This is a genomic window from Synechococcus sp. A15-62, from assembly GCF_014280075.1.
GTDB lineage: Bacteria > Cyanobacteriota > Cyanobacteriia > PCC-6307 > Cyanobiaceae > Parasynechococcus.
Window position 1 is genome coordinate 657596 of sequence record NZ_CP047950.1, and the last position, 54084, is coordinate 711679.

Below are 54084 nucleotides of genomic sequence, written 5' to 3' on the forward strand. Positions count from 1 at the left end.
CGTCAGTTCGGTATCGATGGGCTGTGGAGCCATGAGGAAACCGGCAATGGCTGGACGTACCAGCGCGACAAACGCGTTGGCGCCTGGGCCCGTCGGCATGGCATCGCCTGGATGGAACTCCCGCAGTTCGGGGTGACGCGCCGGATGCGCAGCCGCAATGGCTGGGCCAAACGCTGGGAGGTTCAGATGACGGAGCCCATCACACCCGTGCCGGCCGCATTGCAAGCGCTGGATGGCATTGATCATGGAGTGATCCCGGAGCGCCCCTGTTCAGAGCTGCTTTCGGATGCGTGTCCGCAGCGTCAGATCGGCGGGCGTTCTTCCGGCCTGGAGGAGTTGAACGACTTTCTGCAGCACCGTGCCCAGCGGTATCAACGGTCGATGTCGAGCCCCAACTCGGCATTCACAGGTTGTTCGCGCCTGTCGACCTATCTCACGTGGGGTTGTCTCTCAATGCGGGAAGTGCTGCAGACCAGCCGCACCCACAGCGGCCGCGGCGTCAGCAGCTTTGAATCACGGCTGCACTGGCACTGCCATTTCATTCAGAAGCTGGAGGATCAGCCGGCGATTGAATTCAGCGATTTCCATCCGTTCATGCGGGGCATTCGCGCAGCGGACGCCGAGCGTTTGACGGCCTGGAGCGAAGGTCGTACGGGTGTGCCCTTTGTGGACGCCTGCATGCGCGCCTTGCGGGCCCATGGCTGGATCAACTTCCGCATGCGGGCGTTGTTGATGTCTTTTGCCAGCTACAACCTCTGGCTTCCCTGGAGGGATAGTGGCCTGCACTTAGCGCGCCAGTTCGTCGACTACGAGCCCGGCATTCACTGGAGCCAGTGCCAGATGCAGTCGGGCAGCACCTCGATCAACACGATTCGGATCTACAACCCGATCAAGCAGGGCATGGACCACGACCCCCAGGGGCTGTTCATCCGTCAGTGGTGCCCTGAACTCAAGGATGTGCCCACGATTCACATTCATGAGCCCTGGATGCTGGGGGGTGGCATGCCTGTACCGATTGTTGATGTCACCGCATCGATGCAGGACGCCAAAGATCGCATCTGGGACATTCGCCGATCGGCCGGTTTTGATCGTCATGCCGATGCGATTCAGCGCAAGCATGGCTCCCGCAAGGCGGGATTGAAGCCAACAACGGCTCGCCGCCGCCGGCGCCAACCTCAGCCACCCGACAACGGCAGCCAGCAGCTCAGCCTCGGTCTTTAGTTGCGCTGCAGCAGAAGCCGTTTGATCACCCGTTGGGCGATGTCGCCATAGCCCATCTCCCCGGAGAGAATCTGAGCAATCCGCCGTGGTGCGGTGGCCCGCTTGATCCCCAGCTGATATCCCACACCGGGAAAGCGATAGAACACCTGGGCAATGCGCCGACCCCAGGCCATCGACTCACCCCAGCGCTCTCGCATGCTGCTGCTGTAGCCCCGCAGATCCCGGCTCTCGCCCTTGAGCCATCGGTTCAGATGTCGAGCCGCCTCGCAGCCACTCATCAGGGCAGGGCGTAGCCCTTCCGCGAGAAAGGGGTCGCACAGCGATGCTGCATCGCCCACCACCACAATGCCGTTGCCATCAAGACGGTGATGGCCGTTCCACACCCGCAGTTGCCCCCGTTGCCGGATCCCGGCATCGGCGGCGAAGCCCAGATCCGGCAACAGCTGAGCCAGCACCTGCTCCGGGTCGGCGTCCTGTTTGCCGATGAAGCTGCCCACACCGATGTTCACACCACCTGCGAGAGGAAAGGCCCAGGCGAAGCCCTGTTTCACCAGGCCGAATTCAAAGCGAGTGCTGCCGTCGTTGAGTTTGCCTTGCCCCTCCAGCCGCACCGACATGGTGGTGGCCATCTGGGGTTGTTTGGCTCCTAGGCCGAGCCGTTGGGGCCAAGGGGACCCCGAACCATCGGCGATCACCACGGCCTTCCCCTGCCAATGGCGTCCATTGGTTGCCGTGACGTGCCAGACGTCGCCATGACGACGGATGTCATTGACCTCAACGCCTGAAAGGCGTTCAGCTCCCGCCTGAATGGCCTGGTCTGAAAGCAGTTGATCGAGCCTTTCGCGGCGCACGATCCAGAACGGTGCATCGCCGGGCAGCTCGGCGACCACCGGATCCTCCAGGCACCAACTGAAGTCCACCTTCCGGATCACCTGCTCCACTGCTGGCTCCAGGGAAAAGGGGAACCACTGCTGCACTGAGGCCGCCATTCCGCCGCCGCAGGGTTTGATCCGCGGCTCCGAATCGCGCTCAAGCATTAGGGCGTCATGGCCCGCTAACGCGAGATGCACGGCCGCCGCACCACCAGCGGCCCCGGACCCGACGATCAGAACATCGCGGGTCCGATCCACTCCGTTGCTCACACCTTGAGGATGTCGGCTTCCTTGTTGGCCAGATGCTTCTCGAGTTCAGCAATGAACTTGTCGAGCGTTTTCTGCACGTCGTCTTGCTCATCGCGGCTCTGGTCTTCTGAGAACTCGCCCTCCTTTTCCTGCTTCTTGATCTTGTCGATCGCGTCGCGGCGCAGGTTGCGCAGAGCCACCTTGCCTTCCTCGGCGTACTTGGAGGCCAGCTTGCAGAACTCCTTGCGGCGTTCCTCGGTGAGGGGCGGCACGTTGATGCGGATGATCTTGCCGTCGTTGTTGGGGGTGAAGCCCAGCTCGCTCATGGCGATCGCTTTTTCGATCGAAGCCAGGGCGCTGATGTCGAACGGTTGGATCTGGATCGTCTGGGAATCAGGAGTCGACAGCGTGGCCAGCGACTTCAGCGGGGTTTCGGCGCCGTAGTACTCCACGCTGATGCGATCCAGCAGTGAGGAATTGGCCCGGCCGGTGCGGATGGTGTTGAAGTTGCGCTGGGTGGCCTCCACCGACTTGCGCATGCTGGCTTCGAGGTCCTGGGTCGACATGGTTGCTGAGGGAGGAGGCGTGCGTACTGGGAGGCTTTGTTAGGCGGGGTCGCCGATGCGGGACCCGATCGGTTCCCCGGCTACGGCTCTGCCGATGTTGCCAGGTTCAAACAGGTTGAAAACAACAATCGGGATGTTGTTGTCTTTGCAGAGAGCGATGGCGGTGCTGTCCATCACTCCCAACTCGCCGCTCAGCACATCCTGATAGCTGAGCTGAGAGTGCTTCACCGCATCGGCGTGCTTGGCCGGGTCCTTGTCGTAGACCCCATCCACCTTGGTGGCTTTGAACACCACATCGGCATTGATTTCAGCGGCCCGCAGGGCCGCTGTGGTGTCGGTGGTGAAGAAGGGGTTGCCGCAACCGGCGCCGAACACGACCACCCGGTTTTTTTCCAGGTGCCGAATGGCCTTACGGCGGATGTAGGGCTCCGCCACTTCCTGCATGGCGATGGCGGTCTGCACCCTGGTGGGAACGCCGGCCCTCTCGAGACCATCCTGAAGGGTGATGGCGTTCATCACCGTGGCCAACATGCCGACGTAGTCAGCTGTGGCCCGTTCCATTCCCGCTGCAGAACCCTTGAGGCCGCGGAAGATGTTGCCTCCGCCAACAACGATCGCCAGTTGGGTGCCATTGGCCACCACCTTGGCCACGTCGGAAGCAATCGACTGAACAATGGCGGGGTCGATGCCATAGCCCTGAGATCCCATCAGAGCTTCGCCGCTGAGTTTCAGCAGGACGCGTGTGTAGGTCATCTACGGTCCAGATCCTTTTGACAGTAGCAAGCACTGGCATAAGCCCCTGATCGCCGCTTGGATGGGGAAATTGCGGCTGTTAGATGCCAGAGACCGATGCCACCCAAAGCGGTGTGATGGCCCGTCTCACACTCTCAGCCCTGGAACGCGCCAGCCAGGATCCGGACTGTTGGCGTGAGCCTGTTGTTCACCGCGCTCTACTGGTGAGTGGGCTGTCGGTGCTCACCGCGGCCACCCGTCATCTGCAAGACGAACTCGACGCGGCTGAAGCGGCCTAAGGCTGGGTTGTTCAACCCTTAAAACTCAATCCCCGCTTGGGCCTTCACCCCCTGTTCGCGGAAGGGGTGGTGCACCAGGGTCATCTCAGTCACGAGATCGGCCCGCTCCACCAGCTCAGCTGGTGCGCCCCGGCCGGTTACCGCAACGTGGGTGAGCTCCGGTCGCTCGTTTAATCCGGCGATCACCGTACCGGCCTCGATGTAGCCCAGTTTCAAGGCCACATTCAGCTCGTCGAGCAGCACCAATTTCACGCTGGCATCGCTCAGGTAGCCCAGGGCTGTCTGCCAGGCCTCCTCCACCAGTTGTTGATCCCGCTCTCGGTTCTGGGTCTCCCAGGTGAAGCCTTCCCCCAGGGCATGCCAGCTCACCTGCTCACCGAAGGCCTGCAGTGCCCGTGCTTCGCCGGGTTCCCAGCCTCCCTTGATGAATTGAACAATGGCCACCCGCTCGCCATGGCCAAGGGTGCGCAGCACCAGCCCAAGCCCGGCGGTGGTTTTGCCTTTGCCCTGGCCGGTGAACACCAGCACCAGTCCCTTCTCTTTGCTGCGTTCCTCCACCCGCTGCTTCTGCACCTGCTGGCGCCGCTCCATCCGTTTGCGGTAACCGGCGTCGTCGGTTTCGGGGGCGAGCTTGCCCCCCATGCCCAGCTCTGCGGCGGATTGATCGAGGTCGTTCGTGCTCATGGAGGAAGAGGCGTTGTTGGTTTTATCGAGGCCGCGTTGCGGTGATGCGTTGCAGGGCCCGGCCCGCCAGCAGCTCCTGGCTCACGCTGCTGAACCCGAGTTGCTCCAGCTCGGTGGGCAGGTCGTCCTCCAGCATGGCGGTGGCGGTGTCGGTTTCAAACAGGGCGCAAAACAGTTGTTGGGGAAGCTTCAGCCAAGCTCCGGCTGGATGCAGATCCACAAGCACCAACCAGCCGCCCGGTTCCAGCAGCCGCAGGGCACTACGGAGCACCCGTTTCCGATCGCTGCGGGGGAATTCGTGCAGGGCCACGCTCAGCTGGATGGCACTGAAGCTGGCATCGGCCAGAGGCGGATCTTCGGCCAGTCCCTCCACCCGCTCCAGGCTGGGGTGGCGTTGAGCGGCCAAATCCAGGGCGCGGGGGGAGACATCGATCCCCGTCACGGCAAAGCCCGCCGCCAGCCAAGGGGCTGCTGCTTCGCCACTGCCGCAGCAGAGATCCAGCACCGCCGCGCCGGGCTTGAGATGGGGCTGCACCGCTTCGAGCCCCAGGCCCCGCAGGCGCTCCACCCCACCCACACTCAGCGATGACACCGCCGTGACCGTGTCGTAAATCCAGCGGTAGCGGTAGGCCAGCGGCCTCAGAAATGAGGTCATCGTTGATGTGCAAAGAAGGGCAGACAGGGTGACGTCAGGCCGGTTGCCGGGCCAGGGCTGCATCCACCGCCTGCTGCTGGTCACGCCGGGTGATCCAGTGGTGATAGGTGCGGGTGTGGATCGTCACCGAGTGGCCCATCATCCTGGCGGCGACGGTGTCCGGTAGGCCGACGTGGATGGTCCGCACCGCCCAAGCGTGGCGCAGGTCGTAGGGGGTGATCGGCAGGTCGTAGCGGCGGAACTGTTCACTCACCCGCCGTCCCACCTGCTGCAGGGTGGTGCGACGCAGATCGGTCTGGATCGCCGGCAGAGCGGCTGGGTTCTCCGCCAGCTCTCGCAACTCGAAGTGCTCGACCCAGTCGGGATGGAAGGGCCAGCTCTGGTGCTCACCGGTTTTGGTGGTGGGCAGCACCCGCAACACCCGATCTCCTCCGGGCGCTAGCGAGGAGCAATCGCAGAAGAACACCTCATGGTTGCGCAGGCCGTAGGTGGCCATCAGGGCAAAGGCCAGGCGCCACTGTGGATTGGGGATGCGGCCTGCGGCCTCCAGAATCTGTGGATCAGTGGGCAGCTGGCGGAACCGGGCACGGTGCAGGCCGTAGCCGCTGGCTTCCTGGCGCCAGTCTTCCGGTAAGGGCAGCTCCAGGTGACGGGCCAGGGCGGCCAGGGCCGTGGCGCACTGCTGCCGGCTGCGGCTGCCGTCGTCGTAACTGGTCAGCGTCTGCATCAGCAGCGCTGGCTCCAGCGGCTGATCACCGCACTGACGTGCCAGTCGCCTGAGGTAGGGCAAGTAGGCACTGGTCCAGGTGGTGCGACTGCTCGCCGGGGAACGGCGTCGACGCGGGTCGGCAAAAAAGGCTGCTTCGAAGCCCTCGATGGCGGCCTGGATCCCGATCGAACGTCCTCTGGCCGTGGCTGCAGACGTGGAGGCCGACCAGAGCGCCCAATCAAAACTGCGCTGCTCCAGTTGCAGCTGCACAAGGGCAGCGGTGCTGAGGGCCTGATTCAGTCCGGCTGCATCGGCCATCAGCCCCAGGCTGATCCGTTGCAAGCCGTTCCGGCTCGGATCCCCACGCAAAGGCAGAGACCCGCGCAGGTTCAGGCGCCGACCCCGCTGTTCGATGCGCAGGCGTGACCCCTGTGCCGCCAGCTGCGCATTGGCGGTCTCCAGCGCACTTTTGAGCTCCATAAATGTGTCGTTGGAACCAAGGATCGCGTCCGTGGCGGCTACGCTCAACCCCCGAAAACCGTTCTGATCGGTATGTCTCGCGTCGGTGTCGTCCTGCTGAACCTGGGTGGCCCGGAGCGTATCCAGGACGTTGGCCCGTTTCTCTATAACCTGTTCGCCGATCCCGAGATCATTCGGCTTCCCAGTCCTGCGCTGCAGAAACCGCTGGCTTGGTTGATCAGCACCCTGCGCAGTGGCAAGTCGCAGGAGGCCTATCGCTCCATCGGTGGCGGATCGCCGCTACGGCGCATCACTGAGCAGCAGGCCCGTGAACTCCAGAGCTTGCTGCGTCAGCGCGGCATTGATGCCACCAGCTACGTGGCCATGCGCTACTGGCATCCGTTCACGGAATCCGCCGTGGCGGACATCAAGGCTGATGGCATGGATGAGGTGGTGGTGCTCCCCCTCTACCCCCATTTTTCGATCAGCACCAGTGGATCCAGTTTCCGCGAGCTGCAGCGCCTTCGTCAGGCGGATCCCGCATTTGAGAAGCTGCCGATTCGCTGCATCCGCAGCTGGTTTGACCATCCGGGCTATGTGAAGGCCATGGCCGAGCTGATCGCGACAGAGGTGCGCAACAGCGACGATCCCACCAAGGCCCATGTCTTCTTCAGTGCCCACGGTGTGCCGAAGAGCTACGTCGAAGAGGCTGGCGACCCCTATCAGAAGGAGATCGAAACCTGCACGGGCTTGATCATGAAGGAGCTGGCCGTTCAGGTGGGTCACGACAATCCCTTCACCCTGGCGTACCAAAGCCGTGTGGGCCCCGTGGAGTGGCTCAAGCCCTACACCGAGGAGGCCCTTGAGGAATTGGGTCAAGCCAAGACCAACGATCTGGTGGTGGTGCCGATCAGCTTCGTCAGCGAACACATTGAGACGCTCGAGGAGATCGACATCGAATACCGGGAGTTGGCCACCGAAGCCGGTGTGGTCAATTTCCGCCGCGTGCGCGCTCTCGACACCTACGCCCCCTTCATCGAAGGCTTGGCGGATCTCGTGGCCACAAGCCTGCAGGGCCCTGAGGTGAGTCTCGATGCGGCGGCAGAGCTGCCCAACAAAGTGAAGCTCTATCCCCAGGAAAAATGGGAATGGGGTTGGAACAACAGCTCTGAGGTCTGGAACGGCCGTCTGGCCATGGTTGGTTTTTCAGCCTTTTTGCTCGAGCTGATCAGTGGTCAAGGGCCGCTGCATGCACTCGGTCTGCTCTGACCCAGCCAGGTGAGCTACGGGCCCTTAACCTTGAGGGTCATTGACCCGTCGCCTCTGTGACTCTCACCTCAGCGTCTTCGGCCGTCACTGGGCAGCAGGCCGGTCACGGTGGTCAGAAAATGTCTGGGGCGACTGCCCTGATGGATGCGTTGCGGCGCCATGACGTCGACACAATTTTCGGCTACCCCGGCGGCGCGATTCTCCCGATTTACGACGCACTCCACATCGCCGAGAGCGAGGGCTGGGTGAAGCACATCCTGGTGCGGCATGAGCAGGCCGGCACCCACGCGGCCGATGCCTATGCGCGCGCCACCGGCAAGGTGGGCGTTTGCTTCGGCACGTCGGGGCCTGGTGCCACCAACTTGGTGACCGGTATCGCCACAGCCCAGATGGACTCGGTGCCCATGGTGGTGATCACCGGTCAGGTGCCGCGTCCGGCGATTGGCACTGATGCTTTCCAGGAGACCGACATCTTCGGCATCACCCTGCCGATCGTGAAACATTCCTGGGTGGTGCGTGATCCGGCCGATCTCGCCTCCATCGTTGCCCAGGCCTTTCTGATTGCAGCCAGTGGTCGTCCGGGCCCCGTGTTGATTGATATCCCGAAGGATGTTGGCCAGGAGATGTTCGATTATGTGCCTGTTGAGCCCGGATCGATTGTTCCCAAAGGCTTCCGCAAGCCTCAGCCCCCCCGGGATGAACCGATCCTTTCGGCGCTTGAGCTCATCGCCGAAGCAGAGCGTCCCCTGCTCTATCTGGGCGGTGGTGCGATCTCAGCTGGTGCTCACGACAGCCTGCGGGTGATTGCGGAGCGGTATCAGATCCCCGTCACCACCACCTTGATGGGGAAGGGTGCCTTCGATGAAAACGATCCCCTTTCGGTGGGCATGCTCGGCATGCATGGCACGGCCTATGCCAACTTCGCTGTCACCGAATGCGATCTGTTGATTGCTGTTGGCGCCCGTTTTGACGATCGGGTGACCGGAAAGCTCGACACCTTTGCTCCTCGGGCGCAGGTGATCCACTTTGAGATTGACCCGGCCGAAATCGGCAAGACCCGGCGCCCCGATGTGGCGGTGCTCGGTGATCTGGGCCTGAGCGTGGCGCGGTTGGTGGAGCTGAGCATGCAGCAGCAGGTGCAACCCCGCACGTCCGCTTGGTTGGCACGCATCGCTGAGTGGAAACAGACCTATCCCCTCACGGTGCCTCCCACCGAAGGCCCCCTCTTCCCCCAGGAGGTGCTACTTGCCGTGCGCGAGTTGGCCCCCAATGCCATCGTCACCACGGACGTGGGCCAGCACCAGATGTGGGCGGCCCAGTACCTGCGCAATGGGCCCCGGGGCTGGATCAGCAGTGCCGGTCTCGGCACCATGGGCTTCGGCATGCCGGCCGCAATGGGCGCCCAGGTGGCTTGCCCCGATCGTCAGGTGGTGTGCATCGCAGGTGACGCCAGCATCCTGATGAACATTCAGGAGCTGGGAACCCTGGCGGCCTATGGCCTCCCAGTGAAGGTGGTGATCGTGAACAACCACTGGCAAGGCATGGTGCGCCAGTGGCAGGAGAGCTTCTACGAGGAGCGCTATTCCGCTTCCGACATGCTCAATGGCATGCCGGACTTCGTGGCTCTCGCCCGCTCCTTCGGAGTCGACGGCGTGCACATCCGCGAGCGGGAGTCGTTGAAGCGTGATCTCGAGGCGGCGCTCAAGGCCCCCGGTCCGATGTTGATCGACATCCACGTGCGTCGTGGTGAGAACTGCTATCCGATGGTTCCCCCGGGCAAAAGCAATGCTGAAATGGTGGGCCTACCGGCTCCCATGCCGGTTCTCAACGCTCCGACCTCTTGATTCGTCTCGTCTTAATCGGCCTTCTGCTGCTGCTTTGGGCCGTGCCGGTACAGGCCGCTGAGGTGCTTCAGGTGCGCAGCAGCTCACTGTTGCAAGTTGGAGATCGCAACCGCACCTACACCGTTGCCCTGGCCTGTGCTTCCGTTGATCCGAGCCAGGAAGCCGAGGCCACCGCATGGCTGCGTCAGGAGCTGCCGCGTCGTCGCAAGGTCAATCTGCGGCCGGTCGGCTCCAGCGAGGGCCAGCTGATGGCTCGGGTGACCCCGATTGGTGCTGAGGGTGACCTCAGCACTGGCTTGATTGCCGCTGGTCTGGCCAGCAACAGCTGTGGGGTCGATGGCTGATAACCGCATTGCCCGGGGCATTGTGTTGGTGCCCTGCTTGCTTCTGGGGGGTGCCTTTCTTGCCACAGCGGCCTGGGGCCAGGGCGCTGCAGCTGAAAACCGGACCCTCGCGATCGGCATCGGTGTTGGCTTGCTGTTGGCGGGTTGGTTGTCCCAGTTGGGTGGCGGCTCAGAGGGTGGGACTGAGACCTCTGTGACAAAACCAGACGAGTCCGACCCCTCTCCCTAATTTGCGGGGATCGGGTTGCTTCCCTCCGATCCCATGTCGAAGCCTGAGTGGCGACGTTGGCCTTGGCTGTCGTGGAGTGTTGTTGCAGCCACGCTGATCGGCTGCCAGTCGATCGTCGCCAGTGGCGTCAGTCGCCCGAGGCTGGCGGTGCTGCTGCCAATGGGGCACCGCGATGCTGAATTGCGACACAACTTCCTCCAGGGCTTTCGTCTGGGCCAGGCATCAGTGGAGGCTTGTGGTGAGCCCTTCCCGCAGGTTGCCTGGTATGGGAGCAACTCCGGCGACGCTCCCGCTCCTCAGTTGATGCCCTCGATGGAGCTCAAGTTGCTGGTGGCTCCCCCGTCTGCGGATCTCCGGGCTTACGCCGCCGTGGCAGATGAGCGGGATCTCACCGTGCTTCTCCCCTATCAGCGGGGGCAGTCGCTGGACACCCTGCGCGGGCTGGAAGGCCGTGAACGGCTCTGGCCGCTTGTCCCCTCCCGTCAGGAGGATCTGAAGGCGATGGTGGCGGCGGCCATGGAGGCCGGCTGGGGACGGGCGATGGTGGTTGAGGACCCTTCTGCCCTTGAGTCCACCAGCTCCAATGCCTTTGTGGAGCTGTTCAATGCCGCTGGCGGCATTGTTGAGAGCTACGAAGCGCAGTCGGTTCAGCGGGTGGATCCCAGCAACGACGCGCGTCTGCAACGGTTCAAGGACGACATGGCCTGGTCTTGGGTGCCCACCGTTGTGGTGGCTGATGCTCCAAACGGCCCTCTCTCGCAAGAGCTGCGGGCTGAGCAGCAGCAGGGGCGTTTCGGTGGTGGTGCACCGCAGGCGCCGAACTGGATTTGGCTCAGCGAGGCGGAGGATCTGCAGGATGCGCCCGCGGTGCCCTGGCAACAGCTTGGGCTGCAGCACCCAGCCCGTGGTGCGGGCTGGGCTGAGTTTCAACAGGATTTCAAGCAGTTCACCGGCAAGGCTCCATCGTTGCTCGCGGGTGCGGGTTTTGATACGGCGCGGCTGTTGGCCCTGGCCGATGCAGCCCCTTGGCCAAGGTCCGCTGACGGGGGCATCGATGCGATGGGGTGGGTGGACCCCGATCAGAAGGAAGCCGTTCCGATTTGCCAGGCCTTTGATCAGCGTCGCCGCGGCGAGCGTCTGCGTCTCAAGGCCGTGGCCAGCGATTCCCGCTTTCGCGCCGGCCAGGCACCATCGGGCCAGGCCCTGGCCGGTCTGATCGAATGAGGTCTGGGGAGATGACCTAGAGATGCTGCGCCTGAGTGAACTGAAGCTGCCCCTCGACCATGGGGAGGAAGCGCTGCAGGAAGCGGTGCTCCAGCGTTTGCGGATCCCTGCGGATCGTCTTCTGGGTCAGACCCTGGTGAAGCGCAGTGTTGATGCCCGGCGCCGCGACCGGATTCAGCTGATCTACAGCGTGGACGTTCAGGTGAAGGGGGAAGCCGCCCTGTTGCGGCGGATCGGTAACAAAGGCCGGGTGCGTCTCGCCCCAGACACCCGCTACCGGTCTGTGGGTCATGCCCCGGATGGCTTCCCCTTGGATGCGGGCGATCGGCCGGTGGTGGTGGGGGCGGGCCCCTGCGGTTATTTCGCTGCTCTGCTGTTGGCGCAGATGGGCTTTCGCCCGCTGTTGCTGGAGCGGGGTCAGGCTGTGAAGCAACGCACCGCAGACACCTTCGGCTTCTGGCGGGGCACCAGCCCCTTTAACCCGGAATCCAATGCCCAATTCGGTGAGGGCGGAGCCGGCACCTTCTCCGACGGCAAGCTCTACAGCCAGGTGAGTGATCCCGAGCACTACGGCCGCAAGGTTCTTGAGGAGCTGGTGGCCTGTGGTGCCAGCGAGGAGATCCTCACGCTGCACCGTCCCCACATCGGCACTTTCAAACTCGCCACCGTGGTGCGAGGCCTGCGAGCACGGATTGAAGCCCTCGGGGGTGAGGTGCGTTTCAACAGTCGCGTGACACGCCTTCAGCTCAGCGACAGCAGCGCTGGGAAGCCGCATCAACTCGATGGAGTGGTGCTGGCCGATGGAACGGAGATTCCCTGCCGCCATCTGGTGCTGGCCCCCGGTCATTCTGCGCGCGACTGCTTTGAAATGCTGGAGCACATCGGTGTGCAGCTGCAGCGCAAACCGTTTTCCGTGGGTGTGCGGATTGAGCATCCGCAGCATCTGATTGACGCAGCCCGCTGGGGAGAGGCGGCGGGCCATCCGCGTCTCGGTGCAGCCGAGTACAAGCTGGTCCACCACGCCGAAAACGGCCGCTGCGTTTACAGCTTCTGCATGTGTCCCGGGGGATTTGTGGTTGGCGCAACCTCGGAGGAAGGCCGGGTGGTGACCAATGGCATGAGCCAGCACTCCCGCAACGAGCGCAACGCCAACAGCGGTTTGGTTGTGGCTCTTGACGCCGATGACCTGGCGCCGTTTGAACGCTTCCTCGGGGATCCGTTGGCGGGGATTGCCCTTCAACGGGAGCTGGAGGCGCGCGCCTTCAGGCTGGGTGGAAACAGTTATGCCGCACCGGCGCAGCGGTTGGAGGACTTCCTGGCTGCCCGTCCCTCCACCCGTCTTGGTGCCATCGCAGCGTCGTACCAGCCGGGCGTGCACCCCGCCGATCTGGATGCGTTGCTTCCACCTCCCATCGTTGAGGCCTTGCGGGAGGCGTTGCCGGTATTTGCCCGCAAGCTGAAGGGTTACGACCACCCCGATGCAGTGCTCACAGGAGTGGAAACCCGCACGTCATCGCCCGTGCGGATTCCCAGGGATGAGGCGTTGGAATCGCTCAATGTGAAGGGGCTGGTGCCGGCCGGTGAAGGGGCGGGCTACGCCGGCGGCATCCTGTCGGCTGGAATTGATGGCATTCGTGCCGCTGAGGCATTGGCCATCCAAATCCTGAACACGAGTTCCCCGTCCTCTTGACCCCTCCTTTCGGTGATCAATAGCCAGCGAAGGGGGTCGAGGAGTGATGCACGACGATTCGCAGGGCACCTGCGTCATCTCGCACGTAGCCAAAGGTCTTGTCGACCTTGCTGGTGGTGCCATCAGCTGCCTCAATGTGCACCCAGCCCATCGCATTGGCGGTGTTGCCGAAGCTTTGGATGACGAAAATCTCGGGCTCACATTTCACCCAGGGGCTGCGCTTCGCGCCGGGCGTCCCAATGGCAAAGCCGGGGTCAGCAAAGCTGGGATCGTCTCCTACGAAATAGGACACAGCACCAGCGCGAGTGTCGCGGAAGGTCACGTCACCTTTGGCCCAGGTGGGCTTGAAGGCCACAGGGCCGAACTGGTAGCCGTAGGCAGCATCGATCACGTCGCCGGCCAGGGGTTTGGATTTGGCCAAACCTCCCTCAGCATGGGTTTTGCTGATGTTGATGAGTGCATCACACCAAGCGTTCTGGGCAGCTTTCACCTCGCTCACACGGATGGTTTCTGACATCACCGCTGGCTTGGCTTCCGCGGTGGCAGCTCCAGAGATCAAGGCACCCATGGCGGCTGCACTGGCCAAGCCGAGGCCGAGGATCGCTTTGAACATCGTGCAAGTTGAGAGGCAATTCACACTGGCTTGCATTCGGAGGCAAGTCAGGTTTTGCCAGTGAATCGAAACCGGCGGGATCAGGTTGGCGCTTGCGCCACGATCCCGCTCCACTGCACGGCTTTCACCTGATCCCGTCGCCAGGAATGGAACAGCTCGGGTTCACTGACGGTGCACAGCGGGCAGTGGGCGATCCGTTCGCTGAGGATTCCCGCGCCCTTGAGCTGCACTCTGGCGGCCGTTCGAATGTCCAGGCGATGCCGCCCCGGCTGCTCATCCGGCAACAGGGCCCCGGCCTCGGATAACGAGGCCTCGTCGGGGATCGCGGCGCTGACGGCCTCCACCACCTCGTCGCCCACCTGGTAGCAGGGGCCGCTGACAGCCGGACCCAGGGCAACGACCAGATCCTCCCGCTGCGCACCCCGCTCTACCAATTGATTCAGGGCCGTGATCAGGATTCCAGCCGCCACCCCACGCCAACCGGCATGACAGGCCGCGGCATGCCCGGTGCGGGGATCGGCGATCAGAACCGGGGTGCAGTCGGCGCCGCACACCCAGAGGCTCTGGCCTCCGCGATCACTCACCAGGCCATCGGCCTCAGGCCAGGGATCCTGAAGGGCGTCGCTGGCGTTGAGGACGATCCCACTATGAATCTGCTGGGGCCGGTGGATGCTGATGCCGGCGCTGACGTATCCCGCCAGTTCATCAGGTCCACGGCCGTGCCAGAGCCGGGTGAAAAAGCCGTGCTCGAACCCCTGATCGTGCAGAAGATCGCTCTGGAGGTAATAGCCCCCGTAACAACCGATCCAGGTCCAGCCCTTCAACGTGTTGAAGCGGCTGTCTGGTCGATCAAATGGCCCGTCTTTCATCAGCCCTGCAATCAGGCCATGGGGATGTCCCGCAGCATCCAGAAACCACCGAAGGTCTGTTCTTCGGGGCTGGACTGGATGGCGATGAATTGGAGGCCGCGCACCTGCTGCTGCGAAGTGGCCAGGGCTTCGGCGATTTCAGCGGCGATGCCTGGCTCCAGGTCGCTCACCAGCCAGCGGTCGTCCTGACCAGCCTCCAGCACCAGCTGGCGGTCTTCAACGATCATCCGCACGGGTTCCAGACCCCCCAACCAGCCCGCCATGGCAAGGGAGCGGCTTTGGCTGAACAGGCGCAGACCAGGAACAGAGGCCTCGGGGTCGATGCCATCGGGCACCGGCAGCAGACCGCTGAAACTCATCGGCCATTCCGATGCCTCCAGCAGCAGGCTCGCCGGCAGGGCGGCCCAGCTCCAGGCATCTCCTTGAACTTCCTCCGGCAGGGGCACCGGTGGGGTTGGAACGGGAGCCGGCGGCGGTGCCAATGGGCCCGCCATGAAGCCCTCCTCCTCGGGATACACCTCCCTCTCGCGCTGTTGAAGCCAGTCGAGCAGGGCGAAGGTGCGGCGACTGGGAATCACCTCGAGGTCTTGTTCGGCTGCGGCGCGCTGCACCATGGTGCGCATCGAACTGCGCCAGCAGCGCAAGCGCACTGGAGAACCCCAGCCCCCGCTGGCGGATGCTTCCTTGGCTTCAGCCAGGGCTTGGCTCAACCAGAGCGAGTTCACATCACCAGAGGGGCACACCTTGGCGAAGCGAAATGGCTCTGCATCGCCACTTGCGGCGGGAGTGGAGGTGATCAGCAGCTCCCAGCGCTTGCGGCCATCGGCCTCAAGGATGGGTCGGGAGTAGAAGTCGAGTTCCCAGTCTTCAGCGGCTGTCAGGGCAGCAGTGCTCATCCGGCGGATTGCTCCTGCTGTTTCAGGGTGTTCTGGGCGCGGCTGGCGCGATCGGCGGCTTCAGCCATCACCTTGTCTTTTTCGATCAGCAGCTCGCCAGGAGGCCCCTCCAGCAGGGCAGTGTTGAGGCCGATCCGTCCGCGGCCCGGGTCCAGTTCCGTGATCAGGGCCGACACTCGGTCGCCCTGGTCGAACACCTCACGGATCGAGCGCAGGCTGCCATTGGTGATGGCTGATTGGTGCAGTAGTCCGCTGATGCCACCGAGGTCGACGAACAGGCCGTAGGGCTTCACCGCAGCAACCTGGCCCTCCACCAATTGGCCCACCTCCAGATCCTGGAAGCGTTCCGCAACAGCAGCCCGCTTTTCGGACAGCACCAGCTTGCGCGTCTCCGAATTCACCTCGATGAAGGCCACGCCCAGGGTCTTGCCCACCAGCTCCTGATGGTTTTCACCGTTTTGAAGTTGAGAGCGGGGAATGAAGCCGCGTAGCCCTTCGAGATCGCAGGTGACCCCGCCGCGGTTGAAGCCATTGACGATGACTTGAACCACTTTCCCCTGTTTCTCCAGCTCCTTCACTCGGTCCCAGCTCTTGCGCAGCTCAAGGGCGCGACAGCTGATCGTGACCATCCCATCAGCGTTCTGCTCACGGGTCACCAGAACTTCAACCTCCAGGCCCTTGGGGAAGCGCTCCCGGAAGTTGGTCACAACGCCCAGGCCCGCTTCGCTCTTGGGCATGTAGCCGGGGGCTTTGCCGCCGATATCCACGTACACGCCATCGCTTTCGATGCCGATCACCGTGCCCTTGATCACCTCACCGGTGGTGCCAACCGGAGCGTTCTCGTCGAGGGCGGCGAGGAAGGCTTCTTCATCGAAATCGAAGTCGTCCACGCTGCGCGGCTGATTGCGCTGCTCTTTCCTGGGTTGCTGATCCGGCGCACCCATCAGGTCAGCCATGGTCATGCCTTCCATGCCGCCCATGTCGAACAGAGCGTCGTCATCCGTTGCTGGTGACGAGGCGGGTTCCTGCTGGACCGGTCGCGGAGGGGTGGCGAGACCCGCCCGTTCCTCAAGGATGCGTGCCTTTTCCGCCGCAGCCTCTGCTGCTGCCCGAGCTTCAGCCGCTTCCCGAGCCAGCTTTTCCTGCTCCTCGCGGCGGTTGATCTGCATCACCTGCAGCGGTTTCGTCGCTGCCGGCTTGGGTGCCTTGGGGCGGTTGGGCTGCGGGCTGCCGGCTGCGGGCATGGACCATTGGGCTTTTCGATCGCTCATTTTGACAGGCTGGGCTGGGATCAGCACCCCCGTGCCTGTGCAACTCCATGGACCAGCTCCGCAAGCGATTTGATCAGCTGACGTGGCCCGAGGCCAGTCATGCCGCCCGCCAACCTGGTGCCACGGTGATCTGGCCGTTTGGAGCCTGTGAGCAACACGGCCCCCAATTGCCGCTTTCGACGGACGCTGTTTTTGCTGACGGAATCCTTGATTCCGTGTTGTGGGGGCTTGAGCCGGCTCTGCCGATTTGGCGACTGCCCTGTCAGGCCATCGGCTTTTCGCCTGAGCACCAGAACTTCCCCGGCACCCTCAGCCTTTCGGCCCCTCTACTTCTGGATCTGGTCGACCAGGTGGGCACGCAGCTGGCGGCGATGGGGGTGCAGCGCCTTGTTCTGTTCAACGCCCATGGCGGCCAGATCGGTTTGCTGCAGGTGGCAGCCCGACAGCTGCGGGCTCGCTGCCCATCGTTGGCCGTTCTGCCCTGCTTCCTCTGGAGTGGCGTGGAGGGGCTGGCGGATCTGTTGCCTGAGCAGGAGCTGCTCCATGGTCTTCATGCCGGCCAAGCCGAAACCAGCTTGATGCTCCAGATGGCTCCAGATCTGGTGGGATCGGCCCGCCCGGTGGATGGACGTCCAGCGCCGGGTTCCGCCCCGGAGCCGCCGGAGGGTTGGAGCCTCGAAGGGGCGGCACCCTGCGCTTGGCTCACCGACGATCTCAGCGCGACGGGGGTGATCGGGGATGCCCGCCAGGCCTCAGCAGATCTGGGACGTTGTCTGGAAGATCGCTTGATCAACCACTGGCAGAAGCGTTTTCAGGCCCTTTTGACCAGCGACTGGCCACCCACCCAAAGCCTTCTCTCCAAACCGTCCAAGATCACGCCCACGTCCTGAACCTTGGACGCATGTGTCCCCAACTCTTGGGGCACTGGTTATTGTCGGTCCCACTGAACGTGGTGGACAGCGTCCTATGACTACCCTCAATGCACCTGAAGCACCCGTGCTGGAGGGCCAGGACGCACTGCCGGATTTCACGACTGCTGCCTACAAGGACGCTTACAGCCGGATCAACGCCATCGTGATCGAGGGCGAGCAGGAAGCCCACGACAACTACATCTCCCTTGGAACACTGATCCCCGAGCAGGCCGAGGAGCTCAAGCGTCTGGCACGGATGGAGATGAAGCACATGAAGGGCTTCACATCCTGCGGTCGCAACCTTGGCGTTGAAGCCGATCTGCCTTTCGCCAAGAAGTTCTTCGAACCCCTTCACGGCAATTTTCAGGCTGCTCTCAAAGAGGGCAAGGTGGTCACTTGCCTGCTGATTCAGGCCTTGTTGATCGAAGCATTCGCCATTTCCGCGTATCACATCTATATCCCTGTGGCCGATCCCTTCGCCCGCAAAATCACTGAGGGTGTGGTGAAGGATGAGTACACCCACCTCAATTACGGCCAGGAATGGCTGAAGGCCAACTTCGAGGCCAGCAAAGATGAGCTTTTTGAGGCCAACAAAGCCAATCTTCCACTCATCCGCTCGATGCTCGAAGACGTGGCTGCTGATGCTGCTGTCCTTCACATGGAGAAGGAAGACCTGATCGAAGACTTCTTGATCGCTTATCAGGAAGCTTTGGGTGAAATCGGCTTCACCTCCCGCGACATCGCCCGCATGGCAGCAGCAGCGCTTGCTGTTTGAGCCGTTTCAGGGCTTGATCATTCGCCGGTTTATCGACAGGCACGTTGCCGTCGATACCGGTTGCCATGGGAGCATGGTCGTTCGAGGTGTTCTTTGAGACGTCAGCGGTAAGACATGTTTGGTCTGATCGGACATTCAACGAGTTTTGAGGCTGCCCGCCGCAAGGCGATGGAACTCGGGTTCGATCACATCGCCGATGGTGATTTAGATGTGTGGTGCAGTGCACCTCCGCAGCTCGTTGAGCACGTGAAAGTCACTAGTCCTGTAGGAACGACCATCGAGGGTGCCTACATCGACTCCTGCTTCGTGCCCGAGATGCTGAGCCGCTTCAAAACGGCCCGGCGCAAGGTTCTTAACGCGATGGAACTTGCCCAGAAGAAGGGCATCAACATCACTGCCCTGGGCGGCTTCACCTCGATCATTTTCGAGAATTTCAACCTCCTGCAGCACCAGACAGTGCGGAGCACCACCCTGGATTGGCAGCGGTTCACCACCGGAAACACCCACACGGCCTGGGTGATCTGCCGTCAGGTGGAGAACAACGCTCCAACCCTTGGCATTGACCTCAGCAAAGCCAAGGTGGCCGTAGTAGGTGCCACTGGTGATATCGGCTCAGCCGTCTGTCGTTGGCTGCAGGCACGCACCGGAGTTGGTGAGCTGCTGCTAGTGGCGCGTCAGCAGCAACCGCTGCTCGATCTTCAGCAGGAACTGGGAGGTGGACGAATTCTGTCGCTCGATGAAGCCCTGCCTGAGGCCGATGTGGTCGTCTGGGTGGCGAGCATGCCCCGCACCCTTGAGATCGATCAAGACAGCCTCAAGAAGCCCTGTTTGATGATTGATGGGGGCTATCCCAAAAATCTCAATACCAAGGTCGCCGGTGGTGGCATCCACGTTCTCAAGGGTGGAATCGTTGAGTTCTGCCGCGACATCGGCTGGTCGATGATGGCCATCGCCGAGATGGAGCGGCCGCAGCGCCAGATGTTTGCCTGCTTTGCCGAAGCCATGCTGCTCGAGTTTGAGCGCTGCCATACCAACTTCAGCTGGGGACGCAACAACATCACCCTCGAGAAGATGGATTTCATTGGTGCGGCATCGGTCCGCCATGGGTTCAGCACCTTGAACCTCCATCCCAACCTGCAGGCCACCGCTGCCTGACCCTCGGAGAGCCAGAGCCATGCCCCGTCGCCCCCTGCTTGAGTTCGAAAAACCGCTCGTCGAGCTTGAGCAGCAGATTGAGCAAATCCGCCAGCTGGCCAGAGATTCGGAAGTCGACGTTTCGCAGCAGCTTCAGCAACTGGAGAGTCTCGCGGCCCGTCGTCGTCAGGAGATCTTTCAGGGCCTAACTCCAGCTCAGAAAATTCAAGTTGCTCGTCACCCGCAGCGTCCGAGCACGCTGGATTTCATCCAGATGTTCTGCGACGACTGGGTCGAACTGCATGGCGATCGTCGCGGTAATGACGATCAGGCCTTAATTGGCGGTGTCGGCCGAGTTGGCGATCGACCCGTGATGTTGATCGGTCATCAGAAAGGCCGCGACACCAAGGAAAATGTCGCCCGTAATTTCGGGATGGCTGCTCCGGGTGGCTACCGCAAAGCCATGCGGTTGATGGACCATGCCGATCGTTTCCGCCTGCCGATTCTCACGTTCATCGATACCCCCGGGGCCTACGCCGGCCTTGAGGCTGAAGAGCTTGGTCAGGGTGAAGCGATCGCCGTCAACCTGCGGGAGATGTTCCGCTTGCGAGTTCCGGTGATCGCCACCGTGATTGGTGAAGGCGGCTCCGGGGGTGCCTTGGGCATCGGGGTGGCGGATCGCTTGCTGATGTTCGAGCACAGCGTCTATACGGTGGCCAGCCCTGAGGCCTGTGCATCCATTCTCTGGCGTGATGCGGCCAAGGCGCCTGATGCGGCGGCAGCCTTGCGGATCACGGGTCGTGACCTGCTGGAACTTGGGGTGGTGGATGAGGTGCTCGAGGAGCCCTCCGGTGGCAACAACTGGGCACCATTGGAGGCTGGAGAAAACCTGCGGGCGGCGATCGAGCGTCACCTCGACCAACTGCTGAGCCTTTCGGAACAGCAACTGCGTGAGGCCCGTTACTCCAAATTCAGAGCGATGGGGCGGTTCCTCGAAAAAACGTCACAGGATGTCGACAAAGCCGCTTAAAGTGTCGCGGTTTGCTAACGGTTTTTGCCAACGGCTCTAATCACAGGTGCGAGCCGAGGCATAGGTTGCCGAACTGCTGAGCTTCTGGCTCTCCAGGGCTGGGACTTGTTGCTCACCGCCCGTAGCGCTGATCAACTGGAGCAGCTGAGTGATCAGCTCAGCTCCAAGGGCGTCTCTGTGGCCTCTGCCGCCATCGACCTGACTCAACCTGATGGCATCGCTTCTGCGATGGCTGGCTTGTTGCAGCAGGGTGAGACCCCTTCAGTGTTGATCAACAACGCGGGGGCTGCTTACACCGGCGATCTAATGGCCATGCCGATCGAGCGTTGGCAATGGCTGCTACAGCTGAATGTCACCAGCGTGATGCAGGTTTGTTCTGCTGTTGTTCCCTCCATGCGTGAGAACGGCGGACTGGTGATCAACATCAGCAGCCATGCCGCCCGCAATGCCTTCCCTCAATGGGGTGCGTATTGCGTCAGCAAAGCTGCCTTGGCCAGCTTCACCCGCTGCCTGGCGGAAGAGGAACGGAACAACGGCATTCGTGCCTGCACCCTCACTCTTGGGGCCGTGAACACACCACTGTGGGACGCGGAAACCGTACAAAGCGATTTCGATCGTCGTGCCATGCTCTCTGTCGATCAGGCGGCAGAAACACTGGCGAATCTGGCGATGCAACCCAGCAACCAGTTGATCGAAGACCTCACACTTATGCCGGCCGCCGGCGCCTTCTGAACGAACACCATGACCTCCACAGTCCCTTTCGTTTCCAACGGCGTCGCCAACGGCAACGGCAACAAGCTTTTGAATCCCCAGGTTTCAGCCCGAATTCGTGAACGGTTGATCGACTCTGGAGTTTCCTTTCTGGCCAACGACAACATCGCTGATCACCTTCAGCCCGGTGAGCTGGATCAGCTTCAGGTTGAAGTTGCAGACAAGGTTCGCGACCTGCTGCGCAGCCTGGTGATCGACATCGATAACGACCACAACACCCATGAGACGGCTGAGCGGGTCGCCAAGATGTACCTCCAGGAGGTGTTCAAGGGGCGTTACCACCAGCAGCCCAAGGTGGCCAGCTTCCCCAACGTGAAACAGCTGGATGAGATCTACACCGTTGGCCCGATCACGGTGCGCTCGGCCTGCTCTCACCACCTGGTGCCGATCATGGGCAACTGCTGGATCGGGATTAAGCCGGGTGCCCGGGTGATTGGCCTTTCCAAGTTCACCAGAGTGGCCGATTGGGTCTTCTCCCGCCCTCACATTCAGGAAGAGGCTGTGATGATCCTTGCTGACGAAATCGAAAAGCTCTGTGAGCCTCAGGGTCTTGGCATCATCATCAAGGCGCAGCACTACTGCATGAAGTGGCGTGGCGTGAAGGAGCCCCAAACCAGCATGGTGAACTCAGTGGTACGTGGTGATTTCCGCCACGACCCCAGCCTCAAGCAGGAGTTCTTTGAGCTGGTGCGTCAGCAGGAAGCCCTGCTGAGCACCTGATCAGCTTCGACTCAACCCTGTTTCACAGCCTCGACAAGGGCTTGAACCTTGTCGAGGTTTTTCCATCCCGGTCGTTCCTCAAGCCGACTGGAGGCATCGAGCCCCTGGGGAGTAACGCGACTAAGCAGTTCCGGAACCCATTCCGCACTCACTCCTCCTGCCAGCCACCACGGCACCGATAGCTCGGTCTCGCGGACCCAATCAAGAGGGATCCGGTGCCCGGTGCCGCCCAGTTGATCGGCGCTCCAAGCATCGATCAGCAGAGCATCCACGTGGGGCGCATAGTGCTCGAGCTGCTTGAGATCGTCGGGTTCACGCACCCGTAACGCTTTCCACCACTTCTGGCGGGGGTAGCGCTGTTTCAAGTGTTGGCAGCGTTCGACGGACTCGCCGCCGTGCAGCTGCACCACGGAAGGCTGCCCAGCACCGTTGAGCGCTTCCTCGAGGGCGGCATCGTCCGGATCGGCCACCACCCAAACGCGATGCAGCTGGGGGTGCTGATGTTCCAGCAGCTGGAACAACCCCCTGCGCTGGGCTGGTTCCACAAAGCGTGGGGTGGCGGGTACGCCGATCACGCCAATCGCCTGCACGCCCATCTGCGCGATGGCTTGAGCCTGCTCGGGGTCGGTGATCCCACAGATCTTGAGGTCTGGAGTGGGGCGGGGATCACGCAAGGGCTGCATGGATTGCTCTCCCTAGGATCGTGGATGGCAGTCCGCAGCAGCGGCACACGACGGGATTGGCGGTGGGAGAGGGCTGGCAGGTGCTCAAGATTGGCGGAATCCCCCTGCGGCTCCAGCCCAGCTGGTTGTTTGCCGTGGCGATCTTCACCACGTTGTTTCAATCCCGCTACGCGACCACGGCCCCGGTAACGGTGAGTTGGGGGCTGGGATTGCTGACCACCTTGTTGCTGTTCAGCTCCGTGCTGCTGCATGAATTGGGCCATGCCCTGATGGCCCTACGGGAAGGGGTAAAGGTGTTGAGCATCACCCTGTTTCATCTGGGCGGCATCGCGCGGGTGGAGAAGGAATGCCCCACCGCCATGGGCAATCTGCGCATTGCGGCTGCTGGTCCGATCGTGAGTTTGGTGCTCGCCTTCGGGATGTTGGCGGGGGCTGCAGCGCTGTCGGACACCCAGCCCTTGGCCACACAGTTGTTGAGCCAGGTGGGTTTGCTGAACTTGATGCTTGGCTTGTTCAATCTCTTGCCAGGACTGCCCCTCGATGGCGGGCTGATCCTCAAGGCCTTGGTCTGGCAGCTGAGTGGCAGTCAGCAGAAAGGCGTTCAGGTGGCATCGGCGTCCGGGCGGGCTTTGTCGATGCTGATGATCCTGTTGGGCGGTGTCCTGCTCTGGCAGGGCTGGGGGCTCAACGGCCTCCTGCTGATGTTGATCGGTTGGTTCGGCTTGAGTGCCAACCGCAGTCAGACCCAGATGCTGCACTTGCAGAAGGTGCTGCGGGAGTTGAAGGTGGAGGCTGCGGCCGGCAAACGTTTCCGCGTGCTGGAGGCGGATCAGACCTTGCGGCGCCTCAGCAAGCTGCGGCTGACGGCCAGCGAGGCGGAGGGGCCTGCTGATTGGGTGCTCGTTTGCAAGAGCGGCCGTTGGGTGGGTTGGATTGACGATCAGCCCCTGAAACTCCTTCCGGTGCAGCAATGGGACCAACAGCGTCTCGAGGATCATCTACGGCCCCTCACCGAACTGCCGTCCATCGCAAGTTCGGCCTCACTGGTGGATGCGGTGCCGGCCCTGGAGGCGGCCTCCCAGGGGCGCCTGTTGGTGGTGAGTGCTGCGGGCCTTCCCTCCGGCACCCTTGATCGCATGGATGTGGGCGATGCAGTGCTGAAGCGGCTCGGGGTGACCCTGCCCCCAGCGATTCTCGATGAGGCGCGCAAGCGCAATGGATACCCCCTGGGTTTGGCGATGCTTCCCCAGATGGTGCAGACGATGCAGGCTCAGAGTGCAGAGCCGGACGCCAGCTCGACCTCCAACTCCTGAACTTCGTCAGCCTTCAGGGGCTGCATCTTCCACGGGCAATGGCTCCAGGATTGAACCAGACTTTGGCGCAGTCGTTGATCCAGCTCCAGCCGGTTGATCCGGGCCGGAGCCGCCGCCGGTGCCGCTTCCTCAAACACCTCCTCCCAGAGCTCAGCAGGTGAATCCATCAGGATTTCACCGTGCTGAAGCAGGCGACCGTTCTGCCATCGCTGGGCGCTACCGACCCGTTTGACGCCGCACGGATCCACCAGGTCAGCCACCGTTGCCGTGGCGAAACAGTTGTTGGCCTCGGCACCAGCCGGGTCGGAACCGAAGTGCAGCGGTAGGCCGAGATCCTGGAAGCCATCGATCAACCACTGGCAGGCCTGGCGGTAGGCCTCCTGGCGTCGCCGGGGTGCATCCGGCCAGATCAAGGCGTAGGTGAGACCGCCCGCATGAAGCACGGCCCGGCCTCCGCTGGGGCGTCGCACCAGGCTGATGCGGCCGCGGCGGGCCAGATCATTCCAGTGCTCAGGCCAGTGGCGTTGATGGCGTCCCAGTGAGAGCCAGGGCCCATCCCAGCGGTAAAAACGCAGAACCGGACCGCTGCTGCGCTTCAGAAGCCAGGCATCCAAAGCCATCTGGGTGTGTCCGTCCGCTTGCTGGGTGGGGAGCAAACGCCCGGTTGCGGGCATGCTGGAGGAAAGCATCGTTCGCACGCCATGGTGCCCTGGTGGGATGTGCCGATCCTGATCGCCCTGGGCCTGCTTGCGGGGGGCTTGGCCGGGCTGTTGGGGATCGGCGGTGGCTTGATCTTTGCCCCGCTCCTGCTCTGGCTTGATCTCCCGCCCCATCAGGCCCTGGCCACCAGCAGTTTCGCCATTGTGCCCACTGCTTTGGCGGGCACCATCACCCATCTGCGCCAGGGGCGGCTGCCGACCCGGCCGGGACTCGCCATCGGCTTGGCAGCCTTTGGCTCGGCACTGCTGTTCGGTGGTTTGGCCGGTTTGGCAGCGGGCTGGATTCTGCTGGCGATGCAGACGCTGATGTACATCGTGCTGGCGTTCTGCGTTCGCGAACGGCCCGAGACGGATGTCAATGATGACGTTGATGACAGCAGCGCACCGCAGTTGGCTGGTGTGGGCTGCATCGCCGGCTGGACCGCTGGGATGTTGGGCTTGGGCGGGGGGCTGGTGATGGTGCCCCTGATGAGCGGTCCGATGTCTGTTCCGATTCATCAGGCCGTGCGGCTGAGCACTGTGGCGGTGCTTTGCTCGGCCAGCGCAGCATCCCTGCAGTTCCTGCATGAAGGACGCGGCGTTCCTCTGATGGGCCTGCTGCTGGGGGCGGTGGCAGCGACCGCTGCGCAGTGGACGGCCAGCCGTCTCGATCAGTTTGATGCGGCCCTACTCGTGCGCTGCCTGCGGGGGCTCGCCATCATCCTGGCGATCGACAGCTCCAGGCGGGCCCTGCAGCTTTGGTTGAGCTGACTGGTCAGCTCAACTCAACAGACTCCAAAACCCCGCATCCAGCTCATAGCCCAGGGCTGCGGCCATCTGGGAGAGGTTGCCCCGCATCGGGCGTCCGAGCTCTCGCTGGCAGAGGTCGTCCAACACCATCAATCGATGCGTCACCCAGAGCTCCAAGGCTTCCGGGTCAAAACGGAGGCCTTCGCTGCGGCTGAAATTGTGGGGTACCACCAGGGCAACATGGCGAATCAAGCTGCCCTGGTCGCGTTCAAGCAAGAGCGGCAGCCAGGGGAAGCGCGCATCGGCCCGTAGGGCCCAGAGCCGAGGCTCGGGGCATTCTGGCAATTCGCGTGGGTCATCCTGCGCCCGTGGCCAGTCGAAACGAAGCTCGAGCACCGGTCCCTGGCTGAGCAGTGCATCCAGCGGCTGAGTGCTCCAGATCTCCAGCGGCCGTAGATCCAAGGCGCGGATGGCAGGGGCATCGATCAGAACCGGATCCATGGGCTGGTGTGACAGGCCTTTGCGAATGATGGCCTGCAGCCCTTCCCTCAGAGAAGAATAGGACCGTTTGATGCATGGCTCCCATGGAAACCGTTCTGTCTGCACCTGAGGTGTTCATTGCCCTCGTGGTGGCTGCCCATGCCGCTGTTCTGGCCCTTCGTCTCTCCATCAGCCTTTACGAGGCCTGATTTCAAAAGACGCCCAGATCAACGGGCGTGGAGCTGGTCTTGGCACTGCGAACGGATTGCGTTAAAAGCGGATGTTCGTGCTGATGCGGTGACCGCCAGTCAGGTTCAAAGATCAGCTCCCCGCACGGATGCAGCCAGCATGGCTGCAGCGATTCAGCGGCAGACCGACCAACAGGAATTGCAGTGCAGCCTTCTCGCCTTGGCGTCCAAGGCGGGTCTTATTCTGTTGGGCGCTGTGAGCTTGATCCGCCTGTCGGTGGCCTATCAGGAACGCATGGATCGCCACAGTGAAATCGCGGCGGTCGTGTCGATTGAGTCGGCGAAGTTGGAAACGCTGCAACAACGGTTCGATCGTCTATTCAGCATCGGTGGAGAGAAGCGGCTGATCAGCGAGCAGGATCAGTGGATCGCCCCCAATCGACTGCGCGTGATCTGGCGCTGAGATTCGTGACCAGCGGCGTTGGGATTGAGTGCCGACCGGCAGACTGGCAGCCTTCTTGGCCCTGTCTTGATGTCCACGCCCGGCACCGTTCTGATCACCGGCACCACCTCCGGTGTGGGCCTGAATGCCACCTGCGCCTTGGTGAAGCGGGGTTGGACGGTGATCACGGCGAACCGCAGTCCGCAGCGTGCCGCGGCGGCGGCAGATGAGCTGGATCTCCCGAAAGACCGGCTCAAGCACGTGTTGATGGATCTGGGAGATCTCGACAGTGTGCGCAGGGCGGTCGATGCCTTGCCTGAGCGATTGGATGCCGTGGTCTGCAATGCAGCTGTGTACAAACCGAAGCTGAAGCAGCCGGAACGTTCCCCCCAGGGCTACGAGATTTCCATGGCCACCAACCACTTCGGCCATTTCCTGTTGGTGCAGCTGCTCTTGGGTCGGCTCAAGGCCTCCACTCACCCCTCCAAGCGGGTGGTGATCCTCGGCACCGTGACCGCCAACTCCAAAGAGCTGGGGGGCAAGATTCCCATCCCCGCTCCGGCGGACCTGGGGGATCTCTCTGGCTTTGAAGCTGGCTTCAAAAACCCCGTTGCCATGGCCAGCGGTAAGGCTTTCAAGCCAGGCAAGGCCTACAAAGACAGCAAGCTCTGCAACATGATCACCACCCAGGAGCTGCATCGTCGTCTGCACGGGGACACGGGGATCACCTTCACCTCGCTCTATCCGGGCTGTGTGGCCGACACCCCGTTGTTCCGCAACACCCCCAAGGCCTTTCAGACGATCTTTCCCTGGTTCCAGAAAAACATCACCGGTGGCTATGTCTCCCAGGCCCTGGCCGGAGAACGGGTGGCTGATGTGGTGGCCAATCCTGACTTCGCCGAATCCGGTGTGCACTGGAGCTGGGGCAACCGCCAGAAGAAGGACGGTGAGCAGTTCAGCCAGGAACTGTCCGATAAGGCCACGGATCCAGAAACAGCCCGCCGGGTGTGGGAGCTCTCGATGAAGCTCGTTGGCGCTTGAGCTGAGCTCTTCACAACCAAGCCCCGGTCGCAGCGGCCGGGGCTTGGTCGATGGCTTTGTCGATCAAGTGAGGGTCAATCGAATCCCAGCAGGTCGAAGATTTCGCGGTCTTTGAGGGATGTGGCCTCGAGCGGCTCCACCTTGTCGAGCATGTTCTGGGCCAACCGAAGGTATTCGTTGCGCACCGCCTGCACGGCTTCGTCGTCGTCGTCCATCTCAAAGATGGTGCATTTCTTCAGTCGGGAACGCCGGATCGCATCCACATCCCTGAAATGGGCCATGGTGCGCAGGCCGGTGCGTTCGTTGAACTTGTCGATCTGATCGGTGTCCGCCGAGCGGTTCGCTACAACGCCGCCAAGCCGCACCTTGTAGTTCTTGGCTTTGGCCTGAATCGCCTGAACGATGCGATTCATCGCGAAGATTGAATCGAAATCGTTAGCGGTCACAATCAGGCAGTAGTTGGCGTGCTGCAGCGGGGCGGCGAAACCACCACACACCACATCGCCGAGCACATCGAAGATCACCACATCGGTGTCTTCCAATAGATGGTGTTCCTTGAGCAGCTTCACGGTCTGCCCTGTCACGTAGCCGCCGCAGCCCGTGCCCGCCGGTGGGCCGCCGCTTTCGACGCACTGCACGCCGTTGAAGCCGGTGAAGACGAAATCCTCAGGCCGCAGCTCTTCGCTGTGGAAGTCCACCTCCTCAAGGATGTCGATCACCGTCGGCACCATCTTGTGGGTGAGGGTGAAGGTGCTGTCGTGCTTGGGGTCGCAGCCGATCTGAAGCACCCGCTTGCCCAGCTTTGAGAAGGCGGCTGACAGGTTTGAGGAGGTGGTGGATTTGCCGATCCCGCCTTTGCCGTAGACCGCGATTACCAGGGTTTCTTCCTGGATGTTCAGTGCCGGGTCCTGGTGGACCTGCACGCTGCCTTCGCCGTCCGTCGGTCGCGTCAGAGTTGTGGTCATGCAGCGACCTGTGCGAGAGAAGTCGGTTTCATTCAACAGCAGCAGATGTGCAGTGGTTGGTTTTCACCAAGAAATGAAAGATCTGGTTCTTGGTTGAGTGGCAAGAGCAGAATTTCTTTTAATTAGATAAAAAGAAATGAGTGCAAATGCTCATGCCTTGAAGTGGGCTTTTGCGTCATACAGCGTTTCGCTGCTGATCTCCCTGCAGCCCACATCGCGGGCATAAGCCTCCGTATTACGGCGCACTTTTCCCCGTACGAAGAAGGGGATCTTCTTCAGCTCGGCTTCCCCATCGGCCGTCCAATGCAGAGCACCATCGCCCTCCCCTGGGATGTCGCTGAAGCCGGAACTGTCGGCGGCGCCAGCACCACCGGTATGGCCCAGGTGGCTCTGGTGGCCATCCACAAATTCGAAGTCGTGGCGGAACATGCCGATCAGGTGTTCCTCCAGGCCCATCATCAGCGGGTGCACCCAGTCGTCGAAGATCACGTTGGCCCCTTCCCAGCCCATCTGGGGGCTCATTCGGGCGGGCACGTCCTGCACATGCATGGGTGTGCTGATCACCGCGCAGGGAATTCCCAGCCGCTTGGCGCTGTGGCGCTCCATCTGGGTTCCCAGCACCAGTTCCGGTGCCGCTTCGGCCATGGCCGCTTCCACCGCCAGGTAGTCGTCACTGATCAGGGCCTCCAGGCCCAGGGCTTTGGCGGCTGCCCGCACGGGCCGGGCCATCTCCCGGCTGTAGGTGCCCAGCCCCACCACCGTGAAACCCAGTTCCTCGCCGCAGATCCTGGCCGCGGCGAGGGCGTGACTGCCGTCGCCAAAGATGAACACCCGCTTGCCCGTGAGGTATGTGGAGTCCACGGATTCCGAATACCAGGGCAGGCGTGAGCGCCGGTAGCCCTCGTCCGGGGCGGGGGGCTCCATCCCCAGCATCTCGTGCACTTCGACGAGGAAATCGTGGGTGGCGCCTACGCCAATCGGCACCGTTCGGCTGAAGGGCATGCCGAAATTGCGCTCCAGCCAGCTGCAGCTGGATTCCGCCACCTCCGGATAGAGGCAGACGTTGAGATCGGCATCGGGGATCCGCTTCAGATCCTCCACACCTGCCCCCAGGGGTGCCACCACGCCCACATCGATGCCGTGCAGGGTGAGCAGTTTCTGCACCTCCAGTACGTCGTCCCGGCAGCGGAAGCCCAGCAGGGATGGCCCCAACAGGTTCACCCGGGGCCGTCGCCCCTGGTTTTGCCATGCCCTGGGGTCGTGATGGTTGTTGGCTGGCGTCTGCTCCTTCAGCAGGTTGCGCACCAGTTGGTAGAAGGTTTCTGCGGCCCCCCAGTTTTCCTTTTTGCTGTAGGCCGGCAGCTCCAGACTCACCACCGGCATGGTGAGCTCCATGCCCTGGGCCAGTGCACCGGGCTGATCCTGAATCAACTCCGCGGTGCAGCTTTCCCCCACCAGCAGTGCATCGGGTTGGAAGCGATCCACCGCTTCACGCACATGCCGTTTCACCAGTTCGGCGGTGTCCCCGCCGAGATCCCGGGCCTGAAAGGTGGTGTAGGTGACGGGCGGACGCTGTCCGCGCCGCTCAATCATCGTGAACAGCAGATCGGCATAGGTGTCCCCCTGGGGGGCATGGAGCACGTAATGAACGCCGCGCATGGAGGCGGCGATGCGCATGGCCCCCACATGGGGTGGCCCTTCGTAGGTCCAGAGCGTGAGTTGCATGGGATCAGGCGGGCACGGTTGGGTCGGGGCTGCTGGGGTGCAGGCCAGGTCGAATCAGTTGCCGGCGACGCAACGGCCGCGAAAACAGTTCCGCCAGGTCCCCGGCTTGGTCGATGCCGTGGATCGGGCTGAACACCAGTTCGATCGACCATTTAGTGGCGATGCCTTCGGCCTCCAGCGGATTGGCCAGGCCCATCCCGCACACCACCAGGTCGGGCTGGCTGGCGCGAACCCGGTCCAGTTGCTGCTCCACGTGTTGCCCCTCCATCACCGGGACGTCATCGGGGAGCAAGGCCAGCTCGGCAGTCATCTGTTCGCGGTTCAGATAAGGCGTGCCCACCTCCACCAGTTCCATGCCGCATTCCCGGTGCAAAAACCGGGCCAGGGGCAGTTCCAGCTGGGATTCGGGAAGCAGGAAGATCCGTTTGCCCTCCAGCACGGCGCGATGGCGGGCCAGGGCGCTCTGGGCCCTCTCCATCAATGGATCGAGCACAGCAGCGACCCGTTCATCAGGCAGATGGAAGGCAGCAGCAGCAGCCTCCATCCAGCGGCGACTCCCCTCGGCCCCCAGAGGAAAGGGGGCCGTGAGCACTGTGGCGCCGCGGTCGCTGAGCAGGCGCGCGGTTTCCGTGAGAAAGGGTTGGGTCAGCAGCACCGTGGTTCCTGCTCCCACGGCGGGCAGGTCGGTCGATTGCCTCGGCGGCAGGCTGCGAATCGTTTCGATGCCCATCCGTTGGAACAGGTGCATCTGCCGGTCTTCCACGGCATCAGCGAGGGTTCCCACCAGCAGCAACTGCCGTTCATCGCTGGCGGGTAGCAGGGGCACGAGGGCCGCTAGTGCCCCGTCTTCTCCCTGGGTGAAGGTGGTTTCAATGCCGCTGCCGGAGTAGTTCACCACCCGCACCCGGCCGGACAGCTCGTCGTTGAGCCGTTCGGCAGCCCGGGCCAAATCCAGCTTGATCACTTCGCTGGGGCAGGACCCCACCAGAAACAGCGTGCGGATCTCGGGGCGGCGTTGAAGCAGTTCCTTGCAGACCCGGTCGAGTTCGTCGTGGGCATCCGCGAGGCCAGCCAGATCCCGCTCGCTGAGAATGGCTGTGCCGAAACGGGGTTCGGCAAAAATCATCACCCCTGCGGCGCTTTGGATCAGATGGGCGCAGGTGCGTGATCCCACCACAAGAAAAAAGGCATCGGGCATGCGCCGATGCAGCCACACAATCGAGGTGAGGCCGCAGAACACCTCGCGCGGCCCCGACTCCTTCAGCAGCGTTGGCCCGGCCATCGGCCGCTCCCTTGATGATCAACCTCTCCAAGTTGGGAATAAATCCGCTGAGGAGTGAAAAGGTCGCTCAAACTCTTTGGGATCGCTACGGCCAGGCAGGCCCTGGCTTGAGCTCAAAGGCGGCGGCGGAATCCGTCGTAACGATCGGAGCGATCGCTCTCCTCTGCTTTGCTCAAGCGCCAGACGTTGCGGCTGACCCGGCGGGCGACGAGGCCACCGCGCTCCACCTGTTCCGTTCCGGGGCGGGCCCCCAGCAGCAAGCTCACCTCCGCGGTGGTGAGGGGAGCACCGGTTTCGATGGCCAACGACGTCAGTTCCAGCCGTTGACGCAGCTGGCGCAGACGCTCACTGTCTGCATTTCCTGATGCCTCCAACCAGGGCAGATCCACCTGGCCATCCTGCGCAAGCCGTTGCATCAGGCCGAAGCTCACCATCCCAAGGGCTTGATCAGCGTTGAGATCCACTGGCTTCAAAGAAGACTGCTCAGTCATTGCAAGATCTCTAGAGGGGTTCTCCGGACGGTATCGGCTGTTTTTCAAGGCGCAAGACCGCAGGCTCTAACTCTTTATTGGCCCGTTTCAGCTGAATTCGTCCGGTACACTCCCCGCCATGACCCGTTTTGCCAGCTTCGATGCTCGGGAGCGGCGACGCGGCGGTAGTGCTCTCGTCACCGGCACTGAGGTGACCCCCCAGCAGGGGGGAGCGAGCTGTGTTGTGACAACGGATTCGGAATCGCCTCGGCTGTTGCGGCAGAACAGTCATGTGCAGTCGATCGAACTGCGCACCCACGTCTTCATCGACTCGCTGCAGCCGCAACTCGCGGCCTACATGGGTTCCGTGAGCCAGGGATTTCTGCCCATCCCCGGAGATGCCTGCCTCTGGATGGAAGTATCACCGGGCATGGCGGTGCACCGGGTGACGGATATCGCACTGAAGGCCAGCAACGTCCGCCTCGGCCAGATGGTGGTGGAGCGGGCGTTCGGCTCGATGGCCCTCTACCACCGTGATCAGAGCACGGTGCTCCATTCCGGAGATGTGGTGCTCGAAGCGATCGGCAGCACCATCGATCAGCGTTCTCCAGCTGATGTGAGCTGGACGGAAGTGATCCGGGCGATCACGCCCGACCATGCCGTGCTGATCAACCGGCAGAACCGACGCGGCTCAATGATTGAAGCCGGGATGAGCATGTTCATCCTGGAGACGGAGCCTGCCGGATACGTGTTGATCGCTGCCAACGAAGCGGAAAAGGCCTCTAACATCACTCTGGTGGACGTGAAAGCGGTGGGTGCCTTCGGGCGACTCACCCTGGCGGGACGGGAAGGTGATGTAGAGGAAGCGGCCGCAGCGGCGATGCGCGCCATCGACCACATCAACAGCAACGCAAGGCTGCGCTGAGCGTTCAGACGAGCTCGGATTAGCGCAGGTTCAGTAGGTCACGCAACTGTGGTGCCAGAGCTCGCGCCGCCTTGCCGCGGCTGCCCAGGCGGCTCAGCTGCGCCGCATTCAGTTCGCCGTAGGTGCAACGGGCTTCCCGCACCCAAAGCAGGGATTCGAACTCGCCACCGGGGTAGGCCGGTGCACTCAGGAGTTCTCCCCAGCAGATGCCCTCCGCTGCGGCACGACAGCTGCCGGAGGGATCGCAGAGCACCATCGTGCTGCGGAAGCAGGCGCTGCGATAAGGCGAGTCGCCAAGCTGGTTGAGGAGCCTCTGCACCTTGGCGTCGTTTCCGTCGGCGTACCGGGCGGAATACAGACCCGGTGCCCCTTGAAGAGCATCCACCTCCAGCCCTGAATCATCAGCAAGGGCCCAACCGCCTGTACGCAGAGCTGCTGCAGTGGCCTTCAGCTCAGCGTTCTCGCGGTAGCTGCTTCCTGTCTCTTCAACATTCAGATCGGCAGGTTGACGCTGCACGTCCAATGGAAGCAGTCCCAGCATGGCCTCGATTTCGGCAACCTTGATCGGGTTGCCCGTGGCAATGGTGAGCTGAAGCGCCAAGGAGGGCCATCAAAAAGGGGGCCTCCATTGTGCGGGCTGGTTGGGGATAGGAGCTAACAATCTCTGAATTCGACCCAGCGACACCCGTTTGGGTTGAACATTCCACCCCGCAGCAAGACTTTGGGAAGGTGACGCAACGTGAACCTATGCAGCTTCACCAGCGTCGACAACGACTTGTGGGGATGTGATCACACGAACCACCACAGCAGACCGGAACAGTGAGGCACAGGGTGATAAGCCCGGCTTATTTGGTTCACTATGGACAGTGATCGAGAAAGTCGTCCAAATCGCTTGACGGGAAGGGTTCTGGCGAAGCAATGTCCCCAGCGAACATTCCACCCCTTCTCCCGGTAGGCAATGGCTAACGAAACCATGGGCATCGCCCTCGGCATGATCGAGACCCGCGGTCTGGTCCCCGCCATCGAGGCAGCTGATGCCATGACCAAGGCTGCCGAAGTGCGCCTGATCGGTCGTGAGTTCGTCGGCGGCGGCTACGTCACCGTTCTGGTTCGCGGCGAAACTGGCGCTGTCAACGCTGCTGTGCGCGCTGGCGCTGACGCTTGCGAGCGCGTCGGTGACGGCCTCGTCGCCGCTCACATCATTGCCCGCCCCCACCGCGAAGTGGAGCCTGCTCTGGGCAACGGCAACTTCCTTGGTCAGAAGGACTGAGATCTTCCGCTGAGCCTCTGACGAGGCACGCGAACGTCTCAACCTCTTCACCGACCTAACGGAGTTTTCCTATGAGCAAGAAGTACGACGCTGGGGTCAAGGAGTACAGGGATACCTACTGGACTCCTGATTACGTCCCCCTCGACACCGACCTGCTGGCCTGCTTCAAGTGCACCGGCCAAGAAGGTGTGCCCAAGGAAGAAGTTGCCGCTGCTGTGGCTGCTGAATCCTCCACCGGCACCTGGTCCACTGTGTGGTCCGAGCTCCTCACCGATCTCGACTTCTACAAGGGCCGTTGCTACCGCATCGAAGACGTCCCTGGTGACAAGGAGTCTTTCTATGCCTTCATCGCCTACCCCCTCGACCTGTTCGAAGAGGGTTCCATCACCAACGTTCTGACCTCCCTGGTCGGCAACGTGTTCGGTTTCAAGGCGCTGCGCCACCTCCGTCTGGAAGACATCCGCTTCCCGATGGCGTTCATCAAGAGCTGCTACGGCCCGCCGAACGGCATCCAGGTCGAGCGCGACCGGATGAACAAGTACGGCCGTCCTCTGCTGGGTTGCACCATCAAGCCGAAGCTCGGCCTGAGCGGTAAGAACTACGGCCGTGTTGTCTATGAGTGCCTGCGTGGCGGTCTGGACTTCACCAAGGACGACGAGAACATCAACTCCCAGCCTTTCCAGCGTTGGCAGAACCGCTTCGAATTCGTTGCGGAAGCCATCAAGCTGTCCGAGCAGGAGACCGGCGAGCGCAAGGGTCACTACCTCAACGTGACCGCCAACACTCCCGAGGAGATGTACGAGCGCGCTGAGTTCGCCAAGGAACTCGGCATGCCGATCATCATGCACGACTTCATCACCGGTGGCTTCACGGCCAACACCGGTCTGTCGAAGTGGTGCCGCAAAAACGGCATGCTGCTGCACATTCACCGCGCCATGCACGCGGTGATCGACCGTCACCCCAAGCACGGCATCCACTTCCGCGTTCTCGCCAAGTGTCTGCGTCTGTCCGGTGGTGACCAGCTCCACACCGGCACCGTGGTCGGCAAGCTGGAAGGTGATCGTCAGACCACCCTCGGCTACATCGACCAGCTGCGCGAATCCTTCGTGCCCGAAGACCGCAGCCGCGGCAACTTCTTCGATCAGGACTGGGGCTCCATGCCTGGCGTGTTCGCCGTTGCTTCCGGGGGTATCCACGTGTGGCACATGCCCGCCCTGGTCACCATCTTCGGCGACGACTCCGTTCTTCAGTTCGGTGGTGGTACCCACGGTCACCCCTGGGGCTCCGCTGCAGGTGCTGCTGCCAACCGTGTGGCCCTCGAGGCCTGCGTCAAGGCACGCAACGCCGGCCGTCATCTCGAGAAAGAGAGCCGCGACATCCTCACGGAAGCCGCGAAGCACAGCCCTGAGCTGGCCATCGCCCTCGAGACCTGGAAGGAGATCAAGTTCGAGTTCGACACCGTCGACAAGCTCGACGTCCAGAACTGATCGTCTCAACGGCCGGTTGATGCAACCGGCCACCCCTTTTTCTTACACCCAGGATCCCCATGCCTTTCCAGAGCACCGTGGGTGACTATCAAACAGTCGCCACCCTGGAGACCTTCGGCTTCCTCCCGCCGATGACCCAGGACGAGATCTACGACCAGATCGCCTACATCATTGCCCAGGGTTGGAGCCCGCTCGTCGAGCACGTCCACCCCAGCAACTCCATGGCCACCTACTGGTCGTATTGGAAGCTCCCCTTCTTCGGTGAGAAGGATCTGAACGTCGTTGTCAGTGAGCTCGAGGCTTGCCACCGCGCATACCCCGACCACCACGTGCGCATCGTCGGTTACGACGCCTACACCCAGAGCCAGGGTGCCTGCTTCGTGGTCTTCGAAGGACGCTGATCCTTCGAACCCTTGGTTCCGAGCCCTGACCTGATCAGGGCTCCAGCTTTTTCCGGAGGGGCAAGTGCCCTTCCACCTCACGACGACATCATCGGGCGGACATGGCAAGACTCTCCAGTCGCGAACTCGCACTTGAACGCCGCAAGGCGCTGACCACTTCCGGTAAGAAGTCCTCGGTAGCGGCTGGTGATGGCGCCAACCGTGTTCGCACCGTTGCTGATGCCCGTCCCACCCGTACCGACGCGGCTGCAGCTGCTGAGCCTGCCTCAGCACCTGCCACCCCCGCTGCTGTAGCTCCGCAGCGGACCACGTCCTTCACAGCTGCTCCCGCTAATCGGAGCACACAGGTCAAGCCGCATCGCGATCCCAGCCGCGAACTGGTGCTCGCCCGTCGTGATGCTCTGTCCCGCCGAGGTAAGACCGCCGACACCAGCCGCGATCGCAACCGCGCTGATGTCGCCCGTCAGACCAAGACAGCTGCCCCTGTCGCTGCACCTGCTGAAACCACCAAGAGCTGTGGCTGCGGTGGCAAGCGTGCCGCTGAAAAGGCTTCCCTCAGTGCACCAGCTCCCAAGTTGTCTGCCCGCACGGAGCGCCGTTCGGCAACTCCCAAGCGTCGTGCCATCGAGAACCCCAGCCGCGCGCTGGTGCTGGCCCGCCGTGAAGCCATGGCGAAGCATGGCAAAACCGCTGGCAAGCAACCAACCAGCGCAGCAGCCGTTGCCCGTCAGGCCAACCCTGACCTCACCAGCCGCGAGCTGGCTCAGCAGGTGCGTGAGCTGCGCACCAAGGCCGGCGCCCGCAATAAGCAAAGCGCAGGTGTGACCCGCCCCACAGGCCCCAACCGCCACGGCGCCAAGCAAGCCGCTGCTGCTGATGCCCACTGGAAGGTGGGTGAAAGCACCACTACGAGCGGCCAAACCGTGACCGGCACCCAGGCCAACCGTTCGGTGAAAACCACCGGCAACGAAGCCAGCACCTGCCGTTCGATCACCGGTACCGAGTACCTGGGTGCCGAAGTCTTCCAGACCTTCTGTCAGACCGCTCCCGCTGCCACCACTCCGGCCAAGGTGCGGGTCACTGCCACCAGCCATGGCAACCGCGTCACCGGCAACGAAGTGGGCCGTTCCGAAAAGGTCACAGGTGATGAGCCCGGCACCTGCAAGAGCGTCACCGGCACCGAGTACATCTCCGCCAACCAGTCCGCTGCCTACTGCGGTGGTGGTGTGACTTCACCGCGCAAGGTGGGCCACAGCCTCACCCAACAGGGTCGTCCCGTGAGTGGTGTCATGGTTGGTCGCTCCTCCAGCGTCACCGGCGATGAAGCCGGTGCCAACCGCAGCCTCACCGGCGATCAGTACCTCGGTTCAGATCCTCTTCCCGAAGGTCGTCCTGCCTTCAAGGTGGGCCTCTCCGGAACCCTCTCAGGCACTGGCGTGACTGGCACCATGGTGGGTCGTTCGGCTCAGGTCACCGGTGATGAGTTCGGTTCCTGCCACCGCGTGACCGGTGATCAGTATGTGAGTGCAGAGCAGGTGAATGCGTTCTGCGGCGGCAAGCCCGAGCCCGAAGCCGCCAAGGTTGGTTTCAGCATCACCAACCGCAACCAGGTGGTGAGCGGCACCCGTACGGGGCGTTCGGAGAATGTGACTGGCGACGAGCCCGGCAGCTGCCAAGCCGTCACCGGCACCCCCTATGCAGGTCTTGAGCAGGCCGGCCAGCACTGTGGAACCCCTGCAGTTCAGGCCATTCGTGAGCGCACGCCTGTGCGTGTGGGCACCCCTTCCGCTGCCATGACTGGCATCCAACCCGGTGTGGGTGGTGTGATGACCGGCGACAAGCGTGGCACTTGTGAAGCTGTTACCGGCACGCCCTACGTGGGAGCTGATCAGCTGGCCGCTGCCTGCGGCGCTGATGCTCCCGCTGGAACCGACACCCACGGCCAAGCTCCCGAGGGTGCTGCGTGGACCCGCTTCAGCGTGGTGTCTCCCGCCCGTGCTGCCCAGCAGCAACGTGAGGCCAATTCCGGTGTGACAGGTACCTCTTATGAGCAGGGGAATCGCATCACCGGCCCTTTTGACATGGCTGGCGGCAAGGTGACCGGTACGGAGCAGTTCCGCTTCGACAACCGCGAGTTCCAGAACCGTCAGCAGCGCCAGTTCCAGCCCACCGTGGCTGTGGTCAGCGAGCCTTCCGAGAAGCCTGCATCCCGGGTGACCGGCGAGGGCTCCTCCACCAAGATCACTGGTGACGACTGGGATCGTGGTGAGCACGTGACCGGTACTGAGGGTGCTTCGGCCCGCCGTCGGAACCCCAGTCGTCCCGGCCCGATGAGTGCCATGTCTCCCTTCGAGCGCAAGCGCAACGAAGAGACCGAATGGCCTGTGAGCCGCGTAACCGGTTCCAGCGGCAACACCGAGAAGGGTTCCCTGATCACCGTCTCCGGCGGCGCACGGGGCTGATTCATTGATGGTTCGCTCCAAGCCTCTCCGTGGCGGGCGACCTCAGGCCCCCTCGGCACCCACCCGTCGCCAGCTTCAACAGCTGGCTCCAAGCTCTGATTCCCTTCAGACCACCTCTGAAGTCGAGTCCTCCACCCGCAAGGCCGCTCTGGATCGCCGCCGTGCCCTCACCACCGCGGGTAAGGCCGCTCAACTCGGTGGCGGCTCGGTTGGTGGTGGTCGGATTCGCTCAAGCAAGGACGTTCAGCGCCCCGCTCCCTCTCAGCCGAACTGGGTCCGCCGTGAGAAGGCAGTCACCCGGGCCGTTCCTTTCAACCTGAGCCGAAGCTCTCTGCCGATCACCCATCGGCGCCATCCGTTGACAGATGCAGCGGCGAATGCACGGCTTCAGGCCTACGAGCAGGAGATCAAGGGCCGCTTTGATCGGATCGTTCCCCTGCTCCAGCAGGTTTCAGCGCTTCAGCACGAAACCGATTTCATTCCCCAGGCCCAGCGGTTGTGCCGGGCCGAACTCGGCTTTGATCTGCCGGATCACATCTTGCAGCGGGCCTGGGTTCGGCCCCTCGACATGCGCGCCCTGTTCGCCTGGTGCGTGTTCGAAAGCCACCGTCTGTTCAGTGACCGCTTCTTCCAGGACGACCCCCTGGATGCCGGAACGGGCAGTGCTGCTTCCCGGGAGTTCGAACAGTTCTTGCTCGACTGCGGTATCCATCTGCTTGACCTGACGCCCTGTGCCGATGGTCGGTTGGCCCACACCGTGGCCTATGCCCTGCGCATTCCCTTCAGCGCTGTGCGTCGCCGTTCCCACGCTGGCGCCATGTTCGACGTGGAGAACACGGTGAACCGTTGGGTCAAAACCGAGCATCGTCGCTACCGCGAAGGTTCACCCAACCCCTCCACGGAACCGACCCGTTACCTGAAGGCGGTGACCTACCACTTCAGTTCCCTCGATCCCTCCCATCAGGGCTGCGCGGCCCATGGCAGCAATGACGAACTGGCGGCAGCGGCGGGTCATCAACGCTTGCTCGACTTCCGTGAGTCGGTGGAAAACAGCTTCTGCTGCGGTGCCTCCGTTGATCTGCTCCTGATCGGTCTCGATACAGATACCGATGCGATCCGGGTGCACCCCCCAAGCCGTGACAGCGAAATGGTGCTCGACCGTTGGCTCTGCGCCAGGGAACTGCATGCCGCCACGGCATCGATGAGTGCCGATCAAGCCATGGCACAGATTGCTGAAGCCGTTGAGAGCTCGGCTCCTGGCCCCATGGATGCCGGGATGGTGTCGTTCCTGACCCGGTTGCTCGCCAATAACTTCTCCCAGATCGATTACGTGCAGGATCTGCACGGGGGTACCTACCCCGATGCCGGCCATGCAGAGCGTTTCATTGGCGTTGGCATTGGCTTTAAAGAGGTGCATCTGCGCAACCTCACCTATTTCGCCCACCTCGACACCGTCGAGGAGGGCGCCCCTGATCTCGATGTGGGCGTGAAAATTTTCAAGGGTCTGAATGTGTCCCGGGATCTGCCCATTCCGGTTGTGGTGCGTTTCGACTATTCCGGCCGCGTGCCCGGTGCTCGGGAACGGGCCATCGCCGATTGCCAACGGGTGAACCGTGCCATCGCCGATCGCTACGCAGCTCTCGTTGATGAGGGCCTGCTCCACACTTGTCTCACCATTCGCGACCGCAACCAGACGGCTCCGGCCGAGGTCGTCGGTTCCACGCTCGACCCGCAACTTCCGGAGGCTCACTGATCATGCTCATCGTCAAGGTCGTCAAGCCGCTCGTTTCCACCAACCGGATCCCCGATTTCGAGCACAAGCACCTCCAGGTGGTTCTGGATGGCAGCACCAAGAAGGTGGCCGTCGATGCGGTGGGTGCGAAACCTGGTGACTGGGTGATCTGCGTCAGCAGCTCGGCCGCCCGTGAAGCCGCCGGCAGCAAGTCGTATCCCAGTGACCTCACCATCGTGGGGATCATTGACCACTGGGAACCCGACCCCCCGAAGACCTCCGCTCCCTCCCCATCCCCCAGCCCCAGTAAACCCGCGGGAGGCAAGGCCAGCTGATGGAGATCATGCAGGTGATGGGAACGCTGGTCTGCTCCTACCGGGTTGCCGGTCTGGATCACATGCACCTGCGCATTCTCAAGAACAACAAGGGCAAGAAGCTGGTGGCCGTTGACCCCGTGGGTGCCCGCGAGGGCAACTGGGTTTTCACCGCCAGCGGTTCGGCTGCCCGGCATGCCTGCCCTGACAACACCGTTCTCACCGATCTCACCATCGGTGGCATCATCGATTTCTGGAATCCGGACGGATAGGGATCCTTCATCTCCCTCCGCCGTTTCCGTTCCGCTTCCACACCTTCCAATACATGGCCACTCCTTCCCCCACCCCCCGTCGTCGCACCACCCGCAGCACCGCCGCGGCGAACAAGACCGTGGATGTGAAGCCTGTGGCCAGCACCCCTGCCGCCGCTTCGACTCCCGCCAAGGCTGCTCCTGCTCCCACCACCCGTCGTGCCTCCACCACAACGCGTCGCAGCAGCGCTTCCAATACCGGATCCGGCGGCGGATCAGCCGTGACCAAGCCCGCTGCCACCCCTTCCCCCGTCGTTCCCGGTGTGGCGCTGGGCATGATCGAAACCCGTGGCATGGTTCCTGCCATTGAGGCAGCCGATGCGATGACCAAGGCTGCTGAAGTGAGCCTGATCTGCCGAGAGTATGTGGGTGGTGGCTACGTCACGGTGATGGTGCGTGGCGAAACCGGTGCGGTGAATGCAGCTGTTCGTGCCGGTGCCGATGCTTGCGAGCGCGTGGGTGACGGCCTCGTGGCTGCTCACATCATTGCCCGACCTCATAAAGAGGTGGAGCCGGTGTTGGCCGGCAGTGGTGCAGCTCGCCGCAGCTGACGCACAAAAGACTCCTCACAGCCGTTCATAAAGAGCCCTTTTGCTCTTGATCGGCTCCTAGATTCGCCGGTCATCCAGCGACCAGCTCGATCACCATCCCGCTCGCCGTTTTGACCCCGGAGCTTTCGCTTCCCATCCAGACCGCCTGGTTGATCCCGCTCTATGGGTTCATCGGGATGCTGGTTTCCCTGCCCTGGGCCTGTGGTTGGTTCCGCAGAGACGCCCATCGACCGGCGGCCTACCTCAACATCCTGCTCACCCTGCTGGCCTTCGCCCATGGAAGCCTGATCCTGCAGGAGGTGTATCAATCAGGGCCGGTGGATTTGGCCTTCCCCTGGCTCAGCGTGGCTGATCTGGAGCTGAACATCAGCTTCAGCCTGTCGCTCACCAATCTGGTGGCCCTGGAACTGATCACGGGCCTCAGCTTGCTGTCCCAGGTGTATTCCCTGGGCTACATGGACAAGGAATGGGCGTTGGCCCGCTTCTTTGCCCTGCTCGGTTTTTTCGAGGGTGCGATGAGTGGTGTCGTGCTCAGCGACTCCCTGTTCCAGAGCTATTTCCTGCTGGAGATGCTGACGCTCTCCACCTATTTATTGGTGGGTTTCTGGTATGCCCAACCCCTGGTGGTCACAGCAGCCCGGGATGCCTTCCTCACCAAGCGCGTTGGTGATGTGCTGCTGCTGATGGGTGTGGTGGCGCTCTGCAGCTACTCAGGCGTGATGGGATTTAACGACCTTTATGCCTGGGCTGCGCAAGACACTCTCTCTCCCTTGGCGGCGACGCTTTTGGGCTTGGGCCTGGTCGCTGGCCCAACGGGCAAGTGCGCCCAGTTCCCCATGCACCTCTGGCTGGACGAAGCCATGGAGGGCCCCAACCCCGCTTCGATTTTGCGGAACTCGGTGGTGGTGACCTGCGGCGCCATCGTGCTGCTGAAGGTGATGCCCATCCTTCAGCTCTCGCCCATCGCCATCGGCGTAATGCTCGTGATCGGCAGCATTAGTGCGATCGGTGGCTCCTTGGTGGCCCTGGCTCAGGTGGACATCAAACGCACGCTGTCGTATTCCACAACGGCCCACATGGGCCTTGTCTTCATCGCCATTGCGCTGCAGATCCCCGTTCTGGCCTTGTTGCTGCTGTTCACCCATGCCGTGTCCAAGGCGCTGCTGTCGATGAGCATTGGCGGTGTGATTGCCTCCACCAACTGTCAGGACATCACCGAGCTGGGGGGATTGGGGAGCCGCATGCCGGCCACCACCACTGCGTTTCTTGTGGGTGGTGCAGGTCTCGTGGGCTTCCTGCCCCTGGGTGGCTTCCTGGCCCTGGCCCAGTCGATTGAACTGCTGAGCGTGCGCTCGGTGCCGTTCATGGCGGTCTTCCTTCTCACCAACGCACTCACCGCCATGGGTCTGGTGAGGGTGTTCCGCCATGTGTTCATGGGGAATTCCCTGATCAAGTCCCGCAGGGCTGCCGAGGTGAACTGGCAGATGGCGTTTCCGATGGTGGCGCTCACCGTGATTGTGCTGATCACGCCGCTGCTGCTGGTGCGGCTTGAGTCGCTCGATGGTTTGTTGGCCTTCCCCCTCTGGGCAGCTGCTCTGGTGGTGGGAAGTGGCCTTCTGGGCCTGCTGGCTGGCGCCGTTCTCCCCCTGAGCAAGGCCTGGTCCCGCTCCCTGAACCCTGTGCTGCGCTGGTGGCAGGACCTGCTGTCTTACGACTTTTACACCGAGCGCTTCTATCGCCTCACCATCGTCAACGTGGTGGCTGGTTTCTCTCGCCTGGCCTCCTGGTTCGACCGCAACGTGGTGGATGGTCTTCTCAATGGGGTGGCGCGCTTCTCCCTGGCTAGTGCCGACAGCCTCAAGCTCAGCGTCAGCGGCCAGAGCCAGTCGTACGTGCTGACGGTGCTTCTAGCCATTGTTCTTTTCCTCACCGCGGTGAGCTGGTTCCTCACCTGATCGCCCCGAGATGCTTCTTTCCCTCCTGCTTCTGATTCCCTTCCTCGGGGCTCTGGCTTTGATCCTCTGGCCAGGATCCCCGTCGAGTGCACGCCTGCGCGATGTGTCCATCGTGCTGCTGGTGGTGCAGTGCCTGGCGAGCTTTGCCCTGCTGCTGCCTTTCGATGCCGCCGATGCAGGTTTGCAGTTGGTGGAACAGGCCCGCTGGGTGCATGCCATCGGCCTGGATTACGCCTTGGCGCTGGATGGCCTGTCGTTGCCGCTGGTGTTGATGAACGGGGTTCTCTGCCTGGTGGCGGCCATAGCGTCGCGCACGATCGAAAACCGCCCCCGTGTCTACTTCGCCCTGTTGCTGGTGATTTCCGGAGCGGTGAATGGTGCCTTCCTGGCCCAGAACCTGCTGCTCTTCTTCCTGTTCTACGAACTGGAACTCATCCCCCTCTGGATGCTGATCGCTGTGTGGGGTGGTGCCAACCGGGCCTACGCAGCCACGAAGTTTCTGATCGTCACCGCCGTCTCAGGCGTGCTGATCCTGGGTGCCTTCCTTGGCATTGCCCTGGTCACCGGAACCATGGACTTCAGCCTGCGGCCGATCCTTGCCGGTGAACTGGGCATGACCGCCCAGCTGCTGCTGATGGGTGCTCTGTTGATCGGTTTCGGCATCAAGATCCCCCTCTTCCCCTTCCACACCTGGCTGCCGGATGCCCATACCGAGGCCTCCACACCGGTGTCGGTTCTTCTGGCAGGTGTGCTGCTCAAGCTGGGCACCTACGGCCTGCTGCGTTTCTGCCTTGGTTTGTTCCCCGACGCCTGGCAGGTGGCTGCTCCCTGGCTGGCCGGCTGGGCTGCGATCTCGGTCCTTTACGGATCCCTTGCGGCGATTGCCCAGACCGACATGAAGCGCATGGTGGCCTACAGCTCGGTGGGCCACATGGGCTACGTGCTGCTGGCCGCCGCCGCCGCCACGCCGCTCGGGTTGATGGGAGCCTTGTTCCAGATGGTGAGCCACGGCCTGATCTCCGGGGTGCTGTTCCTTGTGGTGGGTGTCGTTTACGCCAAGACCGGCACCCGCGACCTCAACGTGTTGCGTGGCCTGCTCAACCCCCAGCGCGGCCTGCCGCTCACCGGCTCTCTGATGATCATCGGGGTGATGGCCAGTGCCGGAATTCCCGGCATGGCCGGCTTCATCTCCGAATTCCTGATTTTCCGCGGCAGCCTTCAGCCCTTCCCCCTGGCCACGCTGCTTTCCATGGTGGGATCGGGACTGACGGCGGTGTATTTCCTGCTGTTGGTGAACCGCGCCTTCTTCGGTCGCCTGGCGATCGCCCCCGGCGAGGTGGTGAATCCCCATATCCTCAATCGCGTAGCGCTGCGGGAGCAAGTTCCGGCCATCGCCCTCAGCCTCGGTGTGCTGGTGCTTGGCCTTGCGCCGGAGCTGCTCTCGAACCTCAGTGAGGCGGCCACCACGGGCCTCAGCCTGATCACTGGAGATCTGTCATGACCCCGACAACCGCATCCCCCGTTCAACCTCCGGTGCTTCCCGATCAGGAGGAGTTGATCCGTCGTTTGCTCAGCGACACGCCGCTGCTCAAGGACACCCCCGACCATCTGCTGCAGGTGGTGAACGTGCTCGAGAGCTATGGCCTGGTTCTCGATGCCTACAGCAAGAACCTGGTGGATCAGGGCGAGCAGCAGATGCTCAATCCCTTCCCGGTGTTCCGCTTTTTCCACGAGGGGTTCAACCTCAAGCGCCTCTGGACCCATCTGATGGGGGATCGGATCAACTTCGAGTACGCCGAGTACTGCCAGAAGGCGATGTTCTGGCATGGCACCGGCGGGCTGGATGCCTACCTCGATACGCCTGAATTCGCCGAGGCTTGCCAGCGGATCATCAAGCGCAAGTCGGCGCGCGACCCCCTGCTGGCCCTGAACAACCGCCTCTATCCAGACTTCGCCCCGGAGGCCATCCGTTCGCTCACCACGATCTACTGCCTCGGTCTGTTCTGGCGGGTGATGAGCGACATCTTTGTCGACCTGGCCCGCCGTTATGCGATTAAAGAAGTCACCTGCGTCAACGATGTGGTGCATCACATCCGTGATGGCTTGGTGGCGGCGGCTGGAAGCCCGATTGAATACAAGGTGACGATTGGTGGCGAAGAGATCTGGGTCCTCCCCCCCGAGGCGGGTCTCACCTTCCTCGTGGATGTGGCGGTGCCCTACGTGGAAGCCGTGTTCTTCCGCGGCATGCCCTTCCTCGGAACGGTGTCCTACAACGCCCAAGCCCGCCAGATCTCGCCGGACATCAGTGATTTCAAGTACGGCGCCCTATACGCCGATCCAATTCCCAGCATGGGTGCGGGCATTCCCCCCAGCCTCTGCATGCAGGACATGTACCGCCACCTGCCCGAGGAACTGAGTCTCTGGTATGAAGACAACGGTCGTGGGCAGACGGATGTGCACGTGCAGATCTGCGTCAGCTTCCAGAAGTCGATGTTCTGCGTCACCAATGCCGCCATCGCCGGCACGATGCCGCATCCGCTGGACACCGATGACCCTGAGCAGAAGGCCGCCAATCGGGCCTATGCCGAGGCCTGGTCTGGGCGCTTGATGGGCTGTCAGCGGGTGGCGCTCCTCTAGGTTTCCAGCAGGTTCAGGCTGAACGGGGGCTCTGATGAATCAGTGGCAGGAGCGGAAACGACCCGTATGCCTCGAGTGTCGTTTCGAGTTTGAGAGCTACGACGCCACCAGGGATTTTCTCGACAAGCTCGGCGAGCACAGCGAGGCGACCCAGCGCTTTCCAGACATAAGCTTTGGGCGCACCTACGTGAACATCACGATCCGGCCGGAAGATGACGGCGCCGAGGCTCAGTTGAGCGAAGCGGATCGGGCCTTTGCCGCAGAGATCGATGCCCTCCTCAGTTGATTTGGCTTCGGCCTACGCCGAATCAGGTGTGGCTGAGGTATTGGACCAACTGGACCGTGAACTGATCGGCCTTGCGCCGGTGAAGACGCGGATCCGAGAGATTGCTGCGCTGCTGCTGGTGGATCAGGCGCGGCAGCAACTGGAGTTGCCCAGCACGGCGCCCAGTTTGCACATGTCGTTCACCGGCCATCCCGGCACCGGCAAGACCACCGTGGCGCAGCGGATGTCTCAAATCCTGCATCGCCTGGGTTACCTCCGAAAAGGCCACGTGGTGACGGCCACCCGCGACGATCTTGTGGGTCAGTACGTGGGTCACACCGCCCCAAAAACAAAGGAAATGCTCAAGCGCGCCCAGGGTGGCGTGCTGTTCATCGATGAGGCCTATTACCTCTACAAGCCAGACAACGAACGCGATTACGGCGCCGAAGCGATTGAGATTCTCCTGCAGGAGATGGAGAGCCGGCACAGCGACGTTGTGGTGATCTTTGCGGGCTACAGAGATCGGATGGAGACCTTCTACAGCTCCAATCCAGGCTTGTCCTCAAGAGTGGCGCACCATCTCGATTTCCCCGATTACAGCGACGACGAGTTGATGGCGATTGCAGGCCTGCTCCTCGAGGCCCAGCACTACCAGTTCAGTGCCGAGGCTGAGGCGGCTTTCTCCGACTACGTCTCACGCCGGCGTCAGCTGCCTTTCTTCGCCAATGCGCGCTCGGTTCGTAATGCCCTGGACCGGGCCCGTCTGCGCCAGGCAAACCGGTTGTTTTCGCGGATGGGTGAAGCCCTCACCAAGCAGGATCTCACCACGATTGAGGAGGCCGATATCCGGGCCAGCCGTGTGTTCAAGGGCGAAGTGGAGGGCCACCATCCAGAACAGCACGGCCCCTGATCAGCTGCGCCATGGCGAGGCCCACCAGCAGGCCGGCTGTGCCATGGCCCTGCAGGAGGGCAATCCCGAGCACGAGAACCGCCAAGGGAGCAGGCAGCACGAAGCGGTACAACGCACCCGTGAGGGCGCCGCACCAACTGCCCAGGCTTCCGAGATCCGGCAGCAGCAGGTGAAGTCCCATTCCAAGTGCGCAGGCCACCAGGAACAAGGGGAAGAACACCCCTCCGCGCCAGCCGGTTTCCAGGCAAAGGCCGAGCATCAGCAGTTTCACGATCGCCGAGAGAAGCAGCAGCCAGGCCTCAGTTGAGTTCTGGCCTTCCAGCAGGGGCCTCAGCTGGTCTTCCCTAGCGAAGGGAACCAACGGCAACCAGTGCATGCAGGCTCCCAAAAGCAGGCCAGTCAGCAGCGGCCACCAGGGCCATCGGGCCAGGAGTTGGCGCTGCTCCAGCCAGCCTTGCCATTGCAGCAACAGCCAACCCAGGCCACAACCGACCACTCCCCCCAACAAACCTGCGCTGAGGGTGCCGAGATCTTCCCCCAGGTTGCTGGGCCAGATGTAGGGAAGTCGTTGCAGCGATCCCCCGCTGGCAGCACCGATGCCGTGGAAGGCGGCAAACCCGGCCACACCGCCGAGGCTGCCGGGAAACCAGCGGTCGAGGAAGGTCTGCCTCCGGTTTTTTGGGTGAGAGGCTTCGCCAACAACAGCACCCCCCAGCAGTGGAGCTCCGAACAAGGCGAGGCTCCCTGCCACCGTTGCCTCCTGCAGCTTCTGGTCACGACCACGCCAAATTCTTTGGCTGATGAGGGCGGCTATGCGGCTCATCAGGGCCTCAGGCCCGATGCATCCTCCCCCGATCTGGGCCAGTGCTGCGCCGAGAAGGCCGCGAGCTTCATCGCGTTTCTGAGCGTGGTCGGGATCACGCAGATCACTCAGGGTGTCCCGCAGCTCAGGCAACAAGGTGTGGGGGCCGGGGCGATGCAGCAGAGAAAGAATCAAGCCGCTGCCGCCGCAGATCAACAGCGACCAGCCCAGGGGAAGGCCACGAGCCAAGCCCTCGAGCACCGGATCTCCCCAGAGCAGCTGGCTCAAGCCGTCGATCCAACCCATCACCACAGCAATACCGGCCCCACTTAAAGCACCGGTGAGCAGGGCCATCAGGCTGAGGCGAAGGCGAGTCACCAGTGAGGGTCGGTGGCGAATTCAACGCTCAGTTTCGCTGATTTCGACGCCGGAATGGTGCTGATGCAGGCACGCACCGTCTTGCCGTTCACGTCGATCTCGCAGGACCCGCAGCTGCCCCCCAGGCAACCGGTGGGAATGCTGATGCCCGCTCCACTGGCGGCCACCAACCAGTCCTGGCCAATGGTTTCGTGGGTGATGCGCCCATCGGGCCAGCGCACAGGAATCGAGGTCATGGCTGGAGCAATGGAGCAAGGTTCACATGTTGCTCGAAGGCGTCGGCCAGGCGATCGAGCAACAGATCACGGTGGGCGCTGTGGTTCTTGGGATCGTTGGCCAAGGGTTGCAGACCCCGTTGCTCGCGAAGCCTGTTGAGCCAGGCCCGCCGCCAGGGGCCGTTGTCGAGCAAACCGTGCAGGTAGGTGCCCACCACGCTCGAGCCCTTCGGGCCTGGAGCCCACCATCCCAAACCAGGGTCACTGCTCAGGGGCTGAAGACCGGGATCCGAGGTGGTGGTTCCGTAGTGCAGTTCAAATCCGCTCAGCGGCGTCTCCATGGGCCAGAGGCCATTGATGCTGCGCTGGCTCAGACATTTGGTTCCGCTGAAGGTGGTCTCCAAGGGCAGGAGTCCCAAGCCGTTCTGGGGGGCCTTCTGATCCGTGCCCTCCAGCCCCTCCGGATCGCTCAGGCTTCTGCCCAGCATCTGCATTCCGCCGCAGATGCCCAGAACGGATCCCCCTGTTTGGGCGTAGGCCCTGAGTTGATCGGCCAGTCCAGAGCTGTTCAACGCCTCCAGATCCCGCAGCGTCTGTTTGCTTCCCGGAAGAATTACGGCATCCGGCTCGCCCAGGGGTTGCCCGGGTTGAATCCAGCGCAGCCGCAGGCTGGCCTCGGCTTCGAGTGGATCGAGATCGGAAAAGTTGCTCAAGGAGGGCAACCGCAGCACAGCGATCTCCAGATCGGTGGCTCCCCGGGTGGGTTTGCGTTCCAGTAGATCGAGAGAATCTTCTGGTGGAAACAGCTCGTTGAGCCAGGGCATCACCCCCAGCACCGGTACCCCGGTGTTGGCCTCCAGCCAGCGGCGACCCTCATCAAACAGCTCCCGCCGGCCGCGGAAGCGGTTGATCAGGATGCCCTTGATCAGCGGACGTTCCACCGGTCGTAGAAGGGAGAGTGTCCCGACGATCTGGGCAAAGACGCCGCCGCGCTCAATGTCGGCCACCAACAGGCAGTTGGCCCGCAGGTACTGGGCCAGGCGCAGGTTGGTGAGGTCGCGCCGCTGCAGGTTCACTTCCACCGGGCTTCCCGCCCCCTCCAGCACCAGCCGACCTTGGGGCCATTGCTGCTGGAGCTGCATCAGTCCCGTGCGGATTGCCTTCCACCCCGGGCGGAACCAGTCGCGGTAGTAGTGCTCGGCGCGGGCGATTCCCACGCTCTGGCCCCCATGGATCACCTCACTGGTGCTGTCTCCCCGGGGTTTCAGCAGCACGGGATTCATGGAGCAGCAGGGCTCAAGACCCGCTGCCCAGGCCTGCATGGCCTGGGAGTAGGCCATCTCGCCACCATCAGCATCAACCCAGGCGTTATTGCTCATGTTCTGGCCCTTGAAGGGCAGAGCCTGTTCGCCGCGGCGTTGGAGCACCCGGCATAGTGCCGCCGTCATCAGCGATTTTCCGGCACCGCTGGAGGTGCCCAGCACCATCAGGGGGCGAGGCGAGGCGCCGGTCACAGCGGCCAGTGCCGACGCAGGCTGTGACGCAGCCGATCCAGCACTGGAATCGAACGCTGCAGGAGGCCAGGGTCGTCATCGAGGAGTTGGCGACCCAGGGGGGTGAGCCTGAAGCGGCTGGTCAGCCCCTGTCCATCCACTTCACGGCGCAGCACGCCCACGCTGATCAGCCAACGGAGATCGTCCTCGAGGGCTTCGCTGTTGCGGAACCAGCGCGTCTTGCGGCCGTAGCGACTGGGTTCGCTCCAGAGGTCACCGGCATCCAGGCCCTGCTGTTGAAGATCCTTGTAAAGGGCTTCAGAGAAGGGAAGGCATCCCATGGCCCGGCAAGCCCGGTCACGGCTGCGTCGATCCAGCAGGTCGGTGGGTTGAGCGATGGCGAAGCCTCCCGGCCCTGGCAGCCTACGGAGCGTTGTTCTGCGGTGTGTTCCCGTGCTCATGCTTGCTTCTGCCTCGCCGGCGCGTCGCCGCTTGCTGGAGCAAGCGGGAATCCCGCATCAGGTGCGCGTCAGCGGTGTAGATGAGGACCAGATCCAGCATGCAGAGCCAGCAGAGCTGGTGAAATTGTTGGCTCAGGCCAAGGCCCAGGCTGTTGCTCAACGGCTTGATCCTTTGAGCGATGCCGAGATCACGGCTGTGCTGGGCTGTGATTCCGTGCTCAGTTTTGAAGGACAGGTGTTCGGCAAGCCCTCGGGGCCAGCAGAAGCGATCGAGCGTTGGCAGCGGATGGCTGGTGGCTGTGGATCTTTGCTGACGGGTCATTGCCTGATCCGACTCGGACAACCTGAGGTGTTGGCTTGTGTGGAGACGTTGGTGCGTTTTGCGCCGCTGAGTCAGGACGAAATCGAGGCCTATGTGGCCAGCGGAGAACCGCTGCAATGTGCCGGTGGTTTTGCCCTCGAGGGCCGCGGCGGCCTTTGCATTGATGGCTTGGATGGTTGTTATTCCAACGTCATCGGACTCAGCCTCCCTTGGCTCCGAACCGTTTTGTGACAACTGTGGGGCGCAAAACGCATCAGGTGGATCGTGAATTTCTCCATCTGGTGCACACCGATCTCTAGTGGAAAAGATGTGAGACGAGGAATGCGACCGCGAAACCAATGCCTCCGATCACGCTCAGCCAATCCTGAATCTCCTCATAAGCCTCTGGAATGACGGCCTGAAAGGTCATCGCCATGACTCCACCGCCTGCAAAAGCTGTGATGAAACCTTTGATGGCATTCGGCGCATCTTTCATCGCCACAAAAGCAAGCCCTGAAGACAACACACACACAACCACGACACCGAGCCACACCGAAAGAATCCTCAGCCGTGAAACGCCACTGCGTTTCAGCCCTGCACCGCTGGCGAGGCCTTCAGGGATGTTCGCCACCGCAACGGCCAGGATCACAGATGCGCTGACCAGCGGATTTTCCAGAAAAGAGATGCCGATACTCATCGATTCGGGAATCCCATCCAGAGCAGCACCGATGACCAGGGCCATGGAGACGTTGCGCTCCTCCTGCTGATCAGGAGTGAGATGGCCGATGCCGCCGCAATTGGCTGAGCACCTCCTTTTTACCCCGATCTTCGTAACGATCTGGTTCGCAACGATGTAGCTGAACAACCCCCCCATGAAGCCGCAAAGTGCAACCCAAATTCCTCCGACCCGGAAGGCTTCTTCAACAAGGTCATACGAGAGCAGCGCAATCAGCATCCCGGCGCTTAGGGCCAGGAAAAAAGCACTCACTCTCCGGCTTGGCATCAGTGCCAACCCCACCCAGGCTGAGATGAGAACTGGAACCATGGCCGCAAAGGCCCAGAACATCGCGTCGAAAAGTGTGCCTCCAGCACTGGTCGTGATATCGGCTGAAAACAAGACCAATCCCCTGAATCAACAACGCGTCTGCTCGAGCCGACCCCACATTGCTAGCCAAACGATGCAGAGGTGAAAGCGATCCAGGGTTGAAGATTGGAATTAGCTGCCTTGGTCCCTGGGCTGTGCGGGTGACCGACGGCCTTGAACTGGGTGGCTTGACGCCTCAGGAGCCAATTGGGGCTGATCTGGTTACCTTCAAATTGAATTGCGATTGCGTCGAGTGGCCGGCTTCACGCCTCAAACCTTTGATTGTTTGTTCGATGGTCTGAAGCCCAGTGAGATCACAGCGGCACAAATGGTTGACCGTGCGCGTGTGAGTGGTGCTGAACTAACGCTTGAGAACCTCAAGGGCATTCTCGACACCCATCGGCTGCGAGAAGGTGCGATGAGTTTGCGGGATTGGCGCTTGCTGCTGGCCCTGCAGCTTGGCGATGTTGCTCTTAAGGCAAGGGAGGCTTTTGCGCTTCTGGATCAGGACGGCGACGGTTTGGTTGAGTTGAATGCGCTGAAGAGGCTGATCCAACTGTTCGAGGTCTCCACCCAGACGTCGGATGCCATCGCGATCGAAATCGCGCGGGATGGTTCGGAATCTTTTGATCTTCAGCACCTGCTCGACTACCTGCCGGAGCAGTTCGAGTCCCATCCAAGGGCCTTTGTCGGAGCGCATCGGTCGGTGGACGCTCACGCTGCAACGAAGAAGGCGGCGTCTCATGGCAACGGCACTGCCAAGCACAAGTCCCACATTCTCAAGGGAACTTCTCCGCTGCAGATGCAGATCGGATGGTTTCGCCTGATGCAAGGAGCGGCCTACCGCAGCTTTCGTGAGAGTTATTCCGCCAATTCCGAAACTCATCTTCGGGCTTACGACCTGCCGTACACGATCTCTGATTTCGTTCGCTTCGTGAATGCGGCCGTTGACCTCTACCTCGCACTCGGAATTGTGGAGGACGGTGCAGAAGAGCCCTTTGAAAGCCTGCGGACGTCAGTGAACAGGGCGGAGGTTGCCTTGCGGGACCGCATGGCGAACTGGGACTCCATTCCTCACACCGAGGCGATGCTTGAGGCGGAGGGCAGGCTTGAGGAGGAATTGCAGGAACTGGATCACCACCATCAGATCGTGGTTGTGGTGATTGAGGTGCTCTTAACGGCGGCACTGCATGGTCATCATCCAGATCAGGTCACCCATGAGGATCTGCAGAGCCATGAGCTGAACCGCTTGCGCCAACTTGATGATCATCGGGAGGTCACCGCAGCACTTGACCACGACAAACCGGCCACGTCCCGTCCCTATCACGACACTTGGCAGCGGGTGATCGTTGACGCCGACGACGAGCGTTATGCCGGTTCAATCATGCCGACGGCGTACTGGTACGACGAGTTCATGCCGTTGCTGCTCCGCGCCAGCTCAGTTCTGAGTCCGAAGGACATTTCCGCTTGGGATGATGCTGACGATGACGATCTCAACAGCTGGTTCGCGGAACGTCATGCTGCAGGCGAATTTGATCTTTACGGCCACGCGACTGAAGAGGTATTCCAGTCCCGTCCCTTGACAGTCAAGAAAGAACTCAAACGCGCTTGGGAGCTCACACGTCATTACCTCAATGGTGTTCAGAAACGACGTGAGCGGGAGGAGTTTGGCCGTGAGTCCGGTTTTTTATGTCAGTACGTCGCGTTTCTCGATCTGCATGTCGGGCGTCACGACGTTGAAGCCAGCGAGATGCGGGTGAGCTTTCCTTATTACATCGGTCCGGCCACTTGGCGCTTCATGCACACCAGTGCGGAACTGATTGCAGCCCAGCCTGCTGAAGAGCAACGGGCTTCGGTTGATGTGTTCAAGGCCTTCTTCTCTGCTTTGGCGACGATGTACCCGTGCCCATACTGTCGTTTCCATCTCAACCGTTATGTGGTGCGTAACCGCGAGGTTTCGATGTATCCGATTGAGTACCTGCTGCTGGGATCCGATCAGGCAAGCTCAAACCTCGAAGTGTCTTTGCAGGACAAACTCGACAAGGTGATCGATGGGA

Annotated in this window: 58 protein-coding genes (2 of these 58 only partly in view); 35 read left to right on the plus strand and 23 right to left on the minus strand. The window is 62.2% G+C overall.

Annotated features, from left to right (window positions below; all coding sequences use genetic code 11):
• Window positions 1-1221, plus strand: the 3' portion of a protein-coding gene (locus SynA1562_RS03605) for a deoxyribodipyrimidine photo-lyase (protein WP_186494774.1). 261 nt of this gene lie to the left of the window's left edge; only the last 1221 of its 1482 coding nucleotides appear in the window; its start codon lies off the left edge, out of view; it ends in the stop codon at window positions 1219-1221.
• Here the strand turns inward: SynA1562_RS03605 and SynA1562_RS03610 are convergent.
• The 3 genes from SynA1562_RS03610 to pyrH are packed head-to-tail and all read right to left on the minus strand — an operon-like array spanning window position 1218 to window position 3661.
• On the minus strand, window positions 1218-2351 hold the full coding sequence (locus SynA1562_RS03610; RefSeq protein WP_255445718.1) for an NAD(P)/FAD-dependent oxidoreductase: 1134 nt from the start codon (window positions 2349-2351) through the stop codon (window positions 1218-1220). The genes SynA1562_RS03605 and SynA1562_RS03610 overlap by 4 nt on opposite strands.
• Before the next feature lie 8 nt (window positions 2352-2359).
• The gene (gene frr, locus SynA1562_RS03615) at window positions 2360-2908 is read right to left on the minus strand and encodes a ribosome recycling factor (protein ID WP_186494776.1); all 549 of its coding nucleotides are present in this window, start codon (window positions 2906-2908) and stop codon (window positions 2360-2362) included.
• 39 nt (window positions 2909-2947) lie between these two features.
• Complete coding sequence (gene pyrH, locus SynA1562_RS03620) at window positions 2948-3661, minus strand: UMP kinase (protein ID WP_186494777.1); 714 nt, start codon at window positions 3659-3661, stop codon at window positions 2948-2950.
• Between the two features lie 83 nt (window positions 3662-3744).
• Between pyrH and SynA1562_RS03625 the strand changes: the two genes are divergently transcribed.
• Window positions 3745-3939 carry a hypothetical protein gene (locus tag SynA1562_RS03625; RefSeq protein WP_186494778.1) on the plus strand — a complete coding sequence of 65 codons (195 nt, stop codon included), beginning with the start codon at window positions 3745-3747 and terminating at the stop codon, window positions 3937-3939.
• A gap of 18 nt (window positions 3940-3957) precedes the next feature.
• Here the strand turns inward: SynA1562_RS03625 and cobO are convergent, their stop codons facing one another.
• Genes cobO through SynA1562_RS03640 form a run of 3 tightly spaced genes read right to left on the minus strand, consistent with a single transcriptional unit; the run spans window position 3958 to window position 6467 of the window.
• Window positions 3958-4623 carry a cob(I)yrinic acid a,c-diamide adenosyltransferase gene (gene cobO / locus SynA1562_RS03630; RefSeq protein ID WP_186494779.1) on the minus strand — a complete coding sequence of 222 codons (666 nt, stop codon included), beginning with the start codon at window positions 4621-4623 and terminating at the stop codon, window positions 3958-3960.
• A 22-nt stretch (window positions 4624-4645) separates the two neighbouring features.
• Complete coding sequence (locus SynA1562_RS03635; RefSeq protein WP_186494780.1) at window positions 4646-5278, minus strand: class I SAM-dependent methyltransferase; 633 nt, start codon at window positions 5276-5278, stop codon at window positions 4646-4648.
• Between the two features lie 34 nt (window positions 5279-5312).
• Complete coding sequence (locus SynA1562_RS03640; protein WP_186495293.1) at window positions 5313-6467, minus strand: site-specific integrase; 1155 nt, start codon at window positions 6465-6467, stop codon at window positions 5313-5315.
• Window positions 6468-6539: 72 nt separating this feature from the next.
• Here SynA1562_RS03640 and hemH point away from each other — a divergent pair, with 72 nt between their 5' ends.
• Genes hemH through SynA1562_RS03670 form a run of 6 tightly spaced genes read left to right on the plus strand, consistent with a single transcriptional unit; the run spans window position 6540 to window position 13046 of the window.
• Window positions 6540-7715: a ferrochelatase gene (gene hemH / locus SynA1562_RS03645; RefSeq protein WP_186494781.1), complete on the plus strand. Its 1176-nt coding sequence runs from the start codon at window positions 6540-6542 to the stop codon at window positions 7713-7715.
• 56 nt (window positions 7716-7771) lie between these two features.
• Window positions 7772-9559 carry a biosynthetic-type acetolactate synthase large subunit gene (gene ilvB, locus SynA1562_RS03650; RefSeq protein WP_186494782.1) on the plus strand — a complete coding sequence of 596 codons (1788 nt, stop codon included), beginning with the start codon at window positions 7772-7774 and terminating at the stop codon, window positions 9557-9559.
• Window positions 9556-9903, plus strand: a complete 348-nt coding sequence (locus SynA1562_RS03655; protein WP_186494783.1) for a nuclease — start codon at window positions 9556-9558, stop codon at window positions 9901-9903. Before ilvB ends, SynA1562_RS03655 begins: the two co-directional genes overlap by 4 nt.
• Window positions 9896-10132: a GIVxVP protein gene (locus SynA1562_RS03660; protein ID WP_186494784.1), complete on the plus strand. Its 237-nt coding sequence runs from the start codon at window positions 9896-9898 to the stop codon at window positions 10130-10132. Before SynA1562_RS03655 ends, SynA1562_RS03660 begins: the two co-directional genes overlap by 8 nt.
• 33 nt (window positions 10133-10165) lie before the next feature.
• Entirely contained in the window at window positions 10166-11356 is a 1191-nt protein-coding gene (locus tag SynA1562_RS03665) for an amino acid ABC transporter substrate-binding protein (RefSeq protein ID WP_255445720.1), read from the plus strand.
• A gap of 22 nt (window positions 11357-11378) precedes the next feature.
• Window positions 11379-13046, plus strand: a complete 1668-nt coding sequence (locus SynA1562_RS03670) for an NAD(P)/FAD-dependent oxidoreductase (RefSeq protein ID WP_186494786.1) — start codon at window positions 11379-11381, stop codon at window positions 13044-13046.
• 16 nt (window positions 13047-13062) lie between these two features.
• Here SynA1562_RS03670 and SynA1562_RS03675 read toward each other — a convergent pair whose 3' ends face one another.
• From SynA1562_RS03675 to SynA1562_RS03690, 4 genes are all read right to left on the minus strand, one after another.
• On the minus strand, window positions 13063-13659 hold the full coding sequence (locus tag SynA1562_RS03675) for a hypothetical protein (RefSeq protein WP_186494787.1): 597 nt from the start codon (window positions 13657-13659) through the stop codon (window positions 13063-13065).
• A gap of 80 nt (window positions 13660-13739) precedes the next feature.
• Window positions 13740-14528, minus strand: a complete 789-nt coding sequence (gene pgeF, locus SynA1562_RS03680) for a peptidoglycan editing factor PgeF (RefSeq protein WP_186494788.1) — start codon at window positions 14526-14528, stop codon at window positions 13740-13742.
• A gap of 11 nt (window positions 14529-14539) precedes the next feature.
• Window positions 14540-15424 (minus strand): Tab2 family RNA-binding protein, encoded by an 885-nt coding sequence (locus SynA1562_RS03685; RefSeq protein WP_186494789.1) that lies wholly within the window; start codon window positions 15422-15424, stop codon window positions 14540-14542.
• The gene (locus tag SynA1562_RS03690) at window positions 15421-16668 is read right to left on the minus strand and encodes a S1 RNA-binding domain-containing protein (protein WP_186494790.1); all 1248 of its coding nucleotides are present in this window, start codon (window positions 16666-16668) and stop codon (window positions 15421-15423) included. Before SynA1562_RS03690 ends, SynA1562_RS03685 begins: the two co-directional genes overlap by 4 nt.
• A gap of 74 nt (window positions 16669-16742) precedes the next feature.
• Here SynA1562_RS03690 and SynA1562_RS03695 point away from each other — a divergent pair, with 74 nt between their 5' ends.
• The 6 genes from SynA1562_RS03695 (at window position 16743) to folE (ending at window position 22036) form a co-directional block, all read left to right on the plus strand.
• Window positions 16743-17585, plus strand: a complete 843-nt coding sequence (locus SynA1562_RS03695; RefSeq protein WP_186494791.1) for a creatininase family protein — start codon at window positions 16743-16745, stop codon at window positions 17583-17585.
• A gap of 76 nt (window positions 17586-17661) precedes the next feature.
• Entirely contained in the window at window positions 17662-18381 is a 720-nt protein-coding gene (locus SynA1562_RS03700; RefSeq protein ID WP_186494792.1) for an aldehyde oxygenase (deformylating), read from the plus strand.
• A gap of 114 nt (window positions 18382-18495) precedes the next feature.
• Complete coding sequence (locus SynA1562_RS03705) at window positions 18496-19536, plus strand: long-chain acyl-[acyl-carrier-protein] reductase (RefSeq protein ID WP_186494793.1); 1041 nt, start codon at window positions 18496-18498, stop codon at window positions 19534-19536.
• A gap of 19 nt (window positions 19537-19555) precedes the next feature.
• Window positions 19556-20545: an acetyl-CoA carboxylase carboxyltransferase subunit alpha gene (locus SynA1562_RS03710; protein ID WP_186494794.1), complete on the plus strand. Its 990-nt coding sequence runs from the start codon at window positions 19556-19558 to the stop codon at window positions 20543-20545.
• A gap of 24 nt (window positions 20546-20569) precedes the next feature.
• Window positions 20570-21277, plus strand: a complete 708-nt coding sequence (locus SynA1562_RS03715; RefSeq protein WP_186494795.1) for an SDR family oxidoreductase — start codon at window positions 20570-20572, stop codon at window positions 21275-21277.
• A gap of 9 nt (window positions 21278-21286) precedes the next feature.
• Complete coding sequence (folE, locus tag SynA1562_RS03720; protein WP_186494796.1) at window positions 21287-22036, plus strand: GTP cyclohydrolase I; 750 nt, start codon at window positions 21287-21289, stop codon at window positions 22034-22036.
• Window positions 22037-22047: 11 nt separating this feature from the next.
• On the opposite strand, the gene SynA1562_RS03725 is transcribed toward folE, so the two are convergent.
• On the minus strand, window positions 22048-22719 hold the full coding sequence (locus SynA1562_RS03725; RefSeq protein WP_186494797.1) for a phosphoribosylanthranilate isomerase: 672 nt from the start codon (window positions 22717-22719) through the stop codon (window positions 22048-22050).
• A 62-nt stretch (window positions 22720-22781) separates the two neighbouring features.
• Here SynA1562_RS03725 and SynA1562_RS03730 point away from each other — a divergent pair, with 62 nt between their 5' ends.
• Window positions 22782-24032: a site-2 protease family protein gene (locus tag SynA1562_RS03730; RefSeq protein WP_186495294.1), complete on the plus strand. Its 1251-nt coding sequence runs from the start codon at window positions 22782-22784 to the stop codon at window positions 24030-24032.
• Here the strand turns inward: SynA1562_RS03730 and SynA1562_RS03735 are convergent.
• The gene (locus tag SynA1562_RS03735; RefSeq protein WP_186494798.1) at window positions 23990-24706 is read right to left on the minus strand and encodes a lipoate--protein ligase family protein; all 717 of its coding nucleotides are present in this window, start codon (window positions 24704-24706) and stop codon (window positions 23990-23992) included. The genes SynA1562_RS03730 and SynA1562_RS03735 overlap by 43 nt on opposite strands.
• A 27-nt stretch (window positions 24707-24733) precedes the next feature.
• On the opposite strand from SynA1562_RS03735, the gene SynA1562_RS03740 reads away from it, so the two are divergent.
• Window positions 24734-25501, plus strand: a complete 768-nt coding sequence (locus SynA1562_RS03740; protein ID WP_186494799.1) for a sulfite exporter TauE/SafE family protein — start codon at window positions 24734-24736, stop codon at window positions 25499-25501.
• A 9-nt stretch (window positions 25502-25510) separates the two neighbouring features.
• Here the strand turns inward: SynA1562_RS03740 and SynA1562_RS03745 are convergent, their stop codons facing one another.
• A complete protein-coding gene (locus SynA1562_RS03745) occupies window positions 25511-25981 on the minus strand; it encodes a CRR6 family NdhI maturation factor (protein ID WP_186494800.1) in 471 nt (156 codons plus the stop codon).
• 83 nt (window positions 25982-26064) lie between these two features.
• On the opposite strand from SynA1562_RS03745, the gene psaM reads away from it, so the two are divergent.
• The 3 genes from psaM (at window position 26065) to SynA1562_RS03760 (ending at window position 27631) form a co-directional block, all read left to right on the plus strand.
• Window positions 26065-26169, plus strand: a complete 105-nt coding sequence (gene psaM, locus SynA1562_RS03750; RefSeq protein ID WP_025362433.1) for a photosystem I reaction center subunit XII — start codon at window positions 26065-26067, stop codon at window positions 26167-26169.
• A 139-nt stretch (window positions 26170-26308) separates the two neighbouring features.
• Window positions 26309-26611 carry a hypothetical protein gene (locus SynA1562_RS03755; RefSeq protein ID WP_186495295.1) on the plus strand — a complete coding sequence of 101 codons (303 nt, stop codon included), beginning with the start codon at window positions 26309-26311 and terminating at the stop codon, window positions 26609-26611.
• 69 nt (window positions 26612-26680) lie between these two features.
• Entirely contained in the window at window positions 26681-27631 is a 951-nt protein-coding gene (locus SynA1562_RS03760; protein ID WP_186494801.1) for a protochlorophyllide reductase, read from the plus strand.
• A gap of 74 nt (window positions 27632-27705) precedes the next feature.
• On the opposite strand, the gene bchL is transcribed toward SynA1562_RS03760, so the two are convergent.
• The 4 genes from bchL to SynA1562_RS03780 form a co-directional block, all read right to left on the minus strand.
• Window positions 27706-28596 (minus strand): ferredoxin:protochlorophyllide reductase (ATP-dependent) iron-sulfur ATP-binding protein, encoded by an 891-nt coding sequence (gene bchL, locus SynA1562_RS03765; protein WP_186494802.1) that lies wholly within the window; start codon window positions 28594-28596, stop codon window positions 27706-27708.
• A 150-nt stretch (window positions 28597-28746) separates the two neighbouring features.
• The gene (locus SynA1562_RS03770; RefSeq protein ID WP_186494803.1) at window positions 28747-30321 is read right to left on the minus strand and encodes a ferredoxin:protochlorophyllide reductase (ATP-dependent) subunit B; all 1575 of its coding nucleotides are present in this window, start codon (window positions 30319-30321) and stop codon (window positions 28747-28749) included.
• 4 nt (window positions 30322-30325) lie between these two features.
• Window positions 30326-31603, minus strand: a complete 1278-nt coding sequence (locus tag SynA1562_RS03775; protein ID WP_186494804.1) for a ferredoxin:protochlorophyllide reductase (ATP-dependent) subunit N — start codon at window positions 31601-31603, stop codon at window positions 30326-30328.
• A gap of 113 nt (window positions 31604-31716) precedes the next feature.
• Window positions 31717-32094: a hypothetical protein gene (locus tag SynA1562_RS03780; RefSeq protein ID WP_186494805.1), complete on the minus strand. Its 378-nt coding sequence runs from the start codon at window positions 32092-32094 to the stop codon at window positions 31717-31719.
• A 118-nt stretch (window positions 32095-32212) separates the two neighbouring features.
• Between SynA1562_RS03780 and SynA1562_RS03785 the strand changes: the two genes are divergently transcribed.
• Window positions 32213-32998 (plus strand): BMC domain-containing protein, encoded by a 786-nt coding sequence (locus SynA1562_RS03785; RefSeq protein WP_115008700.1) that lies wholly within the window; start codon window positions 32213-32215, stop codon window positions 32996-32998.
• Window positions 32999-33017: 19 nt separating this feature from the next.
• On the opposite strand, the gene SynA1562_RS03790 is transcribed toward SynA1562_RS03785, so the two are convergent.
• A complete protein-coding gene (locus tag SynA1562_RS03790; RefSeq protein WP_186494806.1) occupies window positions 33018-33599 on the minus strand; it encodes a non-canonical purine NTP pyrophosphatase in 582 nt (193 codons plus the stop codon).
• A 357-nt stretch (window positions 33600-33956) separates the two neighbouring features.
• Here SynA1562_RS03790 and SynA1562_RS03795 point away from each other — a divergent pair, with 357 nt between their 5' ends.
• The 13 genes from SynA1562_RS03795 (at window position 33957) to cbbX (ending at window position 47293) form a co-directional block, all read left to right on the plus strand.
• Entirely contained in the window at window positions 33957-34268 is a 312-nt protein-coding gene (locus tag SynA1562_RS03795) for a BMC domain-containing protein (RefSeq protein ID WP_006169870.1), read from the plus strand.
• 71 nt (window positions 34269-34339) lie between these two features.
• Window positions 34340-35755 carry a form I ribulose bisphosphate carboxylase large subunit gene (locus tag SynA1562_RS03800; protein WP_011363747.1) on the plus strand — a complete coding sequence of 472 codons (1416 nt, stop codon included), beginning with the start codon at window positions 34340-34342 and terminating at the stop codon, window positions 35753-35755.
• Between the two features lie 59 nt (window positions 35756-35814).
• Window positions 35815-36156: a ribulose bisphosphate carboxylase small subunit gene (locus SynA1562_RS03805; RefSeq protein ID WP_006043651.1), complete on the plus strand. Its 342-nt coding sequence runs from the start codon at window positions 35815-35817 to the stop codon at window positions 36154-36156.
• A gap of 101 nt (window positions 36157-36257) precedes the next feature.
• Window positions 36258-38618 carry a CsoS2 family carboxysome shell protein gene (locus tag SynA1562_RS03810; RefSeq protein ID WP_186494807.1) on the plus strand — a complete coding sequence of 787 codons (2361 nt, stop codon included), beginning with the start codon at window positions 36258-36260 and terminating at the stop codon, window positions 38616-38618.
• Window positions 38619-38625: 7 nt separating this feature from the next.
• Window positions 38626-40371 carry a carboxysome shell carbonic anhydrase gene (locus tag SynA1562_RS03815; RefSeq protein ID WP_186494808.1) on the plus strand — a complete coding sequence of 582 codons (1746 nt, stop codon included), beginning with the start codon at window positions 38626-38628 and terminating at the stop codon, window positions 40369-40371.
• A 2-nt stretch (window positions 40372-40373) separates the two neighbouring features.
• Window positions 40374-40685, plus strand: coding sequence for a carboxysome peptide A (locus SynA1562_RS03820; protein ID WP_006850911.1), 312 nt, complete (start codon window positions 40374-40376; stop codon window positions 40683-40685).
• The gene (locus tag SynA1562_RS03825; RefSeq protein ID WP_011363752.1) at window positions 40685-40936 is read left to right on the plus strand and encodes a carboxysome peptide B; all 252 of its coding nucleotides are present in this window, start codon (window positions 40685-40687) and stop codon (window positions 40934-40936) included. Before SynA1562_RS03820 ends, SynA1562_RS03825 begins: the two co-directional genes overlap by 1 nt.
• A gap of 53 nt (window positions 40937-40989) precedes the next feature.
• Window positions 40990-41526 (plus strand): BMC domain-containing protein, encoded by a 537-nt coding sequence (locus SynA1562_RS13130; protein ID WP_304623192.1) that lies wholly within the window; start codon window positions 40990-40992, stop codon window positions 41524-41526.
• A 110-nt stretch (window positions 41527-41636) separates the two neighbouring features.
• Window positions 41637-43481: an NAD(P)H-quinone oxidoreductase subunit F gene (locus SynA1562_RS03835; protein ID WP_186494809.1), complete on the plus strand. Its 1845-nt coding sequence runs from the start codon at window positions 41637-41639 to the stop codon at window positions 43479-43481.
• A gap of 10 nt (window positions 43482-43491) precedes the next feature.
• On the plus strand, window positions 43492-44982 hold the full coding sequence (locus tag SynA1562_RS03840) for an NADH-quinone oxidoreductase subunit M (RefSeq protein WP_186494810.1): 1491 nt from the start codon (window positions 43492-43494) through the stop codon (window positions 44980-44982).
• Window positions 44979-46118, plus strand: coding sequence for a CO2 hydration protein (locus SynA1562_RS03845; protein WP_186494811.1), 1140 nt, complete (start codon window positions 44979-44981; stop codon window positions 46116-46118). The genes SynA1562_RS03840 and SynA1562_RS03845 overlap by 4 nt, the downstream gene beginning before the upstream one ends.
• Window positions 46119-46152: 34 nt before the next feature.
• On the plus strand, window positions 46153-46404 hold the full coding sequence (locus SynA1562_RS03850) for a 4a-hydroxytetrahydrobiopterin dehydratase (protein WP_186494812.1): 252 nt from the start codon (window positions 46153-46155) through the stop codon (window positions 46402-46404).
• The gene (cbbX, locus tag SynA1562_RS03855; protein ID WP_186494813.1) at window positions 46388-47293 is read left to right on the plus strand and encodes a CbbX protein; all 906 of its coding nucleotides are present in this window, start codon (window positions 46388-46390) and stop codon (window positions 47291-47293) included. The genes SynA1562_RS03850 and cbbX overlap by 17 nt, the downstream gene beginning before the upstream one ends.
• Here the strand turns inward: cbbX and SynA1562_RS03860 are convergent.
• The 4 genes from SynA1562_RS03860 to SynA1562_RS03875 are packed head-to-tail and all read right to left on the minus strand — an operon-like array spanning window position 47247 to window position 50642.
• Complete coding sequence (locus SynA1562_RS03860) at window positions 47247-48473, minus strand: chloride channel protein (RefSeq protein WP_186494814.1); 1227 nt, start codon at window positions 48471-48473, stop codon at window positions 47247-47249. The genes cbbX and SynA1562_RS03860 overlap by 47 nt on opposite strands.
• The gene (locus SynA1562_RS03865; protein WP_186494815.1) at window positions 48470-48709 is read right to left on the minus strand and encodes a 2Fe-2S iron-sulfur cluster-binding protein; all 240 of its coding nucleotides are present in this window, start codon (window positions 48707-48709) and stop codon (window positions 48470-48472) included. Before SynA1562_RS03865 ends, SynA1562_RS03860 begins: the two co-directional genes overlap by 4 nt.
• Complete coding sequence (locus SynA1562_RS03870; RefSeq protein WP_186495296.1) at window positions 48706-50175, minus strand: cobyric acid synthase; 1470 nt, start codon at window positions 50173-50175, stop codon at window positions 48706-48708. The genes SynA1562_RS03865 and SynA1562_RS03870 overlap by 4 nt, the downstream gene beginning before the upstream one ends.
• 23 nt (window positions 50176-50198) lie before the next feature.
• Window positions 50199-50642 (minus strand): Npun_F0494 family protein, encoded by a 444-nt coding sequence (locus SynA1562_RS03875; RefSeq protein WP_186494816.1) that lies wholly within the window; start codon window positions 50640-50642, stop codon window positions 50199-50201.
• Here SynA1562_RS03875 and SynA1562_RS03880 point away from each other — a divergent pair.
• Window positions 50641-51195, plus strand: a complete 555-nt coding sequence (locus tag SynA1562_RS03880) for a nucleoside triphosphate pyrophosphatase (RefSeq protein ID WP_186494817.1) — start codon at window positions 50641-50643, stop codon at window positions 51193-51195. The genes SynA1562_RS03875 and SynA1562_RS03880 overlap by 2 nt on opposite strands.
• 64 nt (window positions 51196-51259) lie before the next feature.
• Here the strand turns inward: SynA1562_RS03880 and SynA1562_RS03885 are convergent, their stop codons facing one another.
• Entirely contained in the window at window positions 51260-52060 is an 801-nt protein-coding gene (locus tag SynA1562_RS03885; protein WP_186494818.1) for a ZIP family metal transporter, read from the minus strand.
• A 295-nt stretch (window positions 52061-52355) separates the two neighbouring features.
• Between SynA1562_RS03885 and SynA1562_RS03890 the strand changes: the two genes are divergently transcribed.
• Window positions 52356-54084: the 5' portion of an ERV1/ALR-related protein gene (locus SynA1562_RS03890; protein ID WP_186494819.1), read on the plus strand. The gene runs 452 nt beyond the window's last position; only the first 1729 of its 2181 coding nucleotides appear in the window; it begins with the start codon at window positions 52356-52358; its stop codon lies off the right edge, out of view.

Coding starts and splice junctions, on each gene's coding strand:
- frr (WP_186494776.1), bottom strand. CDS start 2,908: ATGTCGACCCAGGACCTCGAAGCCAGCATGCGCAAGTCGGTGGAGGCC.
- pyrH (WP_186494777.1), bottom strand. CDS start 3,661: ATGACCTACACACGCGTCCTGCTGAAACTCAGCGGCGAAGCTCTGATG.
- SynA1562_RS03625 (WP_186494778.1), top strand. CDS start 3,745: ATGCCAGAGACCGATGCCACCCAAAGCGGTGTGATGGCCCGTCTCACA.
- cobO (WP_186494779.1), bottom strand. CDS start 4,623: ATGAGCACGAACGACCTCGATCAATCCGCCGCAGAGCTGGGCATGGGG.
- SynA1562_RS03635 (WP_186494780.1), bottom strand. CDS start 5,278: ATGACCTCATTTCTGAGGCCGCTGGCCTACCGCTACCGCTGGATTTAC.
- SynA1562_RS03640 (WP_186495293.1), bottom strand. CDS start 6,467: ATGGAGCTCAAAAGTGCGCTGGAGACCGCCAATGCGCAGCTGGCGGCA.
- hemH (WP_186494781.1), top strand. CDS start 6,540: ATGTCTCGCGTCGGTGTCGTCCTGCTGAACCTGGGTGGCCCGGAGCGT.
- SynA1562_RS03660 (WP_186494784.1), top strand. CDS start 9,896: ATGGCTGATAACCGCATTGCCCGGGGCATTGTGTTGGTGCCCTGCTTG.
- SynA1562_RS03665 (WP_255445720.1), top strand. CDS start 10,166: ATGTCGAAGCCTGAGTGGCGACGTTGGCCTTGGCTGTCGTGGAGTGTT.
- SynA1562_RS03670 (WP_186494786.1), top strand. CDS start 11,379: ATGCTGCGCCTGAGTGAACTGAAGCTGCCCCTCGACCATGGGGAGGAA.
- SynA1562_RS03675 (WP_186494787.1), bottom strand. CDS start 13,659: ATGTTCAAAGCGATCCTCGGCCTCGGCTTGGCCAGTGCAGCCGCCATG.
- pgeF (WP_186494788.1), bottom strand. CDS start 14,528: ATGAAAGACGGGCCATTTGATCGACCAGACAGCCGCTTCAACACGTTG.
- SynA1562_RS03685 (WP_186494789.1), bottom strand. CDS start 15,424: ATGAGCACTGCTGCCCTGACAGCCGCTGAAGACTGGGAACTCGACTTC.
- SynA1562_RS03690 (WP_186494790.1), bottom strand. CDS start 16,668: ATGCCCGCAGCCGGCAGCCCGCAGCCCAACCGCCCCAAGGCACCCAAG.
- SynA1562_RS03695 (WP_186494791.1), top strand. CDS start 16,743: ATGGACCAGCTCCGCAAGCGATTTGATCAGCTGACGTGGCCCGAGGCC.
- SynA1562_RS03700 (WP_186494792.1), top strand. CDS start 17,662: ATGACTACCCTCAATGCACCTGAAGCACCCGTGCTGGAGGGCCAGGAC.
- SynA1562_RS03705 (WP_186494793.1), top strand. CDS start 18,496: ATGTTTGGTCTGATCGGACATTCAACGAGTTTTGAGGCTGCCCGCCGC.
- SynA1562_RS03710 (WP_186494794.1), top strand. CDS start 19,556: ATGCCCCGTCGCCCCCTGCTTGAGTTCGAAAAACCGCTCGTCGAGCTT.
- folE (WP_186494796.1), top strand. CDS start 21,287: ATGACCTCCACAGTCCCTTTCGTTTCCAACGGCGTCGCCAACGGCAAC.
- SynA1562_RS03725 (WP_186494797.1), bottom strand. CDS start 22,719: ATGCAGCCCTTGCGTGATCCCCGCCCCACTCCAGACCTCAAGATCTGT.
- SynA1562_RS03735 (WP_186494798.1), bottom strand. CDS start 24,706: ATGCCCGCAACCGGGCGTTTGCTCCCCACCCAGCAAGCGGACGGACAC.
- SynA1562_RS03740 (WP_186494799.1), top strand. CDS start 24,734: ATGGTGCCCTGGTGGGATGTGCCGATCCTGATCGCCCTGGGCCTGCTT.
- SynA1562_RS03745 (WP_186494800.1), bottom strand. CDS start 25,981: ATGGATCCGGTTCTGATCGATGCCCCTGCCATCCGCGCCTTGGATCTA.
- psaM (WP_025362433.1), top strand. CDS start 26,065: ATGGAAACCGTTCTGTCTGCACCTGAGGTGTTCATTGCCCTCGTGGTG.
- SynA1562_RS03755 (WP_186495295.1), top strand. CDS start 26,309: ATGGCTGCAGCGATTCAGCGGCAGACCGACCAACAGGAATTGCAGTGC.
- SynA1562_RS03760 (WP_186494801.1), top strand. CDS start 26,681: ATGTCCACGCCCGGCACCGTTCTGATCACCGGCACCACCTCCGGTGTG.
- bchL (WP_186494802.1), bottom strand. CDS start 28,596: ATGACCACAACTCTGACGCGACCGACGGACGGCGAAGGCAGCGTGCAG.
- SynA1562_RS03770 (WP_186494803.1), bottom strand. CDS start 30,321: ATGCAACTCACGCTCTGGACCTACGAAGGGCCACCCCATGTGGGGGCC.
- SynA1562_RS03775 (WP_186494804.1), bottom strand. CDS start 31,603: ATGGCCGGGCCAACGCTGCTGAAGGAGTCGGGGCCGCGCGAGGTGTTC.
- SynA1562_RS03780 (WP_186494805.1), bottom strand. CDS start 32,094: ATGACTGAGCAGTCTTCTTTGAAGCCAGTGGATCTCAACGCTGATCAA.
- SynA1562_RS03785 (WP_115008700.1), top strand. CDS start 32,213: ATGACCCGTTTTGCCAGCTTCGATGCTCGGGAGCGGCGACGCGGCGGT.
- SynA1562_RS03795 (WP_006169870.1), top strand. CDS start 33,957: ATGGCTAACGAAACCATGGGCATCGCCCTCGGCATGATCGAGACCCGC.
- SynA1562_RS03800 (WP_011363747.1), top strand. CDS start 34,340: ATGAGCAAGAAGTACGACGCTGGGGTCAAGGAGTACAGGGATACCTAC.
- SynA1562_RS03805 (WP_006043651.1), top strand. CDS start 35,815: ATGCCTTTCCAGAGCACCGTGGGTGACTATCAAACAGTCGCCACCCTG.
- SynA1562_RS03810 (WP_186494807.1), top strand. CDS start 36,258: ATGGCAAGACTCTCCAGTCGCGAACTCGCACTTGAACGCCGCAAGGCG.
- SynA1562_RS03815 (WP_186494808.1), top strand. CDS start 38,626: ATGGTTCGCTCCAAGCCTCTCCGTGGCGGGCGACCTCAGGCCCCCTCG.
- SynA1562_RS03820 (WP_006850911.1), top strand. CDS start 40,374: ATGCTCATCGTCAAGGTCGTCAAGCCGCTCGTTTCCACCAACCGGATC.
- SynA1562_RS03825 (WP_011363752.1), top strand. CDS start 40,685: ATGGAGATCATGCAGGTGATGGGAACGCTGGTCTGCTCCTACCGGGTT.
- SynA1562_RS13130 (WP_304623192.1), top strand. CDS start 40,990: ATGGCCACTCCTTCCCCCACCCCCCGTCGTCGCACCACCCGCAGCACC.
- SynA1562_RS03840 (WP_186494810.1), top strand. CDS start 43,492: ATGCTTCTTTCCCTCCTGCTTCTGATTCCCTTCCTCGGGGCTCTGGCT.
- SynA1562_RS03845 (WP_186494811.1), top strand. CDS start 44,979: ATGACCCCGACAACCGCATCCCCCGTTCAACCTCCGGTGCTTCCCGAT.
- SynA1562_RS03850 (WP_186494812.1), top strand. CDS start 46,153: ATGAATCAGTGGCAGGAGCGGAAACGACCCGTATGCCTCGAGTGTCGT.
- cbbX (WP_186494813.1), top strand. CDS start 46,388: ATGCCCTCCTCAGTTGATTTGGCTTCGGCCTACGCCGAATCAGGTGTG.
- SynA1562_RS03865 (WP_186494815.1), bottom strand. CDS start 48,709: ATGACCTCGATTCCTGTGCGCTGGCCCGATGGGCGCATCACCCACGAA.
- SynA1562_RS03870 (WP_186495296.1), bottom strand. CDS start 50,175: ATGGTGCTGGGCACCTCCAGCGGTGCCGGAAAATCGCTGATGACGGCG.
- SynA1562_RS03880 (WP_186494817.1), top strand. CDS start 50,641: ATGCTTGCTTCTGCCTCGCCGGCGCGTCGCCGCTTGCTGGAGCAAGCG.
- SynA1562_RS03875 (WP_186494816.1), bottom strand. CDS start 50,642: ATGAGCACGGGAACACACCGCAGAACAACGCTCCGTAGGCTGCCAGGG.